Origin of the sequence: Lactobacillus intestinalis (genome assembly GCF_024397795.1) — a bacterium.
In the GTDB taxonomy this organism is placed as follows: Bacteria; Bacillota; Bacilli; order Lactobacillales; family Lactobacillaceae; genus Lactobacillus; species Lactobacillus intestinalis.
This window is the reverse complement of the sequence record NZ_CP072983.1, coordinates 1-57,671: the sequence shown is the minus strand read 5'-3', so window position 1 is coordinate 57,671 and position 57,671 is coordinate 1. Positions and strand designations below refer to the sequence as shown.

The 57,671-nt window shown below is 35.6% G+C and carries 53 protein-coding genes, 1 tRNA gene and 2 rRNA genes (1 of these 56 running past the window's edge); 18 read left to right on the top strand and 38 right to left on the bottom strand.

Annotation, left to right across the window (positions count from 1 at the left end; all coding sequences use genetic code 11):
- The 3 genes from KBW87_RS00285 to KBW87_RS00275 all read right to left on the bottom strand — a co-directional run.
- Positions 1 to 1,787 (bottom strand): 23S ribosomal RNA (locus KBW87_RS00285) (it extends 1,115 nt beyond the left edge of the window).
- Between the two features lie 208 nt (positions 1,788 to 1,995).
- Positions 1,996 to 3,563 (bottom strand): 16S ribosomal RNA (locus tag KBW87_RS00280).
- The 16S and 23S rRNA genes sit together here, the layout of an rRNA operon.
- Positions 3,564 to 3,974: 411 nt before the next feature.
- Positions 3,975 to 4,388, bottom strand: coding sequence for a peptide deformylase (locus KBW87_RS00275; RefSeq protein ID WP_057809607.1), 414 nt, complete (start codon positions 4,386 to 4,388; stop codon positions 3,975 to 3,977).
- Positions 4,389 to 4,613: 225 nt separating this feature from the next.
- Here KBW87_RS00275 and KBW87_RS00270 point away from each other — a divergent pair, with 225 nt between their 5' ends.
- Complete coding sequence (locus tag KBW87_RS00270; protein ID WP_201779827.1) at positions 4,614 to 5,627, top strand: serine hydrolase domain-containing protein; 1,014 nt, start codon at positions 4,614 to 4,616, stop codon at positions 5,625 to 5,627.
- Positions 5,628 to 5,650: 23 nt separating this feature from the next.
- Here the strand turns inward: KBW87_RS00270 and KBW87_RS00265 are convergent, their stop codons facing one another.
- The 4 genes from KBW87_RS00265 to KBW87_RS00250 form a co-directional block, all read right to left on the bottom strand.
- Positions 5,651 to 8,467 carry a DUF3427 domain-containing protein gene (locus tag KBW87_RS00265; protein ID WP_057809611.1) on the bottom strand — a complete coding sequence of 939 codons (2,817 nt, stop codon included), beginning with the start codon at positions 8,465 to 8,467 and terminating at the stop codon, positions 5,651 to 5,653.
- Positions 8,468 to 8,520: 53 nt separating this feature from the next.
- The gene (locus KBW87_RS00260; RefSeq protein WP_478334617.1) at positions 8,521 to 9,963 is read right to left on the bottom strand and encodes an amino acid permease; all 1,443 of its coding nucleotides are present in this window, start codon (positions 9,961 to 9,963) and stop codon (positions 8,521 to 8,523) included.
- A 91-nt stretch (positions 9,964 to 10,054) separates the two neighbouring features.
- Positions 10,055 to 10,882: an exodeoxyribonuclease III gene (locus KBW87_RS00255; RefSeq protein ID WP_057809616.1), complete on the bottom strand. Its 828-nt coding sequence runs from the start codon at positions 10,880 to 10,882 to the stop codon at positions 10,055 to 10,057.
- Between the two features lie 119 nt (positions 10,883 to 11,001).
- Positions 11,002 to 11,268 (bottom strand): GlsB/YeaQ/YmgE family stress response membrane protein, encoded by a 267-nt coding sequence (locus tag KBW87_RS00250; protein WP_057809618.1) that lies wholly within the window; start codon positions 11,266 to 11,268, stop codon positions 11,002 to 11,004.
- A 359-nt stretch (positions 11,269 to 11,627) separates the two neighbouring features.
- Between KBW87_RS00250 and KBW87_RS00245 the strand changes: the two genes are divergently transcribed.
- Entirely contained in the window at positions 11,628 to 12,641 is a 1,014-nt protein-coding gene (locus tag KBW87_RS00245) for a D-2-hydroxyacid dehydrogenase (RefSeq protein ID WP_057809620.1), read from the top strand.
- Positions 12,642 to 12,717: 76 nt separating this feature from the next.
- On the opposite strand, the gene KBW87_RS00240 is transcribed toward KBW87_RS00245, so the two are convergent.
- The 3 genes from KBW87_RS00240 to KBW87_RS00230 form a co-directional block, all read right to left on the bottom strand.
- Positions 12,718 to 12,981, bottom strand: a complete 264-nt coding sequence (locus KBW87_RS00240) for a hypothetical protein (protein ID WP_255807101.1) — start codon at positions 12,979 to 12,981, stop codon at positions 12,718 to 12,720.
- Between the two features lie 68 nt (positions 12,982 to 13,049).
- Positions 13,050 to 14,966 (bottom strand): elongation factor G, encoded by a 1,917-nt coding sequence (locus KBW87_RS00235; protein ID WP_057809621.1) that lies wholly within the window; start codon positions 14,964 to 14,966, stop codon positions 13,050 to 13,052.
- Between the two features lie 91 nt (positions 14,967 to 15,057).
- The gene (locus KBW87_RS00230; protein ID WP_057809623.1) at positions 15,058 to 15,915 is read right to left on the bottom strand and encodes an aldo/keto reductase; all 858 of its coding nucleotides are present in this window, start codon (positions 15,913 to 15,915) and stop codon (positions 15,058 to 15,060) included.
- 189 nt (positions 15,916 to 16,104) lie between these two features.
- On the opposite strand from KBW87_RS00230, the gene KBW87_RS00225 reads away from it, so the two are divergent.
- Positions 16,105 to 16,986, top strand: a complete 882-nt coding sequence (locus tag KBW87_RS00225; protein WP_057809625.1) for a magnesium transporter CorA family protein — start codon at positions 16,105 to 16,107, stop codon at positions 16,984 to 16,986.
- Here the strand turns inward: KBW87_RS00225 and KBW87_RS00220 are convergent.
- The gene (locus KBW87_RS00220; protein WP_057809627.1) at positions 16,983 to 17,690 is read right to left on the bottom strand and encodes a YjjG family noncanonical pyrimidine nucleotidase; all 708 of its coding nucleotides are present in this window, start codon (positions 17,688 to 17,690) and stop codon (positions 16,983 to 16,985) included. The two genes, KBW87_RS00225 and KBW87_RS00220, sit on opposite strands and share 4 nt — an antisense overlap.
- A 368-nt stretch (positions 17,691 to 18,058) precedes the next feature.
- Between KBW87_RS00220 and trpX the strand changes: the two genes are divergently transcribed.
- From trpX to KBW87_RS00190, 6 genes are all read left to right on the top strand, one after another.
- The gene (gene trpX / locus KBW87_RS00215; protein ID WP_057809629.1) at positions 18,059 to 19,051 is read left to right on the top strand and encodes a tryptophan ABC transporter substrate-binding protein; all 993 of its coding nucleotides are present in this window, start codon (positions 18,059 to 18,061) and stop codon (positions 19,049 to 19,051) included.
- Complete coding sequence (locus KBW87_RS00210; RefSeq protein ID WP_004039820.1) at positions 19,048 to 19,947, top strand: ABC transporter permease; 900 nt, start codon at positions 19,048 to 19,050, stop codon at positions 19,945 to 19,947. Before trpX ends, KBW87_RS00210 begins: the two co-directional genes overlap by 4 nt.
- A complete protein-coding gene (locus KBW87_RS00205) occupies positions 19,944 to 20,705 on the top strand; it encodes an ABC transporter ATP-binding protein (RefSeq protein WP_057809631.1) in 762 nt (253 codons plus the stop codon). Before KBW87_RS00210 ends, KBW87_RS00205 begins: the two co-directional genes overlap by 4 nt.
- Positions 20,706 to 20,821: 116 nt before the next feature.
- The gene (locus KBW87_RS00200; RefSeq protein WP_057809634.1) at positions 20,822 to 21,172 is read left to right on the top strand and encodes an SLAP domain-containing protein; all 351 of its coding nucleotides are present in this window, start codon (positions 20,822 to 20,824) and stop codon (positions 21,170 to 21,172) included.
- A gap of 285 nt (positions 21,173 to 21,457) precedes the next feature.
- Positions 21,458 to 21,802, top strand: a complete 345-nt coding sequence (locus tag KBW87_RS00195) for a hypothetical protein (protein WP_242368064.1) — start codon at positions 21,458 to 21,460, stop codon at positions 21,800 to 21,802.
- A 122-nt stretch (positions 21,803 to 21,924) separates the two neighbouring features.
- On the top strand, positions 21,925 to 22,107 hold the full coding sequence (locus tag KBW87_RS00190; protein ID WP_057809156.1) for a hypothetical protein: 183 nt from the start codon (positions 21,925 to 21,927) through the stop codon (positions 22,105 to 22,107).
- A 12-nt stretch (positions 22,108 to 22,119) separates the two neighbouring features.
- On the opposite strand, the gene KBW87_RS00185 is transcribed toward KBW87_RS00190, so the two are convergent.
- Positions 22,120 to 22,710, bottom strand: coding sequence for an SGNH/GDSL hydrolase family protein (locus KBW87_RS00185; protein WP_057809154.1), 591 nt, complete (start codon positions 22,708 to 22,710; stop codon positions 22,120 to 22,122).
- Positions 22,685 to 23,731, bottom strand: a complete 1,047-nt coding sequence (locus KBW87_RS00180; protein WP_057809152.1) for an AI-2E family transporter — start codon at positions 23,729 to 23,731, stop codon at positions 22,685 to 22,687. Before KBW87_RS00180 ends, KBW87_RS00185 begins: the two co-directional genes overlap by 26 nt.
- A 314-nt stretch (positions 23,732 to 24,045) precedes the next feature.
- Between KBW87_RS00180 and KBW87_RS00175 the strand changes: the two genes are divergently transcribed.
- The gene (locus KBW87_RS00175) at positions 24,046 to 25,371 is read left to right on the top strand and encodes an APC family permease (protein ID WP_057809150.1); all 1,326 of its coding nucleotides are present in this window, start codon (positions 24,046 to 24,048) and stop codon (positions 25,369 to 25,371) included.
- A gap of 26 nt (positions 25,372 to 25,397) precedes the next feature.
- On the opposite strand, the gene KBW87_RS00170 is transcribed toward KBW87_RS00175, so the two are convergent.
- From KBW87_RS00170 to KBW87_RS00140, 7 genes are all read right to left on the bottom strand, one after another.
- Entirely contained in the window at positions 25,398 to 25,877 is a 480-nt protein-coding gene (locus tag KBW87_RS00170) for a hypothetical protein (RefSeq protein WP_057809148.1), read from the bottom strand.
- A 166-nt stretch (positions 25,878 to 26,043) separates the two neighbouring features.
- Entirely contained in the window at positions 26,044 to 26,760 is a 717-nt protein-coding gene (locus tag KBW87_RS00165) for a hypothetical protein (RefSeq protein ID WP_057809146.1), read from the bottom strand.
- Complete coding sequence (locus KBW87_RS00160; protein WP_057809144.1) at positions 26,760 to 27,494, bottom strand: hypothetical protein; 735 nt, start codon at positions 27,492 to 27,494, stop codon at positions 26,760 to 26,762. The genes KBW87_RS00165 and KBW87_RS00160 overlap by 1 nt, the downstream gene beginning before the upstream one ends.
- Positions 27,495 to 27,497: 3 nt before the next feature.
- A complete protein-coding gene (locus KBW87_RS00155) occupies positions 27,498 to 28,259 on the bottom strand; it encodes an ABC transporter ATP-binding protein (RefSeq protein ID WP_057809142.1) in 762 nt (253 codons plus the stop codon).
- Positions 28,260 to 28,342: 83 nt separating this feature from the next.
- A complete protein-coding gene (locus KBW87_RS00150) occupies positions 28,343 to 29,176 on the bottom strand; it encodes a helix-turn-helix domain-containing protein (RefSeq protein WP_057809140.1) in 834 nt (277 codons plus the stop codon).
- A 66-nt stretch (positions 29,177 to 29,242) separates the two neighbouring features.
- Positions 29,243 to 30,043 (bottom strand): helix-turn-helix domain-containing protein, encoded by an 801-nt coding sequence (locus tag KBW87_RS00145; protein ID WP_057809138.1) that lies wholly within the window; start codon positions 30,041 to 30,043, stop codon positions 29,243 to 29,245.
- Positions 30,044 to 30,107: 64 nt separating this feature from the next.
- Positions 30,108 to 30,953, bottom strand: coding sequence for a helix-turn-helix domain-containing protein (locus tag KBW87_RS00140; RefSeq protein WP_057809136.1), 846 nt, complete (start codon positions 30,951 to 30,953; stop codon positions 30,108 to 30,110).
- A gap of 177 nt (positions 30,954 to 31,130) precedes the next feature.
- Here KBW87_RS00140 and KBW87_RS00135 point away from each other — a divergent pair, with 177 nt between their 5' ends.
- The 4 genes from KBW87_RS00135 (at position 31,131) to KBW87_RS00115 (ending at position 35,090) form a co-directional block, all read left to right on the top strand.
- A complete protein-coding gene (locus KBW87_RS00135) occupies positions 31,131 to 31,955 on the top strand; it encodes an AAC(3) family N-acetyltransferase (RefSeq protein ID WP_057809134.1) in 825 nt (274 codons plus the stop codon).
- Between the two features lie 375 nt (positions 31,956 to 32,330).
- Positions 32,331 to 33,020, top strand: coding sequence for a hypothetical protein (locus tag KBW87_RS00130; protein ID WP_255807095.1), 690 nt, complete (start codon positions 32,331 to 32,333; stop codon positions 33,018 to 33,020).
- A 115-nt stretch (positions 33,021 to 33,135) separates the two neighbouring features.
- On the top strand, positions 33,136 to 33,939 hold the full coding sequence (locus tag KBW87_RS00125) for a helix-turn-helix domain-containing protein (protein ID WP_057809132.1): 804 nt from the start codon (positions 33,136 to 33,138) through the stop codon (positions 33,937 to 33,939).
- Between the two features lie 500 nt (positions 33,940 to 34,439).
- Entirely contained in the window at positions 34,440 to 35,090 is a 651-nt protein-coding gene (locus tag KBW87_RS00115) for a DUF4097 family beta strand repeat-containing protein (protein ID WP_057809130.1), read from the top strand.
- A 143-nt stretch (positions 35,091 to 35,233) separates the two neighbouring features.
- Here KBW87_RS00115 and KBW87_RS00110 read toward each other — a convergent pair whose 3' ends face one another.
- On the bottom strand, positions 35,234 to 35,554 hold the full coding sequence (locus KBW87_RS00110; RefSeq protein WP_057809128.1) for a DMT family transporter: 321 nt from the start codon (positions 35,552 to 35,554) through the stop codon (positions 35,234 to 35,236).
- 407 nt (positions 35,555 to 35,961) lie between these two features.
- Positions 35,962 to 36,801, bottom strand: coding sequence for a hypothetical protein (locus KBW87_RS00105; protein ID WP_057809126.1), 840 nt, complete (start codon positions 36,799 to 36,801; stop codon positions 35,962 to 35,964).
- A 221-nt stretch (positions 36,802 to 37,022) separates the two neighbouring features.
- Between KBW87_RS00105 and KBW87_RS00100 the strand changes: the two genes are divergently transcribed.
- Together KBW87_RS00100 and KBW87_RS00095 are read left to right on the top strand one after the other, a co-directional pair.
- Entirely contained in the window at positions 37,023 to 38,171 is a 1,149-nt protein-coding gene (locus tag KBW87_RS00100) for a hypothetical protein (protein ID WP_057809125.1), read from the top strand.
- 379 nt (positions 38,172 to 38,550) lie between these two features.
- Positions 38,551 to 39,321 (top strand): CPBP family intramembrane glutamic endopeptidase, encoded by a 771-nt coding sequence (locus tag KBW87_RS00095; protein ID WP_057809123.1) that lies wholly within the window; start codon positions 38,551 to 38,553, stop codon positions 39,319 to 39,321.
- Positions 39,322 to 39,582: 261 nt separating this feature from the next.
- On the opposite strand, the gene KBW87_RS00090 is transcribed toward KBW87_RS00095, so the two are convergent.
- A tRNA-Thr gene (locus KBW87_RS00090) sits at positions 39,583 to 39,655 on the bottom strand.
- Between the two features lie 173 nt (positions 39,656 to 39,828).
- Between KBW87_RS00090 and KBW87_RS00085 the strand changes: the two genes are divergently transcribed.
- Both KBW87_RS00085 and KBW87_RS00080 read left to right on the top strand, forming a co-directional pair.
- Positions 39,829 to 40,539: an MgtC/SapB family protein gene (locus tag KBW87_RS00085; RefSeq protein WP_057809121.1), complete on the top strand. Its 711-nt coding sequence runs from the start codon at positions 39,829 to 39,831 to the stop codon at positions 40,537 to 40,539.
- Positions 40,540 to 40,649: 110 nt separating this feature from the next.
- The gene (locus KBW87_RS00080) at positions 40,650 to 41,876 is read left to right on the top strand and encodes a DUF2974 domain-containing protein (protein WP_057809119.1); all 1,227 of its coding nucleotides are present in this window, start codon (positions 40,650 to 40,652) and stop codon (positions 41,874 to 41,876) included.
- A gap of 98 nt (positions 41,877 to 41,974) precedes the next feature.
- Here KBW87_RS00080 and KBW87_RS00075 read toward each other — a convergent pair whose 3' ends face one another.
- The 15 genes from KBW87_RS00075 to dnaA all read right to left on the bottom strand — a co-directional run bounded on the left by KBW87_RS00075 (position 41,975) and on the right by dnaA (position 57,671).
- On the bottom strand, positions 41,975 to 42,235 hold the full coding sequence (locus KBW87_RS00075) for a GlsB/YeaQ/YmgE family stress response membrane protein (RefSeq protein ID WP_004039869.1): 261 nt from the start codon (positions 42,233 to 42,235) through the stop codon (positions 41,975 to 41,977).
- 1 nt (position 42,236) lies between these two features.
- Positions 42,237 to 42,416: a CsbD family protein gene (locus KBW87_RS00070; protein WP_057809117.1), complete on the bottom strand. Its 180-nt coding sequence runs from the start codon at positions 42,414 to 42,416 to the stop codon at positions 42,237 to 42,239.
- A gap of 208 nt (positions 42,417 to 42,624) precedes the next feature.
- Positions 42,625 to 43,503, bottom strand: a complete 879-nt coding sequence (locus KBW87_RS00065) for an ROK family protein (protein WP_004039873.1) — start codon at positions 43,501 to 43,503, stop codon at positions 42,625 to 42,627.
- A 126-nt stretch (positions 43,504 to 43,629) separates the two neighbouring features.
- Positions 43,630 to 45,012 carry a replicative DNA helicase gene (gene dnaB, locus KBW87_RS00060; RefSeq protein ID WP_057809115.1) on the bottom strand — a complete coding sequence of 461 codons (1,383 nt, stop codon included), beginning with the start codon at positions 45,010 to 45,012 and terminating at the stop codon, positions 43,630 to 43,632.
- Positions 45,013 to 45,036: 24 nt separating this feature from the next.
- Complete coding sequence (gene rplI / locus KBW87_RS00055) at positions 45,037 to 45,492, bottom strand: 50S ribosomal protein L9 (RefSeq protein ID WP_057809114.1); 456 nt, start codon at positions 45,490 to 45,492, stop codon at positions 45,037 to 45,039.
- Between the two features lie 12 nt (positions 45,493 to 45,504).
- A complete protein-coding gene (locus KBW87_RS00050) occupies positions 45,505 to 47,526 on the bottom strand; it encodes a DHH family phosphoesterase (protein WP_255807090.1) in 2,022 nt (673 codons plus the stop codon).
- A 147-nt stretch (positions 47,527 to 47,673) separates the two neighbouring features.
- Positions 47,674 to 47,910 (bottom strand): 30S ribosomal protein S18, encoded by a 237-nt coding sequence (gene rpsR, locus KBW87_RS00045; RefSeq protein ID WP_004039880.1) that lies wholly within the window; start codon positions 47,908 to 47,910, stop codon positions 47,674 to 47,676.
- Between the two features lie 30 nt (positions 47,911 to 47,940).
- Complete coding sequence (gene ssb / locus KBW87_RS00040) at positions 47,941 to 48,456, bottom strand: single-stranded DNA-binding protein (RefSeq protein WP_004039881.1); 516 nt, start codon at positions 48,454 to 48,456, stop codon at positions 47,941 to 47,943.
- 42 nt (positions 48,457 to 48,498) lie between these two features.
- Positions 48,499 to 48,795, bottom strand: coding sequence for a 30S ribosomal protein S6 (rpsF, locus tag KBW87_RS00035; RefSeq protein WP_004039882.1), 297 nt, complete (start codon positions 48,793 to 48,795; stop codon positions 48,499 to 48,501).
- 194 nt (positions 48,796 to 48,989) lie between these two features.
- Positions 48,990 to 51,461, bottom strand: coding sequence for a DNA gyrase subunit A (gene gyrA, locus KBW87_RS00030; protein WP_057809110.1), 2,472 nt, complete (start codon positions 51,459 to 51,461; stop codon positions 48,990 to 48,992).
- A gap of 10 nt (positions 51,462 to 51,471) precedes the next feature.
- Positions 51,472 to 53,436: a DNA topoisomerase (ATP-hydrolyzing) subunit B gene (gyrB, locus tag KBW87_RS00025; protein ID WP_057809108.1), complete on the bottom strand. Its 1,965-nt coding sequence runs from the start codon at positions 53,434 to 53,436 to the stop codon at positions 51,472 to 51,474.
- A 13-nt stretch (positions 53,437 to 53,449) separates the two neighbouring features.
- A complete protein-coding gene (gene recF / locus KBW87_RS00020) occupies positions 53,450 to 54,562 on the bottom strand; it encodes a DNA replication/repair protein RecF (protein WP_057809106.1) in 1,113 nt (370 codons plus the stop codon).
- A 5-nt stretch (positions 54,563 to 54,567) separates the two neighbouring features.
- The gene (gene yaaA, locus KBW87_RS00015) at positions 54,568 to 54,789 is read right to left on the bottom strand and encodes a S4 domain-containing protein YaaA (RefSeq protein ID WP_057809171.1); all 222 of its coding nucleotides are present in this window, start codon (positions 54,787 to 54,789) and stop codon (positions 54,568 to 54,570) included.
- 217 nt (positions 54,790 to 55,006) lie between these two features.
- Complete coding sequence (dnaN, locus tag KBW87_RS00010; protein WP_057809104.1) at positions 55,007 to 56,137, bottom strand: DNA polymerase III subunit beta; 1,131 nt, start codon at positions 56,135 to 56,137, stop codon at positions 55,007 to 55,009.
- Between the two features lie 172 nt (positions 56,138 to 56,309).
- Complete coding sequence (dnaA, locus tag KBW87_RS00005; RefSeq protein WP_057809102.1) at positions 56,310 to 57,671, bottom strand: chromosomal replication initiator protein DnaA; 1,362 nt, start codon at positions 57,669 to 57,671, stop codon at positions 56,310 to 56,312.

The following is a 57,671-nucleotide window of genomic DNA, read 5'->3' as shown; positions in this document are numbered from 1 at the left end:
GATAAACAGTTGTTTGGGCCTATTCACTGCGGCTGATCTTGCGATCAGCACCCCTTCTCCCGAAGTTACGGGGTCATTTTGCCGAGTTCCTTAACGAGAGTTCTCTCGCTCACCTTAGTGTTCTCCACTCGACTACCTGTGTCGGTTTGCGGTACGGGTACGTTCTCTCTGGCTAGAAGCTTTTCTTGGCAGTGTGACATCAGCACCTTCGCTACTTTAGTTCGCTCCTCGTCGCGCCTTGCCTTCATCAAGAGCAAGCATTTGACTCACTCTCTGGCTTGACGCTTAAACATGGCTTCCGGCGCCATGCGTGCTTAGCCTCCTGCGTCCCTCCTTCGCTCATAACGATTAAACGCAGTACAGGAATATCTACCTGTTGTCCATCGACTACGCCTCTCGGCCTCGTCTTAGGTCCCGACTTACCCTGGGCGGACGAGCCTGCCCCAGGAAACCTTAGTCTTTCGGCGGATAGGATTCTCACCTATCTTTCGCTACTCATACCGGCATTCTCACTTCTAAGCGCTCCATCAGTCCTCTCGATCTGACTTCGCCGCACTTAGAACGCTCTCCTACCACGTGCTCTTTAAAACACATCCACAGTTTCGGTACTATGCTTAGCCCCGGTAAATTTTCGGCGCAGCGCCACTCGACTAGTGAGCTATTACGCACTCTTTGAATGATGGCTGCTTCTGAGCCAACGTCCTAGTTGTCTACGCAACTCCACATCCTTTTCCACTTAGCATAGATTTGGGGACCTTAACTGGTGATCTGGGCTGTTTCCCTTTCGACTACGGATCTTATCACTCGCAGTCTGACTCCCGTGTATAGATATCTGGAATTCGTAGTTTATCTGGATTCAGTAACCCCTGACGGGCCCCTAGTCCAAACAGAGCTCTACCTCCATTATCCTCTACCACGAGGCTAGCCCTAAAGCTATTTCGGAGAGAACCAGCTATCTCCAAGTTCGTTTGGAATTTCACCGCTACCCACAGCTCATCCCCGCAATTTTTAACTTACGTGGGTTCGGTCCTCCAGCGCGTTTTACCACGCCTTCAACCTGGCCATGGGTAGGTCACTTGGTTTCGGGTCTACGTCATACAACTTTTCGCCCTATTCAGACTCGCTTTCGCTCCGGCTCCGTCTTTTCTGACTTAACCTCGCTATATAACGTAACTCGCCGGTTCATTCTACAAAAGGCACGCCATTACACTTGAATGTGCTCTGACTATTTGTAGGCACACGGTTTCAGGTTCTCTTTCACTCCCCTTCCGGGGTTCTTTTCACCTTTCCCTCACGGTACTGGTTCACTATCGGTCACTAGTTAGTATTTAGCCTTGCGAGATGGTCCTCGCAGATTCAACCGGGATTCCTCGTGTCCCGGCCTACTCAGGATTCTGCTAGCTGCTCTTGCAATTTCGCTTACGGGGCTCTCACCCTCTCTGGCTTACCTTCCCAGATAATTCTGCTATCGCTTAAGCTCACATGTCGCAGTCCTACAACCCCAGATGATAAATCATCTGGTTTGGGCTCTTTCCTCTTCGCTCGCCGCTACTAAGGAAATCGATCTTTCTTTCTCTTCCTGCAGCTACTTAGATGTTTCAGTTCACTGCGTCTTCCTTCATATATCTTAACAATACATGATAGTGCATCGCTGCACTGGGTTCCCCCATTCGGATATCTCCGGATCATAGCTTACTTACAGCTCCCCGAAGCTTTTCGTAGTTTGTCACGTCCTTCATCGGCTTCTAGTGCCTAGGCATTCACCGTGCGCCCTTTTCTACTTGACCTTACTCAAGTTCTTTTCTCTCTTCTCGGTCGCTCTACAATCTGTTCAATGATTGTCTCGGTTTTTGCTTGGTTTGTATTCAGTTTTCAACGTACTATCTCTTTTGAGGTATTACCCTCAAAACTAAACAAAGTTTCTTTAGTGTGCTTCCGTTTGCCGTTTGCGACTTCTTTTAGTATTTCTACTCTCCGTCACTTTGGCTTCCTTAGAAAGGAGGTGATCCAGCCGCAGGTTCTCCTACGGCTACCTTGTTACGACTTCACCCCAGTCATCTGCCCTGCCTTAGACGGCTCCTTCCACATAAGTGGTTAGGCCACCGGCTTCGGGCATTGCAGACTTCCATGGTGTGACGGGCGGTGTGTACAAGGCCCGGGAACGTATTCACCGCGGCGTGCTGATCCGCGATTACTAGCGATTCCAGCTTCGTGCAGTCGAGTTGCAGACTGCAGTCCGAACTGAGAACAGCTTTAAGAGATCCGCTTGCCTTCGCAGGCTCGCTTCTCGTTGTACTGCCCATTGTAGCACGTGTGTAGCCCAGGTCATAAGGGGCATGATGACTTGACGTCATCCCCACCTTCCTCCGGTTTGTCACCGGCAGTCTCATTAGAGTGCCCAACTTAATGCTGGCAACTAATAACAAGGGTTGCGCTCGTTGCGGGACTTAACCCAACATCTCACGACACGAGCTGACGACAGCCATGCACCACCTGTCTTAGCGTCCCCGAAGGGAACTCCTAATCTCTTAGGATGGCACTAGATGTCAAGACCTGGTAAGGTTCTTCGCGTTGCTTCGAATTAAACCACATGCTCCACCGCTTGTGCGGGCCCCCGTCAATTCCTTTGAGTTTCAACCTTGCGGTCGTACTCCCCAGGCGGAGTGCTTAATGCGTTAGCTGCAGCACTGAGAGGCGGAAACCTCCCAACACTTAGCACTCATCGTTTACGGCATGGACTACCAGGGTATCTAATCCTGTTCGCTACCCATGCTTTCGAGCCTCAGCGTCAGTTACAGACCAGAGAGCCGCCTTCGCCACTGGTGTTCTTCCATATATCTACGCATTCCACCGCTACACATGGAGTTCCACTCTCCTCTTCTGCACTCAAGAAACACAGTTTCCGATGCAATTCCTCGGTTAAGCCGGGGGCTTTCACATCAGACTTATCTTTCCGCCTGCGCTCGCTTTACGCCCAATAAATCCGGACAACGCTTGCCACCTACGTATTACCGCGGCTGCTGGCACGTAGTTAGCCGTGACTTTCTGGTTGATTACCGTCAAATAGGGGCCAGTTACTACCTCTATCCTTCTTCACCAACAACAGAGCTTTACGATCCGAAAACCTTCTTCACTCACGCGGCGTTGCTCCATCAGGCTTTCGCCCATTGTGGAAGATTCCCTACTGCTGCCTCCCGTAGGAGTTTGGGCCGTGTCTCAGTCCCAATGTGGCCGATCAGTCTCTCAACTCGGCTATGCATCGTCGCCTTGGTAAGCCGTTACCTTACCAACTAGCTAATGCACCGCGGGTCCATCCTTTAGCGACAGCTTACGCCGCCTTTTAAGCAATAGCCATGCAGCTATTGTTGTTATCCGGTATTAGCACCTGTTTCCAAGTGGTATCCCAGACTTTAGGGCAGGTTACCCACGTGTTACTCACCCATCCGCCGCTCGCGTTCCCAGCGTCATCACCGAAGTGAATCTGCTGGTTCAGCTCGCTCGACTTGCATGTATTAGGCACGCCGCCAGCGTTCGTCCTGAGCCAGGATCAAACTCTCATTTTTAAAAGTTTGAATGATTGCTCATTCCTTTTTTTAAGATCTTTGTCTCAAAATTTATTGCTTGCGAATTGACTTCGCTCTTTGTTTGGGTTTTTACACCCGCACACTTTAGCGAAACTTTGTTCAGTTTTCAAGGTACTACCTCTGCCTGATCTTTTGCATCAGACAGCTTTTATATTATATCAAATTCGTTTGTCCTTTGTCAAGGACTTTTTTGAATTTATTTTTTTGCCTTCAAGTTCTTAACTTGACGACAGTTAAATATATTACCAGAAGTTTTTCTCTCTTGCAAGCTTTTTTGAAATATTTTTTTATTTCTTTTTGCTTGCCTGCTTCTGTTTCGCTTTCTCTCAAAAGCGACTTTATTAATATACCTGATTTATTCTTTTTTGGCAAGTCTTTTTTTGAACTTTTTTAAATCAAAATTCCATCACAATGATCAATCTCATGTTGAATCACTTCTGCCGTAAAATCTGTGAACTCTTGGATCTTTTTATTAAAGCTTGTATCCTCGTATTCAACGCTGATTATTTTATAACGTTTAACTGGGCGAACTCCTGTCAATGATAGACATCCTTCTTCAGTGATATAACTTTCTTTTTTAGCTATAATTTTAGGATTCAACATTAACATAGGAAAAGGACCTACAAAGAAAGCAATAATTCTTTTGTTTTCACCAATCATATTTGCTGCTAATCCTGCAGCAATATTTTTATTTTCTATAAGAGTATCTTTTAGATCTTCCGCAATTTTTAAGTCTGCTTGCGATGCTTTTTGTGATTTAGTTCTTAAAATCATTACATCATGAATAATTGCTTGAGTAGTCATAAATATTCCTTTCTTACCATTGTTAACAAAAATTAATAAATTTGAATGCTTTAATTAACGAAAAAGTTTTATAATACAATTTAAAATACTTTTTTGAGGGGAGTACTCTAATTGAAAAGAAAATTACTTGCAGCCACTGCTGCGATAACACTCGGGCTTTCATCTTTCACACTGACTGCCCCTGTTAAGCCAGCGTATGCTGCAACTGCAGAACAAAAGACCCAAATGCGCAATTTCGTAAGAAGTACGCTTGGAAAACATAATGTACGTGGATCTGTAGTAGTAATAAAAGATGGGGAACCACAACAAATTAGTTATGGTTGGGGCTGGTACGGAAAGAAACTTGGAAATGGTAATTCTAAAGTTGTATATCCAACTTGTTCTCTCCAAAAAGTTATTACTGCTGCAATGATTATTCAATTAATTAACGAAACTAATCATACTAATCAGCAATTTTCTCAATATACAAAAATTTCTCGTTGGTATCCTAATTTAAAAAATGCTGATCAAATTTCAGTTGGAAATCTATTAACCCATACCTCTGGGATTACGGCTACTGATACTGAAATCGATCGTGGATATAACTATTCTGAAGAGAATTCCATTAACTGGATCGTAGATCATGTTAACTCTCGCGGAGAAGGTCAACCTGGAACTTATTTCTACAATAATACCAATTATATCCTATTGGCTGGAATTATTGCTAAGGTAACTAACCAATCTTACGAATCCAACTTCCAAACCCGAATTGTTAATAAGTTAGGTTTGCAACATACTTATCTTTATCAAAACATCCCAAAAGATAAGACCGACGCTATTTCTTATACTTATAGCAATGGTAAAAATTACCAAGACGCAGAATATGTAAAACGCTCTTTAGCTTCCCAGCTTCCGGGAGCAGCTAATATGTTCTCTACTCCCATGGATTACTACAAAATTTTAGTTGGCTTAAGCAATGGTCAGATTTTAGATCGTTCTGATTTTAACTATTTAACTCATTTAAAGAGTAAAGTAACTGAATATTCTGGCGGCGTTTACTTAAAGAATAACGACACATTGATGTCATCTTATGGAAACTTAGCTGGCACTCACTTTGGTAATTGGTTCCAAGTTACAACTGATATGAAAAATGGTTTAATTATGTTCTTAAACCAAACAGATAATAATGAAAACAATCAAAAAGATGTTGGGTATGAAATTTTGAATTATATTAAACCAAATACTTTCACGCAAAGATAAAAAAGCGCCATCCAGGCGCTTTTTTATTTAAATAATAAATCATACATCTCAACAGTTAATGGGGTTTTTAGAATTAAGTTCATCCCTACTGCTAATTTTTTCTTTGGCCCAATCTGCTCCTCTTTAACACTCTTGCGATCTATTATGGCTTCCCCTAAATAAAAGAAATCTTTTCCTTCGGCATCGCTTCTTTTGACAAAAATATGTAATTTCATATCTTTTTGCAAAAGTCGCTTTACCTCTGCAGAATCTAAATGGCGTGGCGTGCGAGTATACCATTTAAGGGTAGTACCGTTTTGCAACTCGTTATCGTACACATCACTACGTTTGTCTTCTTGACTCTTTTTATATGTAATAAAAATTGGAGTTTCCTCTTCTCCAACTCGATAACCATACATTGGAGCACTTACATCTAATGGCCAATTTAATAAACGACACACATCTTCTCGATCGTATTTTTGATAAAGAGTAAATTGCATATTCCAATTATATTTTTTGGCTAAAAGTAAACCTGTTTTAATCACATCTAAGAATAGCTTTTTGAACTGATTATTCTGAGCCAAACTTTCCTGCAAAGGTTCTGATAAATGATAGCCAAACAAATCCTTTTCTACTAATGGAAAACTACCATATTGTTCTTTTTTCGTCGTTTTGCCAGCTTTTACTTCAAAAAAGGCTAAATTCAAAAATCCTTCTACTGAGGAAAGCACCTGCGAATCAACATAGACATTATTTTTGCGTAAAGCTTGGACGTATTCTTCCTCTCCTACAACAGAATCCACCAACAAAGAAAGCAAAATCAGTTCATGAGGCCGTTTACCATTTAAAAGTTCTTTAGTCATAAAAGTCAAGACTTGATTTTCATACATAGATAAATGGATATCTTCATGATTTTTTTGTAAAAAGATACCATAGTTACCTAGCAATTTATTTTTAACAAATACTTCTGGTGAAACGGTATGATACTTATAAAAATCTTCCAAATAAGGGATGCGACCAATTTTCTGTTTCAAATCTTTATAAGATTGCTTGAGATGCATTAAACTATCTAATTTTACTTTATCTAAAGATTGTAAGATCTTATCAGACGCAATTTGAGTAAAGTTAATCGTTGAAAGATCAATTAATTGAGGAAGGAGCGTTTCTTGTTTAAGCTGATCTTTATCAAGGCTATCATCTGAATTAAGAGCAATGGGAATTAGGTAATTATTTTTGTAATTTCCAATAAAATCAATCACCGTTACATAATCTTTACCAGGATATTTACGCAAACCTCGGCCAAGTTGTTGAATAAAGACAATGCTAGATTGAGTATTTCTGAGCATCACAATTTGATTTAGGGATGGAATATCTACCCCTTCATTAAAAAGGTCTACCGTTATTATGTATTCAATCTTGCCATTTTCTAAATCTGAAATAGCCTGAGTTCGAATTTCTTCCTTATCTTCATTGGTTAAACTAACAGCAGAATGACCTTTTCGATTAAATTCTGCCGCAATTTCTCTAGCTTCTTCTTGGCGACTACAAAAAACTAACCCACGAAGCTTACTACCACAGTAGCCGTAATAGTCTAATTCTTTTAAGATATGGTCCACTCTTTTTTCAGCGGTAAGATAGCGCAAACTGCTTGTTTCATCAATCAATCCCTCTTCAGTTTCATAATCTTCTACACCTACATAATGAAATGGCGTCAGCATTTTTTCTTCCAGTGCATCCCGCAAGCGAATTTCATAGGCTAAATTATAATCAAAAATTTGATATACATCTTGTGCGTCCATCCGTTCAGGAGTTGCTGTCATCCCTAATAAAAATTGGGGTTCAAAATAGTTCATGATTTTTCGATAACTTTTTGCTGCAACTCGGTGAGCTTCATCAATCAAAATATAGTTGAATTCTTCTTTATTTAATTCCTTAAGAATATGGTCTTGACTTAAAGTTTGGATAGTCGCAAAAAGATACTTTTTATTTAAATCATGATGATTTCCCGATAAAATTCCATAATCCGATGGAGAGCCCCCAATTACTTTTTTAAAACTGGCTAATGCTTTTTTAGCAATTTGTTGTCGATGAACTACATATAAAAATCGTCGCGGTTTAAAATTCTTAACCGCAAAAGCTCCTAGATAGGTTTTCCCAGTCCCCGTGGCAGAAACTACAAGCGCTCTTTTTTCTTTTTCCGCAACTAAATTATTCAATTCTTTCAAGGCAGCCTTTTGCATTTTATTGGGAGTAATATTTTTACGACGAGATATAGACCTATTCTCAGGTTTTACCCAGTTTTGTCGATATTCTTTTAGCCAATTATTAGTAAAAAGAAAACTTTCCTCTTCTAATTTGGCTATTTTTGTCCTTACTTGATCAAACAAGGCACCATTTTTACTCGGCGTAACTTTAAGCATCAATTCATCATTTTGCAAAAGAGCCGACCGAGTAAAATTGGCACTTCCGACTAAGATGCTTTCATAATTAGAATATTTAAAGTAATAGCCCTTCGCATGAAAAGGACCATCTTTAATTTTCAACTTTAAATTAGGAATTTTATTCAGCTCTTCAAAAACTTTGGGTGAATTAAAACCTAAATAAGTCCCCGTAATAATTTCCCCAGAGATATTTTTCTTAGCCAAATCTGCCATGACTGCTTTAAATGGAATCAGCATGTTTTCACTGATAAAGGCAACTGTCCACACAAAAGATTCACAAGCTAACAATTCCCTTCTTAAATTAAGCCACAGCTTATTATTTTGATCATTTTCCAATAATTGAGGATTTAAAAATTCATGTCCTTGATATTTTTGATCATAAAGACCATTTAAAATTGCATTTTTTAGAGTTTCACTCATTATTATCACCTCACAAAAAATAGAAGCCCAAATTTTGAGCTTCTATTTTACCATTACCAACGCCATTTTCCTTTGTAGCGGTATAAAATTAATGGAATAATTGAAACAATTGCACACATTCCAATCAGTAAAAAGACATAAGCATGCTTTAGATTCCCTGGTGTTTCCACAGCCGGAATAAATGTCACAAAGAATGCCACTACTGTAATTACCATTGCCACTAGAGCAATAATAATACTTAAAACCTTGCTCTTAGTCATGTAGTACGTACGATGAAGATTTTCATGCTTAGCTTTTAATACAATATAAGCTGTCAACATAATCATGTAAACCATCAAATATTGAGCTGTAGTGGCCGCCAGTGACACATTAAAGGCGAAATCAGCATTTGCGCCACTCGTAAAAGTAATCAAGACTGCAGAAACAGTCACAATTAATGATTGTGCTACCATTAATCGCAGTGGAACACCGCGATCTGTTGCCTTAGCAAAATACTTTGGCATATAGCCTTGTTTAGCAGCTTCATACATTCCTTGGTTAGGTCCCGCAAGCCAATTGCCAAGTTCTCCGATGATTCCGCAGGCAAGCAGTACTCCTACTACTTTTTGCAATGCACCACCAGGAAGACCAATTGAATTCAAGAGTTTACCGTAAGTATAAACAAAGCCGGTACTATTTTGGATTTCATTCTTTGGGACAGTCATTCCGATTGCCATACTACCTAATAAATCAAAGCAAATAGCTGTCGCAGCCAAGCCCAACATTACACGTGAGTAGGATTTCACATTTTCTAAATTCTTAACATGTGGCGCTGAAGCTTCGCCCCCGCAAAATGCTAACATAAATGGAACAAAAGCTACCAAAGTATTTTCATTTAAATAATGTGGAATAACAGTGTTCCAATTAATGGTCATATGAAGTGGATTACCTTGAAACACGTAAATAAAGAATGAAATAATCAAAGAAATTACTGGAAGAGCAATTCCTAAAATAAATAGCCATTCCGCAATTCGACCAATTTTTCTAATCCCAATTACTTGAATTGCCGTAGTTCCCCATAGAATTACCATCATTAAAGTAAATCTCAACATTGGATTAGTATTAAACTCGGGGGTATTTAAAGTGATCGATAAAGCCCCAATGATTACATACATCATCGTATCCATACCAACAGTAATGTGAATCCATTGATAGCACATCGCCGTCCAGCCAGTTTTTTCACCTAAAGATCCTTTAACCCAAGTAAAAATACCACCTTTTTCCCAACCATCAACTGAGGCCATTTCCCCAGCCATCTGTGTAATGGGAATAAACCAGGCAATTCCTGCAATTAACAAATAAAATAAGGCTGTTGGGCCAGTTTTTCCAAAGGGCGCAAGTTCATTGACGGAAATAACCATTGAACTGGTCATCGCAAACAACTTAAAAGCTGTCAAACGATTATATTTCAAGTCTTGCTCAAGCGCCCAATCCTGTTCCTCTGCTACTTCTTCCAAGAGCATATCCTCCCCTAAAAAATCTTCAATTATTATACACTTTAGACCAATTTAAAAAAAGCATTCATTAAGAATGCTTTTTATTATCAAATTATAAGTCAATCTCTAATAAGATCGGGCAATGATCAGCGCGTTCTCCAGTGTCAATCATTTCAGACCGCTTTATTTTATCGGCAATTCGATTGCTCGTTAACCAATAATCAATTCTCCAACCAGAATTATTAGATTTTGCGGTTCTCACACGTTGGGCCCACCAAGAATAAACGCCAGTGACATTACCATTCACTTTTCTAAAGGAATCAGTGAAACCTGCATTTAATAATTTAGTAAAGCCTGCTCGTTCTTCATCAGTAAAACCTGCAGAATGATGATTATTTTCGGGATGCTTCAAGTCAATTTCAGTATGAGCACAATTGTAATCTCCACTAGCAATCACAGGTTTCTTACTATCTAATCCTTTCAAGTATTCAACGTACTTTTCATCCCAAACTTGTCGCTCACTTAGACGCTTTAAGCCATTGCCAGAATTTGGTGTATAAACCTGCGTAATATAATAATTTGGAAATTCTAAAGTAATGATTCTGCCTTCTTCATCCATAGGTTCTGGCGCACCAATTTTAGGAAAAGCAGCCCTTGGATGATAATCTTTTTTATAAAGATACATCACACCCGCATAACTTTTCCGAGCTGGTTCTTCTGAAGAACGCCAAACATATTCATATTCAGGAAACATTTGCGCTAAAATTTCTTGATGTTTTTTAGTAGGACCACTTGCTCGTAATTTAGTTTCTTGAAGAGCAATTACATCTGGATTTTGTTCTACAATCGTATTTAAAACTTTTCGTGTTTCTTGAGCTCGATTAGAATCACTCGTTAAAGCTGCATTTAAAGAATCAATGTTCCATGATATTAAAAGCATAATTTTTCCTCCCTTTTTCTAAATTATACTAAAAAAGCTAGACTAGATGGATTTATCTAGCCTAGCTTCTATTTAAAAGGGAGTTGTGTTGAATGAGAATAACGAGAATTTATTTTACATTAGTGTTCTCTTCTAATGTTGCAGGTCTTTTTTATTAAAGATACGATTAAAACTAGGATGATTGAGCCAACCGTACCTGATACAACCAGTTGACCTGCAAAGTTTGGATCTAAAAATTTAAGTAATGCTTCACCAAGTAGTGCACCAATTATACCGATTAATGTGGAGATAACTATATATAAGTTACTTTTACTAGCAATCACACCGGCGAATAATCCAATGCAAATTCCAATTATTAAAATCCAAGTCCATTGAAGCATTAACATAATTTTTTAGTCCTTCCAAAAAAATTAAGTAATAAGGAATTAAGAAGATTTTGCAATCTTATTTAAATGTAATAGGCAGTACCTCCTTTAGCTCTTATGCTTAACATTTCTGCTATGGTTATAATATTACCAGCAAGGTGACACTATGTCATTATTTATAATCTTTCTTAAGAAAATGTTTACATTTTCACTAATCTGCACATTTTTAAATAAAATTAATTGGAATCCGCTTTAAATACGAATAAATTTTCAAAAAAGTTGTACTTTTTTCACAAAATCCTATTTTTTATGTTTTGTCTTTTCAACTCAAGTGTATAATAAGACTCGGTCATATTATTATTTTTACGGAGGTTGGATTTATGACAAAGATTTTTGCTTACGCTATTCGTAAGGATGAAGAACCTTTCTTAAACGAATGGAAAGATGCTCATAAAGATATTGAAGTTGAATATACTGATAAGCTTTTGACTCCTGAAACTGCAAAACTTGCTAAGGGTGCTGATGGTGTTGTTGTTTACCAACAATTAGACTACACTCCAGAAACTCTTCAAGCTTTAGCAGACGCTGGCGTAACTAAGATGTCATTACGTAACGTTGGTGTTGACAACATTGATATGGACAAGGCTAAGGAACTTGGCTTTGAAATTACTAATGTTCCTGTATACTCACCAGATGCCATTGCTGAACATGCAGCAATCCAAGCAGCTCGTGTATTACGTCAAGACAAGCGCATGGATGAAAAGATGGCTAAGCGCGACTTACGTTGGGCTCCAACTATTGGTCGTGAAGTTCGTGACCAAGTTGTTGGTGTTGTAGGTACTGGTCACATTGGTCAAGTATTTATGCGTATTATGGAAGGTTTCGGCGCAAAAGTTATTGCTTACGATATCTTCAAGAACCCAGAACTTGAAAAGAAGGGTTACTACGTTGACTCACTTGATGACTTATACAAGCAAGCTGATGTAATTTCACTTCACGTTCCTGATGTTCCAGCTAATGTTCACATGATCAACGACGATTCAATCGCCAAGATGAAAGACGGTGTAGTTATCGTAAACTGCTCACGTGGTCCACTTGTTGACACTGATGCTGTAATCCGTGGTTTGGACTCAGGTAAGATCTTTGGCTTCGTAATGGATACTTACGAAGGTGAAGTTGGTGTATTTAACGAAGACTGGAAAGGTAAAGAATTCCCAGATGATCGTTTAGCTGACTTAATTGATCGTCCAAACGTATTGGTAACTCCACACACTGCTTTCTACACTACTCATGCCGTACGTAACATGGTAACTAAAGCATTTGACAACAACTTGAAGATGATTAACGGTGAAAAGCCAGATTCTCCAGTTGCTTTGGACAAGAACAAGTTTTAATTAAAAAACTGAATAATTAAAAACCATATTTCGATGAAATTACCGAAATATGGTTTTTTCTTTGCAAAAATCTGCATTAATTGAACCAAGTCATTGAAGATAAAGCTAGATCAACATCAAAGTTTGGCTTACTTAATTCTTCAAAAAAGCTCAACCCTTCCTTTGATATCTTACCTTGTAAAACTAATTTATTGAGGGCATCTCTCAATTGTTTTTGAACTTTAGGTTCATATTCACCCTTATCAAGTTCTACAATTGCTTGATTAACTAAATCTTGCTCTGCTTCATTTTTTAAAGTTACTTTTTCCAGAATTTCTTTCAGAGACTGCTTTAGTTTCATCTTTTTGTCCTCCTGTTTTCTTTTGAATTTTTTGCCCCCCCATTTTAGCATATTTTTAGCCAAATTATTTACCATTTATAAGTATATGGATATTGAGCATGACTTGGCACTTCATACCACACAACCGTGTGACCGGCGCCATGAGAACAAAAAACAGAATTAGGTGTATTTTCTAAGTCCGACATTGGATCATAATTAAACTTTTCAATGATTTCATCTTTATTATGGCACGGATAATAACCAACAAAAACCGTCTGCAAACGTCCTTGGCCATGAGTATAATTTCTGACATTTTCACTATAGGATATCATTTCAGAAACAGGTGCTCTACCTTTAATAATGGTAGAAGTTGCCAAATTTTCTGGTGCATCAAACTTGCCACTCATTTTTTGAATATCGTTAAGTGCGCGCCCTACTTGATCTTGAGGAATTTCTAGTTCAAATTCATACCAAGGTTCCAGAAGCTGGACTGCATTCTTGGATTTTAATTCCATTAATCCTTGGCGCACTCCACGAGAAGTAGCCTCTCTAAAATCTCCCCCAACCGTATGAACATTACTTCCGCGTCCTCCAATGAGCGTAACCTTCATATCCGTGATCGGCGACCCTGTCAAAACCCCAAGATGAGTTTTAGATTCCAAGGCTGTCATAATTTGTTCTTGCCAATTTTTGCTCAGAACTTCTAAATCACATTTATTTTCAAAGACCAATCCACTATTAGGAGCACCAGGTTCAAGTAAAAAGTGAACTTCTGAGTAGTGACGCAAAGGTTCAAAGTGGCCGACAGCTTCGATTTTATTAGTGATAGTTTCTTTATAGAGAATATTACCTTCTACAAAATCAACATCTAAATTGAATCTTTCTTTCATGATCTGCTTCAAAATCTCACGTTGAACTTCACCCATAATTTCCACATGAATTTCCTGGAGTTCTTCAACCCAATCCACATGCAAAAGTGGATCTTCATCCTCTAATTGTCGCAAAGCATTTAAGCATTCAAAAATATCAACATCAGTTTCGACTTTATAAACCAAAACCGGCTTTAAACTATCATCAATTAAATCTTGAAGACCAATTCCTTGACCAGGGTAAGTTTTAGTCAAACCAACTAGAGCACAAATTTGACCAGGATTCATTTCATTAACGAGGTCATATTTTTCGCCATTATAAGATCTAATCTGATTGATTTTTTCACCGTTAATTTCTTCTTTTGGTTTTAAATTTCCTCCCAAAAGCTTCATCCAGGTTAAACGCTCGCCTTTTTGATCGTGAGTAATTTTATGAACTCGCCCCTGAAGTTGATTCTCATACTGCGGCTCAATACTCCATTTTTCCAAGCCTTGTAAAAGATCGTCAATTCCATCTAGCTTAAGAGCAGAACCAAAATAAACTGGAAAAATCTTTCTTTGAGCTACTAACTTTGGAATATCTTCTTCAATACTTTCGCCGTTTAAATACTTATCCAGCAAATTTTCATCGGTTGTTGCAACATTTTCATAAAACTTATCGCCCTTTTCCATAAAATCGATGCAATTTGCGTCTAAGTTCTCTTGTAAATCCTTCAAAATTGACGTTTTAGCTACCTCGTGAATATCCATCTTATTCACAAAAATGAAAGCTGGAATCTGATATTTTTTAAGTAAATTCCAAAGTTGCTTGGTATATCCAGTCACGCCGTCGAGTGCAGAAACGACTAAAATCGCATAGTCTAACACACTCAAAGCTTCGATTGTTTGACTTGCAAAATCAATATGGCCCGGTGTATCAAGCAAAGTTATCTCAAAATTGGGGCTTGAAATCTTTGCATTATGAGAAAAAATCGTAATTCCGCGCTTCTTTTCGAGTTCATCTGGATCTAAAAAGGCATCCCCATTATCTACTCGACCTAATTTGCACAAATTACCGGTTTTATACATCAAACTCTCCGACAAAGTCGTCTTGCCCGCATCAACATGCGCCACAATTCCTAATGTTATGTGCTTCAATTTCTGCACTTCCTTTCAAATTTCAATTGTACGCTAATTTTTTCCAATAAAAAATCCGTCCTATCTTGGACGGAATTCTTAACAAATTATATTAGAAATCAACTTCATCTGGATCATTAGCGATTTTAGCAGCACCATGTAAACCATCTAGCTTCTTCATATCTTCTGGTTCAATATCAAAATCAAACACATCTGCATTTGCCTTGATGTAATCTGGGTGAACTGATTTTGGAAGTGGTAAAAAATTGTGATTCAATGACCATCTAATCAAAACTTGAGCAGGAGATTTGCCATACTTTTCTGCAATTTCATTAACTACTTCATTTGAAAGAAGGCCACCAGTTCCAAGAGGACTGTAAGCCTCATTCAAGATCCCTAAACTATCATTATATTTTACCAAGTCTTCTTGCATATCACTTGGATTAAGATAGTTTTGGTTCACTGCAGGCTTAATTTCTGCAGTTTTAAGCAGTTCATCAAGGTGATGCTTTCTAAAATTAGAAACCCCAATTGCACGAATCTTGCCAGCTTGAACAGCTTCTTCCATTGCTTGCCAGCTCTCTGCGTTAAGCTCAGCCCAGTTATCTCTCATAGCCGCTGGATTTGGCCAGTGAATCAAATAAAGATCAAGATAATCCAAACCTAACTTTTCCAAACTAGTATCAATGGCCTTTTTAGTGTTTTGATAACCATGATCACTGTTCCAAAGCTTAGTAGTTACAAAAAGCTCATGACGGTTAATTCCACTCTTTTTAATTGCAGCCCCGACACTTTCTTCATTACCATATGCAGCAGCTGTATCGATATGACGATAGCCGCTATTAAGAGCAGCAAGTACAGACTCTTCTGCTACTTGACCGTCAGGAGTTTGCCAAGTGCCAAAGCCAATGATTGGAATTTCGACACCATTATTTAATTTGTATGTCTCTGTTAGTGAGTTAAAGTCCATATTCTTTCCTTCTTTTAAAATACTGCTTGTTTAATCATAACAATCAAGTAAGTAATTTGTGAAATTATATGCCTCAAGTTTCACGTGTAACTTTCTTTATTTTTTACTAAAAATCTTCAATCTAAAGTCTTTCTAGGTCTTACTTTTAAGCTCTCATGCTATCCTAAAATACGAAAGAAGGTGTTTTAGATGATAGAAAATTTCGGTCAAGTTACCTTAATTGAAAATGCGACTGAAAGTGAACTAGCCAAAATTGCTGCAGAACGAAATTTAGATCCAACAATTTTTGAAAAGATTAACTCAGCTACTAATGTTGCCCGTTTTTTAAAAATTGAATCAAATACATTTGCTTCGCCACATCTATTAGTTACTTTTGACTTACACGATACTCACGATCAAATTGAAACAGAACTCACACCAACAATCGCTATTTTCGATCATAATCAGCTACTGCTTTGTTCCTACGGTAATTTTATTGATCTAAAAAAAGAGCAGCTTATTCAAGCTTCTCCTCTCTCAATTATCATCAAGAATCTATTAATTAGTGCTAAACATATCGATAGAAAATTACGCCACATCAAAAATCAGATTGATTATCTAGATCAAGCCGCCAGAAAAACCACTAAAACTAAAGAACTTAAAAGTGTAACCGACTTAACAAGAAAACTAGTTTACTTAGAGCACACTTTGGATGATCAATTTAATACAATTGAAGAATTTTGTAATTATTTAACGGAAAACAAACTCACAACTAAAACTCAAATTAATGACTTAATGGTAAAAGAACGTCGATTGACTAAAACCATTCATATTCATCGTGACCTACTCGATTCCATCAATAGCCTTTTTACAGCAATGATGAATAGTCACTTAAACCATTTAATGAAATTTTTAGACTCAGCTGCTCTAATTATTTCTATCCCTGCTCTAATTAGTGGGATTTGGGGTATGAATGTCGGCGGACTCCCGGGTAAAGAAGATGATAATGGGTTTTGGCTGGTGATTTTAGCTGGTACTGTTTTATCTGTTATCTGTGGTATTTTACTTAAACAGAAAAAGTACAATGATTAATAAGCCTTTTCAAAGTTATTCTGCATAATTTTTACAAATTGAGCATAATTATCGACCTCAAATAAGGGATGCAAGTTCAAGATATTCCTACGATGACGATGATTGTACCAAATACTGTCAAAGCCATATTTTTCTGCACCTAAAATATCGGATTGCAATCCATCCCCGAAAAAAATCGTTTCATTAGGCCCAATTTCAGTTTGACTGAAAAAATAATCAAAAGTATGCTCATCAGGTTTAGAATAATGCGCTTCTTCAGAAGTAACAATTAGATCAAAATAATCCTTAATCCCTGCAAGCTCTAAACGATGATTTTGCATAAATTTTTCGCCATTACTTAAAACAGTTAGTTTATAGCCCGCTTTTTTAGCAAACTTTAAAGTATCCTCAACCCCAGGAAGCAACTTATGAGCCTGGCCAAAATATGACCGATACTCATCCATCGTTTTCTTACCATCTATCTCGAGTCCAAAATGTTCCTTAATAAAATCATGGAAAGTCATCTCACTTAAATCTTCATAAGTTAACTTTCCTTGTTCTAACTGTCGCCACAAGCCTTGATTGTAGGAATGATACTGCTTTTGTAAATCTGCATTTAATTCCCAATGATGACGATTAAACAAGCTCTTCAAGGCAAAATCTTCTGTAGCCGCAAAATCAATCAAAGTATCATCCACATCAAAAATAATCTGTTTATACTGCATAAAACTCCCCTTTCTAATAGTGACATTGACAAATCATTATAACAAGCATCTCAAGTTATTAAAACGAAGACGACTTTCTTTTAACTTTTTATTGACTTTCTCTAATTTTGAAACTACAATTCTAATTAACAAAAAACGAAAGGAAGATTTATCATGGCAGTTAAGTTTGAAGCAATTAATCGTTGGCAATTCCAGCACTAGGATTGTTTTCTGCCGTTTTGGTACAGATGCAATCCAAACGTTTTGCATCTGTGCTGGTAAATCTTTAAATAAAATTACCCGCACGATAAAAAATCTACGTGCGGGTTTTGTTTTGAGCATTTCCTGCAATTTCGGGAAATGCTCTTTTTGTTTATTTAGGAGGAAAAATGAAGCGATTAATTACTACCATTGTTGCGATATTCACCTTTTTAATCGTAGCTTTTATTGTAGAACTGCATCCCACAAGTCGATTAAATCCCACACCTACTGTCGGAATTTTGCAGACAATGAGTCATCCAGCTTTAGACCAAATTCATAAAGGAATTATTCAGGGTCTAAAAGAAGAAGGTTATATCAATCATAAAAATATCAAGATTGATTTTCAAAATGCCCAGGGTGATCAAAGTAATCTCAAATCAATGAGTGACCATTTTCAAAATCAAAATGCGGCTGTGACCATCGGCATTGCCACCCCAGCGGTGCAATCTTTAGCAAATGAAAGTGGCAATACCCCTGTAATTATGGGAGCCGTTAGCGACCCAATTGGAACTAGTTTAGTTAAAAGTATGAGTCATCCTGGTGGAAAAGTTACCGGAGTTCAAGATAAACAACCCGTTGGGGTTCAATTAGATCTCATCCGAACTATTATGCCCAAAATCAAAACAATTGGGGTAATTTACACGTCCAGTGATGATTCTTCAGCTGCTGAATACCGCGAATTTAAGAATTTGGCTGAAAAACATCATATTACTATCCGCCCTTACACAGTTACTTCTACCAACGACATTGAACAGGTTGCTCAAACCATGGTTAATAAAGTAGAAGCTGTATATGTTCCAACTGATAATACGGTTGCTTCAGGAATTGCCACTCTTTTAAAAGCAACAAATGCGGAAAAAATCCCTGTGTTCCCAGCTGCAGATACCATGATTAAGGCTGGAGGACTAGCTACCAGATCCGTCAGCCAATTCGACATGGGAATCCTTACGGGAAAGATGGCAGCCCAAGTTTTAAAAGGTAAAAAAACAGAAGATATGCCAGTAAGAAGAGTTACAAATTATGAAACAGTAATTAATGAGAAAACTGCTCAAAACTTGGGAATTACCATTCCAGATTCCGTAATTAAAGCTGCTCAAAAGAAAGGAAGGATTATTAAATGAGTTTAGTTACTTCTACTATCGGCCAAGGATTATTATGGGGAATTTTAGCCCTAGGGCTTTATTTATCCTTTAGAATTTTAAACTTTCCTGATATGACTGTTGAAGGAACTTTCCCCTTTGGAGCAGCGGTTTGTGTTGCAGCTCTTGTAAGAGGAGTGGATCCAGCAATTGCTACATTGCTTTCATTCATCGCTGGACTTGGCACTGGCCTTGTAACTGGCCTTTTATATACTAAAGGAAAAATTCCTATTTTATTAGCCGGAATTTTGACAATGACCGGAGTTTACTCGGTTAATCTCCGAATTTTAGGAAAAGCTAACGTTGGCCTTCTCAATCATGCCACTTTATTAAATGCAAAATTTTTGACCAAATTACCAGCAAACTTCCCTACGATCGTAGTGGGACTAATCTTTGCAATTTGTATTGTAATCTTACTTGCCCTATTTCTTAATACAGATTTAGGTCAGGCCTTCATTGCCACAGGAGATAATGAAAAGATGGCTCGCTCTTTGGGGATCAATACCGATAATATGAAAATCTTAGGTTTAATGGTTTCTAACGGGTTAATTGGTCTTAGCGGCGGCCTTTTAGCTCAAAACGGTGGTTACGCTGACGTTAACATGGGAATCGGAACAATGGTTATTGGTCTAGCTGCAATTATCATTGGAGAAGTTGTCTATGGTAAAAATCTTAGCCTTTCTGCCCGTTTAGTGGCAGTCGTAGTCGGCAGTATTTTATATCGCTTAGTTTTACTTTTAGTTCTTCAATTAGGCTTTAGTACCAACGACTTCAAATTAATTTCCGCAATTATTTTGGCACTTTGCTTAATGCTGCCATTATTCCAAAAGAAGTTTCATATTCATAAAATTTGGAAGAGAGGAATTGAAAAGCCATGAGTACACTTTTAGATTTAAAAAATATTACAACAACCGTTAATGCTGGAACTAAAGAAGAAAAAAAGATTCTTAAAAATATCAATCTCCAACTTGCGGACGGTGACTTTGTTACTTTGCTAGGCACGAATGGGGCCGGTAAATCAACATTGCTCAATATTATTAACGGGTCTCTTTTCCCTAGTGAAGGTCACGTCATTTTAGATAAGGAGGATTTAACTGCTTGGTCTGAAGTTAAACGTGCAAAATACATCTCCCAAGTGTTTCAGGATCCTAAAATGGGAACAGCTCCTAGAATGACCGTAGCAGAAAACTTGCTCCTAGCTACCAAGCGTGGTGAACATCGTGGCTTACGGATGCGCGGGCTTGATAAACACTTAGCTGAATTCAAAAAAATTACAGCCAAGCTTCCAAATGGGTTAAGTGAGCGACTAGATACTTTTGTAGGAAATCTCTCGGGGGGGCAAAGACAAACTTTAAGTTTTTTAATGGCAACTATTAAAAAGCCAAAGTTACTCTTACTTGATGAACATACTGCAGCCTTAGATCCTAATACTAGTCATCAATTATTAGAATTAACCAACCAAGTTGTCCAAAAGGATCATTTAACTTGTGTAATGATAACGCACCAATTAAAAGACGCCTTAAGATATGGAAATAGAATTGTTATTTTAAATAACGGAAAAATCGTTCTGGATGTGTGTGGCGAAGAAAAAAACAAATTAACGGAAAAGGCTATACTTCAATACTTCACCGATTAAAAAACACTCTATCTAAAAATAAATTCCGAAAAAGCATGTTTTTGCCTTGCATTTAATAACACACGTTATATAATATAGTTGTCAGGTGAATGAGATAGAAATACGAGGTCTTTAATATGTTGAACATGAAGAAAGTTATCACTATTGTTTCTGGATTAGCTATGGCAATGAGTTTAACAAGTACAACTGCTGTGCAAGCTGCAAGTTTTCAAGCACCAAAGTTAGGTGTTGCCGAAACTGCTCCAACTAACCCAGCAATCAAAAAAGGTGAAAAAATCTTCGTTGTTGTTCAAGATACTAAGAAGCAGACAGTCAACGTTTACACTAAAGATGCTAAGAAGACATCTCAAACTGTAAAAATGGGAACTACTTGGACTGTTAAGGCCACTAAGAAGGTTGATGGAAAGAAGATCGTTCGCATTAATAAGTCTCAATGGCTTAATGCTCAAGACATCGTAAAGGACTAATTCTATCTGTGGGAAACATTCATCATAAGGACTTAGGAAGAAAAAAGAAGTATTCGATAGGAATACTTCTTTTTTTGCCAATCAAATTTCAATTTTGTTATTTATAATGATAAAATTTTATTTATTTGTTATCTTTTTTAACCTCAAAAGTGTCTTAGAACCCCATGATATCGGGCTTTAGGACACTTTTTATTTCTTTATAAAAATGCTTGCATTTAATAACGAATGTTATATAATATAGTTGTCAAGAGGAAATGAAGAGTTTTAGAATCGAAGGTATTTAAAATGAAGAAGTTAGTTAAAGTTGTTTCAAGTTTAGTTCTTGCTGTTAGTTTTTTAGGTGTTGGTTCAACTGTTAGTGCTGCTACTTTCAATGCTCCAAAGTTGGGTGTTGCCGAAGTTGCTCCAACTGATCCAGCCATTAAGAAGGGCGAAAAGATTTTCGTAACTGTCAAAGATACTAAGAAGCAAACTGTTGCAGTTTACAACAAGGATGCTAAGAAGACCAGTAAAACTGTCAAGATGGGTTCAACTTTTACTGCAAAAGATGTTAAGAAAGTTAACGGCAAGAAGATCGTTAAGATTTCATCAAACAAGTGGTTGAATACTAAAGATGTTGTAAAGGACTAATTGTTTTAAATACTTTTGATTCAATAAAAAATAGACATTCCAAACTTGGGATGTCTATTTTTATACCTTTTCTTAATTAATTTGGTGTATAATTTTCTCCATAGAAATCGGAGGTATGTATTATGCTTTCAATGTTATTAACACTGCTTTTGATTTGGCTATTTATCAAATTAGGAATTGGCCTTCTCAAAATTATGGCATTTTTAGTAGTGGCTGGAATTGTATTTGTATTTTTCACCCACCTACTATTACCATTGTTAGCACTTTTCCTCGTTGGAGGATTAGCATTTAGCGCAATAAAGTAATCCACAAAAGATTCACAGCTGTGAATCTTTTTCTATTTGTTTCAATTCTTCTAAAACTAGCTCTGAAAGTAATTCATATCCAGTTGCTCCAAAATGCAAGCCATCATCTTTTTGCCCATGGCAAAGCTCTGCAAGATTTCCTCGCTTTATCATTTCATGGAACAAATTAATGTAATGAAATCCATATTCCTCACTGACTTCTTCAACTTTTTTTGCATAAGACGCAACTAATTTGTTACTACGCACATGTTGCTTGTCTTCATCAACAGCAGGTGGTGAAATTAGTACAACCTTTTTCGGCCAATATAAACAAACAATCGCAGAAGCAATTAATTGCATATTCCTCTTAAACTGTTCAATGGGAACTTGCTTATGTGTTGCTAAATCATTTGTTCCTAGTAAAATCACAATTGCATCACATTGATCCTGCGTTAAAACCAATTCCGATAATCGGGCAAAAAATGCTCCTGAATTAATACCTGAAACAGCTGTATTGATTATTTTCAGAGTGGGCCAATTTCTTTTTAAATCTGCATTTAAATGAGGTTCTGAAAATCCTTCACATCGAGCAATGATACTATCGCCCGTCAATAATACTTTCATTTTTATCCTTCTTTTTTACGGATTTTACATCAATTACATCTAACAAGAACGTAAAAATTGGAACCCCGACAATTAATCCCCACGTTCCTAAAAAATGCTCTGCAACAAGCAATACTAAAAACGTGTAGAAAATTGGCAATTCAGTTTTACTGGACATAAACTTCGGATTTAAGACATAGGCTTCAATCGCATGAATAATCATAATAATGATGAAAATATAAATCACATAACGAATTCCGCCTACAGAATAACCAATAATACTCAATGGAATTAATGAAATAATTACTCCAGCAACTGGAACTAAACTTAATATAAAGACCATTAATCCTAACGCAAAAATTTGAGGCATTTTCATCACTGCTAAGCAAATCATCGTCAAAGCCGTATTACAAATCGCGATAAAGAATTGGGCTTCTAACACTACACCAAATGTATTAATGAACTTTTTACCAAAGTAGCGAATGTCTTCAAATAACCATTTAAAATAGCCACTCTGAACAAACAAATTGGAAAATTCGTTCATTTTCTTTAGCTCAATTGTGTAGAAGAAACTTAAAATTAACGACATAAAGGTTGCAACAGTTAATGTACCTACACTGGCAGCGGCATGAACCATGATACTCATTCCATTTTTAGCTTGAGCAACGAGCTCAGATTTATTCACATAATGGGTCACATACTTTGTGACTCCTGACATTTGATCACTTTTATAAAACTCATAAACAGATTTCACCATCTTGCTAATTTGTGTTGCCAGCATTGGAAGATAGACGGTTATTACAAAATATAAGCCCAAAAGGATCAATAAATACGTGACGACGACAATTACTGTCGAAGGCACTTTAGGTAACTTTTTTTGTACCAAGCGAATTAGATGAACCACAATGTACGTAAATATAAACGTCAACAGGACTGTATTCATCATCGCGCGCATTTCATAAAGCACCAAAATAATTAATAATAGAACGACAAAACGACGAAACGGCACGTTTTTCTTAAATTTTTGCCATGCTGTTTGCATAAAATACCTCATTCCCAGGAAATAATTCTTGTCATTAATTTTAAAGCTAAACAAGAAAAATTAAAACTTTCACCTTACTTTCCTTAGTATATTTCTTGCGTCTTTAATTCGTTCATGATATTCTAATAAAAATACTTTTTTTAGCGAGGAATCTTGTTATGTTACTTATGTACACTACTTTAACTTCATCTTATTCCTCCTCAAGTTCTTCTGAACTTGAGTGATTTTGGTGTGCATAGAATTAGTAAAACCGAATTCACTCTTTGCCTTAAGATAAGCAATCTGTGAGTTCGGTTTTTTGTTTGGAGGGAAATATGGAACAAAATCAAAATGAACTTAAGCGATCACTGGGCTTTTGGTCAGCAATTTCTATCGTAGTTGGAACAATTATTGGATCAGGGATCTTTTTTAAACAAGCTTCAATTTTAGACAGTGCAGGCTCCTCTACCATGGCAATCTTAGCCTGGATATTTGGAGGAATTATTACCTTGGCAGCCGGATTAACTATCGCTGAAATCGGGGCCCAAATGCCATACACTGGTGGGCTCTACGTTTATATTGAAAATTTGTATGGTAGAATCTGCGGATTTTTAGCGGGATGGATGCAAATTATCGCTTATGGACCAGCTATTATTGCTTCTGTAGCCGGATTTATGAGTATTATGATGGCTAATTTGTTTGGTTTAGGAACTGAATGGCGCATTCCTCTAGCTTTAATTACTGTGATCGCTATTGGGGCGATGAATTTCTTCGAAAATAAAGTTGGCGCAGCCTTTTCCGTAATTACCACAATCGCAAAAATGATCCCGATCGCCGCAATCATTATTTTTGGTATTTTTTGGGGTCATGAAGATGCCCTTAATCAAACAGTAGGTGAAATTAGCCGCAGCGGTGGCGGCTTTGGAGTTGCCGTTTTAGCAACGCTTTTTGGATATGATGGTTGGATCTTGATTGCCAATCTAGGTGGGGAAATGAAGAATCCTCAAAAGCTTCTTCCAAAAGCAATTATCTTAGGAATCAGCTCTGTTTTACTTATCTACACTTTAATCACAATTGGGATTTTTAGATTTTTACCAGCTGCGGAAATCCATCGTCTTGGTGAAAACGCAACTTCTTATCTAGCCGTGAAAGCCTTTGGTAATCTCGGAGGAAAGCTTCTTTCAATTGGAATCATCATTTCAATGATGGGAACTTTAAATGGAAAAATGATTACTTTCCCTCGGATTACTTATGCAATGGCTAAGCGTGGAGATTTACCATTTTCTAAATTCTTATCCTATGTAACGCCTAAGGGAAAATCACCTATTATTGCAACGCTGTTCTTGATTATTTTGTCAGCAATTATGATGGTTTTCTTTGATCCAGATAAATTATCAGATCTCTGTGTATTTACAGTTTATTGCTTCTACTTAATGGCATTTTTCGGAATCTTTATTTTAAGAAAGAAGCACTCCACTCGACCATTCAGCACACCACTTTATCCACTTGTTCCATTTATCGCTATTGCCGGGGGAATATTCGTTTTAATCAGCGAATTATTCAACGATCCAGCTGGGGTATTATTCTTCATCGGACTTGTAATTGTGGGGTTGCCAATTTTTTACGCAGTCAAACGAATGGACCAAAAACGAATGAAATAAGAAAGTCGTCTTTATTGGCGGCTTTTTTAAATATGCTTTTTGAGCCATTTTTCATATTGGGTCACGTACCAACTGTCGTAAGGTCTATTATTGGCTAAATAAAACTCTTTATTTGTCTTCATAATGTATCCCACTAATGGATTCTTATCCGTAATTGCATCGGGAATGGGTTCCGTCTCACGATCTTCAAGCAAGTGAATTTTAGTGGGACGTTCAAGTCCATATTCTTTTTGCTGGGCTTGAGTATAGTAACCTTTCGTGTAACTAGTCACGCGCCCATCAAAGATAATGACGTCCCCATCCCTCAACTTACCTATTTTACTAAAGCCTCGAGTATAGTTCACCCAAAGATGGTCTGCCACAACAGTTTCTTGAAATTTCACATCTTTTAGCAGTAACGTTGGTAAAAAGTGATCACCGTAGTTTCTTTTAAACCCCACTCCTCCGTATAAAGCTTGATAAGTATGCCGTTCTTTGCGGCCAATTTTCTTTAATTCTGTTCGCATCGTTTTTCTCCCAATTTAGAATCCATTCCATTAAAGCATCCCTCCTCAAAAATAAACACTAGCCATTTCAATTTATTGATGAAAAATTTTTAGTTAATTGAAAATTCAAAAGAATGATTTGTCTTTCATTAATTTTTTCCAAAACAAAAAACGATCCTTTGATCGCTTAATATTGATGTATTTTATTGTTCAAAACGGGTTTAATCTGTACTATATATGATACAATCCCAATCAAAAGCCACACTAGCGCATTCAAGCAGCTCATCCACAAGCTAGTATGATTAAGCTTAATGAAATTGACCACTTCATAAAATGGAAAGCCATAACTGATAATCATCAGCCACTTAGGATATTGAGAAACAAGCACTAAAACTCCAGAAACAATTGTGATAATTGAGATGAACAAATTCGCAAAAAAGTAGGGATTGCTCATCTGCCAAGATAAGCTCCAACTCGTAAAGCCTAAAATTGTCCCAAAAATACAAGCCAGCGGCAAAATAACTAAGCTCTTCAATAAGATAGTCAATGATAATCCTAGAGGCCAGAGCAAAACTAAGTTAATCACACCTAAAACAATTCCTGCAATCAAAGAAGTCAGAGCCTTGGTTTTCCAATAATAAAAACTGTACGGACGCTTGGAAATTACCTCGATATCAATTTTCAAATTCGCATCGGTAATTAAAAGCTGTGACATGGCTTGCAGCGACAAAGCCGCACTGTCAATCACCACTGAAGCTGCTGCCACATACCAATTGAAGCTGTTGCTATATTGAAGATCAATCAACACTAGCAGCAAAATATTGATAATTGGAAGAAGCAAGAAATAAACGAATCTTGTCCGCCAATTCGACAAAAATGAAAGTGAAGAAAATTGCGTTGCCATTATATTATTCTCAACGTTCCTTTCTTTCTAGCTAAATCATTGATTCTTCTAACCATGACTAGAATCAACACGATCCAAATTGCTAAACTACAAATATAAGCGCCAATATTGATGGCTGCACTTGAATAAAGCAAAACCTTTACGGGCATCGTCATTGGTAAAAAGTACTGTGATACATTCATTAAAGGTAAGGTCAGGGCTTTGTTTCCAAAAAGACCTGTTAAAAGTAAAATTGGTACATCAATCAAAGCTTCATAGACCAAGGCGTTCGGTGTCAAAGTAAAGAAAGCCGCAATCAAGATGTCAATCGTTGTAGCGCCAATCCACAACAAGATCACCATTAAGATAAACTTTAAATCAATTTTCCCAGTAGAAACGGAGAAGATTTTGGCCAAAAGCCAAGCTAACGGGAAAGAGATCAAGCCATAACTTGACGCCGGTAAAAGAAGTGCAATTAGCGATCCGCGTTCGTCATAACGCGTGTTAACGATATAAGGAAGCGTTCCTTGAAATCTTTGATATCCAATACTTCCAGCAGCCGTTGTGCATGATGACCATAAACCAAACACAGCACTTCTAATCCAAACCATGGGATCGTTTAAGCCGTGATTAGCGTAAGCAATCGTATATTGCAGAATGAAAATACTGACCGTGCTAGTGATTGTCAGCCAAAAGAAGTACTGATTTGAAATGTAAAGTTTGAATTGAAACCAAAATAATCGTAAAAATCTCATCCATTATCTCCGTAATTGTGGTGCCAAAGCCAAGTAAGATTCTTCTAAGGTAGCAGGTCGATCAATGCGCTTCACTTTAGACATTTCCACAATATCTTCAACAGTTCCCTTAGCATGAATTTTACCAGCACCAAGTAAAACAATTTGATCAGACAGAGCTTCAACTTCCGACATCATATGACTCGTTAGCAGAATACTGATGCCTGATTGCGCCAAGTTCTTTACTACATTTCTAATATTGGTAGCAATCTCGACATCCAAGCCATCAGTAGGCTCATCAAGAAGCAATAATTGCGGATTGCCCAGAAGTGCCCGCGCAATGTGCATCCGCTGTTTCATCCCTTTTGAGAAAAATTGCACCTTCTTATTCATATCGTCTTTCAAATTAACAATATCAAGCACACGCTCAATCTCAGCTTTTTGTTTACGATGCGGAATCTTAGCTAAATCTGCGAAAAAAGACATATTCTGCTTGGCCGTTGCTCTCCCATAAAATCCGAGATCTCCACCAAAAGAAACGCCAATATTATCACGAGATCGAGTTTTTATAACGTCTTCGCCATTAATGATGACTTGACCTGACGTCGGCAATAAATAGCCACCAATTATAGAAACGATAGTCGTTTTGCCTGCTCCATTTGGTCCAAGGAGAGCCACAATTTCACCTTCTTTAATGTCAAAGGAAACATCATCTAAAGCAATGAATTCCTTGCCATTATCGTTATACACTTTTCTCAAATTTTTGATTGTTAAGTAGTCTATCATGTTAGTTTTTACTTTCTATCTAAGTTATTCTTTAATTATTTCAAATTTTTATACAGTTATTCAAAAAGTTGTGTCACACTAAACTAAATTTTCCAACCTGCCACCCTATCTTTAAATCCACAGAAGACTAAAAAGTTCTTAATTTCTTTCGCTTGTTCCTTCCTCCCTTTAAACAACGCATCATAAAACTTGTAACAAATCTTATACATAAGAAAGTGATTTCGATTGTCCAATTTATTTAGGTACTCCAAAGCCGAATTGATATTATTCCCGGCAACGTGAAAGAAATAGCAATAATATAAATAGTTATTACAAATAATTCCTACTCGTTCTACCATCTTCTCCGACTCAATCTTTGACTTACTATAGTGCTTGAGCAACTGCCGCATAAATACATCCAATTGCTCTGTAGTAAATACTTGTAAGCAATTAGCAAAAAGTTTTAGGGAGTCAACATTTTCAACCCAATTACTATGATCAGTAAATTCTGCCAAAACTTTTTCTTTAAATTCTATAGTTAGCTCATCTAACTTATTCTCAAACATTGCAACCGAAATAATAGAGCGATATTTTAAGATTGTATGTCCATCTAACTTCAAAATTTGGGCTAAACACTCTTTAGCCTTTTCTGTATCAGAATTATTAAAAGCCTGTCTCATTGAATTTTCTAGCTCTTCGACATTAACATCCTCTGAAGAACGATAATTTTTCCTAACTTTTTCAAAAAACTGATCCACATCAACATTATGAATAAACAAAATTCTAAAAAGGCTATCGGCAGAAATTCCCTCTAGTCCTCTTTCAATTTTAGAGTAATGACTTTTATGAATCACACCACCTATCATTTCTTCTTGCGTCAATCCCAATTGCTTTCTGATTTTCTTCAATTGCTGGCCAATTATTTTATCTTTTTCCATACTTTTATACCATCAAGCTTTTTCTAAATCTTTAATTTGGGGTCAATAGACTACACTTTTTTATATTTACAATGTATCTGCTAACTTTTGATAGCCCCAATCAACTAAGTTGTGCCTGATTTTCTTTGCTTCATTTCTATTTCCTTTGATTAATTCAAAATAAAATTTTCCAACTTCCTTATAAACTAATAAATGTACATCTTTCATCTGCATTAAATATTCCATTGAATCATCTACAAGGTCTATATTTATTTTTCTTTCATAGCAACTCACTAAATAATTATTTAGTAATACTGCAATTCTTCTTCCTTCAATCTCTGATTTCGGTTTAGATTTTTTAGCTTTCCTCAAAAATTCTGATACTAAAATATTCAATTGTTCATTTGATAAAATTGGCATTGTATTTGCAAAAAGCCGAATTATAGATACATTCTGCGTAATATTATTACTCTTATAAATTTCTTCCACTATTTCTTTTCTTATATTTTCATCGAGATCATCTAATTTTTTATCCAAGTACGCAATTGCTACAATTGCCCGTAACTTCAGTATTCTTTGGCCCTTTAATTTCATAATACTTTGGCAAACCTGTTTACACTCATTAACGTCTTTCTTTTCAAAGGCTACTCTCATAGCTTTGTCTAGTCTTTCAGCCTCTAGATTTTCATTTGATTTCACTTTTTCGAAAAATTGAGCAAAGTCTATATTATTCTTTTGAAGAAGTTGAATTAACTTTTCTGAACTTAATACGCCATTGTTTTCTTCAACTTTTCCATAAAATTTTCGATCCACTACCCCTTTAGAAAACTTATATCTTGATAATCCTAAATTTTCACGTTCTTCTTTTAATGCTTCACCTATTGTCATGTTTACCTCTCAAAATCATATCTAAATTCTAGCTTCATTCAATTCAATTTGCGATAACGCAAATTTAAGAGAGCAATTTATGTAGAAAGTTTTGGCAATTACTATCTCTTAATAGATTTTCTATTTTTGAGACTTCCATTTCTTCTCCCTTAAATAAACTCTCAAAATAGTAACCTAAAATTTTGTTGAACATTAATGAGGGCGTGTCAGACAGATGCCTCAATAATTCGATGGTTTCAGGTACATTTTTAGTCGTTTGATTTTTGAAACTGGTATATAAAAAATTAAGGCAAATAGATGAAATTCTCTCTTGAATTTGTACATCCCTCGAAGAAATATCATCATAAGTCTTCAAAATCTGCGCCATTAGTACCGGTGCTACATCTTTATCAATAATTTGCATTGCGTTACTAAATAATCGCAAAGAATCCCGTTTTTTAGTCCAATCAGAAGTTGAGAAAGCATTTTGTGAAATATCCTTTTTGACATCTTCGTCTATTTCCAGAATAGTATTATTTAAAACTGCCACAGTGATAATTGCGCGCAACTTCAACTCCCTATTCTTTTTAAGCTTATTAATCGATTTTTGAACTGCTTTAGCACCATTTAAATCGTTATTATAAAAGTGCATCGTCAGTTTTTGAGATAATTCTTCTGCATTAATTTTTCTGTCACTCTGCAGTCTATATTGATGTTTAACTTCTTGTAAAAATCGCATGGTATCTATTTCATCATTCTTCTCTAAAATCTCGAAGAGCACATTCGCATCAATTTGATGTATACCATTTTCGATTTTGGAATATTGTCCTACGGAGATGATTGAGCCATCTTTAGTAATATCGGCTTGCGTCAATCCCAACTGCTTTCTGACTTTCTTTAATTGCTGGCCAATTATTTTGTCTTTTTTCATCTTGATTTTCCCTCACTCTGTTCAAATTACACTTATCAATTATAATGGACTTAATATTTCAATTATTGAAGGAGAAAAAATGAGCCATAAGCAAACTATAATTAATAAACGTGAAGTCAAAGCAAGAGTAAGATTTTTCAGACCAAGCCAATAGATTTTTAGAAAAGGAAGCACATTATGTCTGAAAAATTAATCGATACTGTTGTTACAAAAGACGACTTAAAGATCGCTTTTAAGAAACTCGACCTTCAATCTACCGACGTCTGCATGGTTCACAGTGCCATGAGCAAATTTCAATATTTAGTCGGTGGGCCCGAAGCAATCGTAAAGTCACTTGAGGAAACATTGTCCAGAGGCACCCTTATGATGCCATCTCAAATTTCAATGAATTGTGATCCTGCAACTTGGGAATATCCTCCAGTTCAAAAAGATCTCATTCAAGTTATTCGCGATACTATGCCACCCTATGATCCGCAAACTTCTCCGACTTCTGGCTTAGGCATAACGCCAGAATACTTTAGAAATCTTCCAGATGTGGTTCGTAGTTCTCATCCCTATTTGCCAATTACTATCTGGGGTAAAAACGCAGCCAAGATTGCTAGTAAGCAGCCATTAGATATGCCTTACGGAATTGATAGCCCACTAGACTATCTCTATGAACACCATGGAAAGATCATTTTCTTAGGAACGGATTATGAAACGTGCACAATGCTCCATTACGCCGAATCGATGATTCATCGTAAGCGTGAAACTTATTCTGCTGCAACGAGTATCGATCAAAATGGAAAAACAATTTGGACGAATTACCAAAATGTTGATTTAGATTCCTATGATGATTTCAACGAGTTAGGCGAAGCTTTTGAAAAGAAATTTCCCGGGAAATTCTCGACCTTAAAGTTAGGCCATGGCATTATCAAAGTTATTAACAGTACCGCTTTAATTGATTTTGCCCGAGAATGGTTCGACAAGAAAGACCAGCAATTTGGTAATGCAATAGACTAAAAAAGGAGTAGCCACATGGCTACTCTTTTATTTTTTATTGAATAAATAGATGGTAAGTCATTATTAATTTGATCAAATAATAATTTATGAAATATATACATTTAGCTGACAAAGCGTTACCTTTTGACTTAAGAAAAGAAATTAATTTTTTGGTAAAGCAAAATCCCTTCAGAGGAGATTTGCTTTTTTTATTATTTTTTGGATGTAGAATGTAACTAGAATTTGTAATGAGGAAAGGATGACAAATAGGATTATCGTAAATTATCTTGTTTTACCTGAATAATACTTTTTATTGTTCTAAATATATTTTTTAGGACAATGTATAAATGGTACAAAGTGAATAATTTTAGAGGAAATTGAAAAGAGATAAATAAAATGATGAAATCTAAAAAAACTCTTATAGCTACACTTGCTACAACTTCAATAGCAGCTTTACTTGCCTTAAATCCAGTTACTATTAATGCTGCAACTAAATCGGTAAATACTACCCAGATTCAAAAGAATGATAAACAATATGTAATTAAAAATTCTCCTGAACTTAGTAAATGGGGCTATATCGTAAATGTTAATTCGCCTGAACAGCCTGTCTTTGTGGGTAAAGACAGCTATAAAAAAATGCTAAATAATCAATTTTTCAAGGGTTCAAAAGTTGCCAATCCTAAAAAAATTAAAAATGTCAGATTTAAAATTGTTAAAACTATGACATTTAAGAACGCAAATGGCGGTACACCACAATATTTAATTACATCTAAGAATCATAAATACAATGCTTGGACTACAGATGGCGAATTGCGATATTACGCCATCAATAGAAAGGCTCTTAAAGCAGTCGTTACACCATTAAAAAGAATACATAAAAGAAATTATGAAGGATTGCATAATCGAGAGGTTAAAAACAAGCATGATTTTAACTTAGCAGTAAAGGCAGCTAAAAAGTTAAAAGGAAATCAGCGTAAGTTCATTTTGGCATCATTGAATCAAATGAAAAAAGATAGCAGCACTGAAAATGACATAGGCAATATATTGGCATGGAGTGTTGGTGGATCCTGGAAGCTGAACGGATAAAACATACTAATTCACATATATAGATAGAAAGCGATAAATTGTTTTAATAGAACGGTTCATCACTTTTTTTTTATAATTGATTATAAAAAATCTACATAGCAATTGAGGTAATTCAATGAAAATTAATGAAGCATTAAAGGCGTTAAGAAAAGACCTAGATTTAACGCAAAAACAAATGATTAAGGGAACAGATATTACCGTAACACATTATTCTAAAATGGAAAAAGAACAAAATAGAATCTTTATTGATGATATATTTAAAATCTTAAAATGTAGAAATGTTTCAATTAGTTATTTCTTTACAAGATATTTTAATGAAAATAATCGACTTAATTATTCTGAAAAGCTAAATTTAGCCTTTTATAATAAAAATTTAGATGAGGCCCAAAAAATAAAGAAAGAAATTTTTCATGATAAAAGTACAACACATGAATTAAAAGATAGAGCAATATTAATTTTAGATGCTTTAAAGCAAAATTATAATTATGCAATTACCGAAGAAGTTATGAATTATTTTTTTAGATATAAAGATTGGACACAGAATGATGAGGCAATAATTATACTGGGTAATTCAATAAGAATTGATAATTTAATGAGTATGAAACCTCTATTATTAAAATTGGTAAAGAAGTATCCCAATTTAAACACTCATACAATAGAAAAACAACGTAGATTGGCTACAGTTGGAATTAATTATCTTTATACCCTGAGAAAAGCTCAAAAACAGTTAGATAATCCAACTATAAAAATATTAGACTGGTTAAAAACTATGTCTAATTTTCCAGAATTAGGTATATTAAAAGAATTATATGCATATTTCATGGCAGTATATACTGATCGAACTAATATTTCTCAAAATATAAAACAGGTTTTAAGAATATCTGGATATGAAAATATAAGTGAAAATTTACCAAATTAAAACTAGTTACAAAAAAGATGATCCTTAGATCATCTTTTCTGCATATTTATGATAATTCTAACAATGCATTAAACACTTCTTTCAATCTGTGAATGAGTAGCTTGACGTTTATTCAGACTTTGACGGCGAAATAAGGCTTGTTTTAATGTTGATTTAAATTCCTATGATGATTTCAACGAGTTAGGTTAGGCTTTTGAAAAGAAATTTCCCGGGAAATTCTCGACCTTAAAGCTAGATCATGGCATTATAAAAGTAATCAACAGTACAGCTTTGATTGATTTTGCCCGAGAATGGTTCGATAAGAAAGACCACCAATTTGGTAATGCAATAGACTAACAAAGGAGTAGCCACATGGCTACTCTTTTGTTCTTTTGTTCTCTTATTCTGTTGCTTGGTAGTTTTTGTTTGCTTTTTATAGGGGTTTTTATATATTGAATTTTACGTTCGTTATCTTATGCTAAAATATCAATTAGCGAAAAAGTGGAGAGGAAAAAATAAAAATGAAATCATTAAAGTTAATAATCATCTTAGCTAGTTTGTTAGGATTAACGGGATGCCATATATCCTACAATGGTTCAGCACCAAACACAACCACTGTAGGTAAGCCTGTTTCTAAAACATATGAAGAAAAGAAATTTACTCGTTTAAACATAAATAGTATTGATAACGATATTACATTCAAAGAAGGCAAAAGTTATCGTGTAATTTATAACGGATACCAAAAATTAATGCCCAACGTGAAGCAAGATAAGAACACCCTCACCATTAAAACTAAAAATACAGTAAAATTTTCGCATAAAAACCCAGTGCTGACTATTGAAATGCCAAAAACTTACCTTCAATCTGCTAAGATTTACACTACTAATGGGGATATTAATAGCTCAACTTTAATGATACACAGTGGTAGTCTTAAAACTGATAATGGAGATATTAGTTTAGATAATCTTTATTTAAAGAAGAAATTAAGTGTAAATACTGGAGATGGAGATGTAAATATTAATAATAGTAATGCAAAGGGATATAATCTTACTGCTGATAATGGAGATGTAAGCTTTAATGGTAATGACTATAATGATAGCTTTAAGAAAAATGTCTCTAGTAAATCAATATTACATGTATATTCGGATAACGGGGATATAAGTGTAAATTAATCCTATTCCTTTCTAAATTAATTTAGAGGAATTCTTACTTAATCAGTCTCAGAAAGATGAGTAATGAAAAGATACGTACAAACGCGTATCTTTTTTATTGTGTTAAATTACCAAGTTATCTTTTTATTTTTCCCTTTTTTAAACTAATGGGATGCAGTTAATTTTATGCCAATGATACTAATAACCAATAGTACAATAAAGATCCAAGTGACAGGTGAAAAATGATCGTGAAATAGGACTACTCCAACAATAATTGAACCCACCGCCCCAATTCCTGTCCAGACTGGATATGCAATACTCAACTGTAAGTCTTTAGTTGCTAGAATTAAACCGCCAAAGGAAAGAATCATTCCAATTATGGTAGCTATTGAATAGCCTAAAATCGAAAATCCTTCACTCATTTTCATCATAGTTGCCCATACAACTTCGAAAATGCCAGCAACTATTAAATAAATCCATGACATCGCTTTTCCTCCTAAAATAAAAAAGCCAAGTAACAATTACTTTCTTCAAAGGCCTAATGAAAGTAATTATTACTTGGCATCCCCGGCGGGATCTTATGATTTTGATCTATAGAAGCTTGATATTAGTCCTTCTTAGCCTTCTTAGCTAAGTCAATTCTGCATCCAATGCTTTCAACCTTTTCAAGACGCATTGTTGGGAATATAAAGCCATCATTCTTTACCCTCATTACACATAACTGAAGGTAGGTTTTAATTAGGCTAAAGCATGCTGTAGAATAATGTAAATATGAAATAATATTTATCGAATATAAAAAACTCTAGCTTTTTTCAAATGCTAAAACACAATTATGGCAAGACATAATGCTTAAAATCTTATTCTCCAAACAAGATTTAAACACAAACCTTAATTATTCAATATAAATATCTTGATAAAATTTATCATTAAATGATTTGAATTTTTTCAAATTTTGATCATAGTATCCTCTAAAAAATACAGTTGTCATATTACCTGAATTAATATATTCTTTAATTCTTGAAGTTGCAGCACGTTTTATCAATTGATCATAATTAGAATATAATTTTGCATCAGTAAAAGCAGGGAAATAAAAACCAACTGGCTTCTTACGACTATAACTCACTGTCGCTTCACCATAAAAAATATGTGGTAACTGATCTGCTATTTGATTTAAATTACCTACATTAACAAATAAATCATTCAATGTAATCCGTTGACCATCTATTCTAAGGAAACCAACATTATTAGGTATAGCATTATCTCTCCACAATTGAATTAAGGAATACATGGAACTTCGGTGCGAATTTTGTGTCTTTGTTCCTTTTGTATTATTACCATTATTCTGGTGATTTGTATTATTCTTACTTTTTACTGGCTGTCTATTTGTTGCAACTTGTGTTTTAGGTCGATTTGAATATCTATCAATTATTATCAATCCACCATTATTCACTATATTTTTAGAAGTTGTAAAGTCATTTTTATTTTGTGATTTCAATTCAGTAGAAGAAATCTGATTACACCCATCAATATGTAACACTGAATTACTTGAGGGGGCAAAATAATATCTTTTTCCTACTTTACCCCAATTTGTGCAAGTTAATGGTATAGCACAATCTGGATCTAAACAGTGAAAAGTATACTTAGATTTTAAACTACCTTTTCTCGATAATTTATTTGCTTCTTTAGCTTCAATTTCTTTGTTTAATTCTTCGCTAAAAGCTATTTCTACCATAATTTTATCTCCTTTGTATCTTTAGATTATAAACTACTTCTTCCGAGTAGCCCAATTTTTTTCTTGCTTTCATTTTGGAAAGTCCTTTCTTTGAAAGCTAGCAATTTTTTGAATACAATGAATTAAAAACTGCTTCAAACTTAATTCTCTTATAGCTTATCAAATTAAACAGATCTCTTGTTTAAATGGTCTTTGTTAGAAAAATTTTTGAGGTAATTATAATGGCAATCACTCAAGAAGAAAGAAAAAAGATAGAAGATATAATTAAAGCAAATAATTGGTTTACCTATGAAGAGGCAGAGTCACAAATAAGAAAACATTGGAAACCTGATAATAATAAAAAAGGTAACTATCTTTCTACGCAAAGAAGACAGTTACAAAAAATTATAAGGTCAGATATTATAGGTACTTATTTCCAAATAAATGATAGGAATCATAATCATATTACTGATGATGAGTGGGCTAAACAAAATATTTATGGTTTTGAAAAAGAAAAAACTTATTTTTTAGATCTCCCTAATGGAGAGGAAAAGGAATACAAAGAAAAGTTACATGTGTTTCCAAAATACGATGATTTATTTCCGAAGTTCGAAAAAAGTATAGTTTTGTCAGCCTTCGATGAACAACTTGATGATGAAAGAAAGCTTCAATTCAGAGATATCTATGAAGATGTTTATGGATTACCAGGCAACGGCAATACAAAGTACATCATGACAGAGCCGTATTTATTCGCCTTAAAACATGAAATTGAAAGACGTGAATATCCAACTAAAGTGTTATATTGCCAACCAGATTCACCAAAATATATTCTTCAAAATTTTGAACAAATCAATTTTAGAGATGAGCTTTTGAAGAATACTGACCATTTAATTGACAATTTTAGCCTGAAAATCGAACAAGAACTTAAAGGTCAAAATAATGTTAAAAAATTAGAAATCAATAGATATAAAAATATACTTGCTTTCATAAATAATTGGGCCTGTATTAATCCAAAGGTACTAAACATTTCTCATTTAAAAAATGAAAATATTTATACTGAATTTATTAATAAATCTAATGAGTTAAAAAAAGAATTTACATTTAATTTCGATTCTGAAAAAGAAAAAGAAAAATTACATAAAAATTTCTCAAAGGATAAAATTATACATCTATCTGATTCAGAACTTAAAGATAAAATAAAAAATTCCATTTATTCTTTTGAAAAATATACTTTAACGAAATTAGAATTAAAATTAACAGATGAAAATGTTTTGTTATTACAAGCTGCAAATACTAGACATGTCTTTTCGGAATTTCTACTTAAATATTTAAAAAATAATAATGCAGATGAATTAATTATCGATGCAGCTCTTAATGCTGGATTACATTAGCTTAAGCAAGCTTAAACTATTACACCAAATCATAAAAACTAACTTCTATCTAATCGCAATAAAATATTTATAGTATATAAATACTTTATTTTTGTTTTAACGTTTATTGAATTCATTCATATTCTTTCAATTATTTTGTCCTTACATATATCCTAAAATCTTATAGAGTCAGTAACTCTTCAAAATACATTAACAGATGTAGTATCTTTTTTATTCTAGTATTGTCGTACTACTCATTGAATCACTAAATATTAATAACCATACTAAACTTATTGGATTATTGATGATGGAGAAAAGTAATGTTTCCAAAAGTTTCTTTATTGTAAAAAGAATAAGACGTATAATGACAATAGATTAGTAGTTATATAGGAGGTAACCAATGAGAAATATTAAGGATAATTTAGCAATTGAAAAAACTAATGCTACTATTATTGGAATGGTATGTGGTTCAATTATTATTGCCTTTTTGTATCTTACTTATACTCAAGTTCTTTTTAAAAAGTTTAATTTAAATACTGTCATTCCTTATTTTCTTTTTTGTTTTTTATTAGGGCTATGTGCGGTTTTCTTTAGTAAGACAACTCATATATTCAACCAGCGTCCTAAACAAGGAAAAGACATAATTATGACAATAATATTTTTCATTGGTTTGATTATATTTTATGCTGTTGTTGGAATATCCAATTGGGGAGCAGTGTTTACTCTTGATTTATCAAATAAATTGTTAGTTATTTTAATTGCCCTTAGTGCAGGAATTGTTGAAGAACTTTTATGTCGTAATTTACTTTTTAATTTATTTATTAAATGCTTTGATAATACAAAGTGGGTTTTGATATGGGCAAGCTTGAGTTCATCAGTTATTTTTGGACTAATACATTTGGCAAATTTGACACATCAAACTTTTATGCCAACTTTACAACAGATATTTTATGCTTTTGCATTTGGTAATATGCTATGTTTTGTTCATATTTTTTCCAACAGAATGTGGCCATGTATATTACTTCACTTTTTAATGGATTTACAAGCAGATGTAAATCAGTCTGTTAGTGTGCAACCATGGGGACCTCTTCTATTAGACTATATTCCAGTTATAATTATTTCTGTATTGGCAATTTGTTTTTATAATCGTGATTTAATAAAAGAATATTAATGGATTACGAAATAATATATTTAACATGAAATATTAACTATTAAAAAAGACGCTTACCTACTTTTATTGTAGATAAGCGTCTTTTTTTAGTTTTGATCATTATTCCTCTCTCAAAAAACTGCGTGCAAAAATTGCACTTTAACAAATGAACAGAGTGCACTTATTGTGCATCATTTACTTTTACACAAAAAAATCAACCTTAATTTATCTTCATAAAACGTTAACAAATTAAGGTTAATCAATGTAAATGATTCTTTTTAATGCTGACTAGAGGATTCGAACCTCCGACCTCATCATTACTAGTGACGTGCTCTGCCAACTGAGCTAAGTCAGCAACTTCTTGTTGTCTCACCCGACAACGATATTAATTAAACCATATAAATGGGACTTGCGCAAGTCTTTTTCGAAACTTTTTTCAACTTTTTTCGTCATTCCAGCATTTTAGCCCTTTCTATACTACAATTGAAGTGATTAATCAGTTTTGGATTTACAAAAAGAGGGATCTTAATGATTAAATTTGCATATTTTGCTCCACTTGCAACTCAATTAGATTGGCTCTTAAGAATTTTTGTAGCTGCCATTTGTGGCGCTTTAATTGGATATGAGCGCGCAATTCAAAGAAAAAGCGCAGGAGTTAGGACTCACATTGTTGTTGCCGTTGCTTCAGCTTTATTCATGATTGTTTCTAAATATGGCTTTGAAGATATTCTCGGAATTCGTGGAATATCTCTTGACCCATCAAGAATTGCCGCTCAAATTGTCACTGGTATTTCCTTCATCGGCGCCGGAACAATTTTAGTTAGAAAGGAACAAATTTCTGGATTAACGACTGCCGCTGGTGTTTGGGCTACTGCCGCAATCGGAATGGCCGTTGGTGGTGGCATGTACCTCATCGGAATTTTAGCCACGGGCTTCCTATTTGTTGTTCAGATGATCTTCCACGACGATTCACTTATTGATAAGATCATTGTTCATATTCGCTTTAATCTTCAAATTGAAGCCGCTAACAAACATCATATTCTCCAAAAAATTAAAGAGGAGCTCGCTGCCAATCAAGTAGAAAACATTTCAGTTAAAATTTTAGATGTTAGCGATGAGAAAATTACCTTTTATGTAGATGGAATAATTAACAATAAGCAAGATGAAAACGATATTATTATGGCACTAAGGAAATATCCTGACATTAAAAGGATTAGTTACACTCGGGGTGGTAAATAGTCAGTTAGGAATCTCTTAAGAAGAACCTGATAAAGAAGGTTCTTTTTTGTTAGAAGTAAATTTTGCGCTAAAATATTAATATTACTTATTATCTTAGAAAGGATGGAAAAATGGCTGGATCACTTGATTATTTACGCTGGCGTGGGGATCTAAGTTTTAAAGAAATGCCCTTCAACAGTGTAGATGCATCACTATTTTCTTCTATTATTTATCTACCTGTCGACAAATCTGCCGCAGGCCATACTTTAAGTGAAGTTGCTGAAAAGTTGCAACATATGGAGTCATTTCAACATCAAATGCATGATGAAGCTGGTGCCCAAGTTTTACTTTTACCTAAAAGTCCACGCTTAGGTCGTATCAAAATTTTAAATTGGACTAACAAAATCGGCAAAAAGCCGGCTCCCTTGCAATTTACCGCCGCCACATTTCGATTAAATAAGAACACAATTCTAATTTCTTATCGGGGAACTGATAGCTCGATGATTGGTTGGAATGAAGACATGAATATGAATTACATGCCTGAAGTCTACGGTCAAAACGTCGCAGCCCGCTATTTAAACGCAATTGCGGAACGTTTCCCTAAGGATAAAATTTACTTAGTAGGACACTCTAAGGGTGGAAATTTTGCTCAATTTGCCTTGAGTGCAGCTAGACCCCACCTCCAAGATCGAATTGTAAAAGCGCTCAGTTTTGACGGACCTGGATTTTACCGTCAAGTTTATTCTAGTCCTGGCTTTAAGCGTACAATTTATAAAATGAAGACTTATCTGCCTGAAAGTTCTATTATTGGTACCATGCTCGATCATCCTGAGCGAGTTTTAATTGTTAAAAGCGATGCCCCCATGAAAGACCAACACGATCCACGTAGATGGCGTGTAGCTAGAAACAGTTTTGTATTAGCAGATGGGTTAACGATTGGGGCCCGAATTTTGCGACATTCATTAATTCACTTTAATCATTCTATTCCTGATGAAAAACGTGGTGAAATGTTCTCTGCCTTATTTGATGCTTTTGAGAACTCCGATATTAATGACATGAATCAACTTACTACTCATAAACTACTGGGAACGTATCGTTTAGGTCATGTTATTATGTCTCTTGAACCACGTTTGCGTCAAATCATCACTAGCATGTTTAATGATATTTGGACCACCTACCGGCGTAATTTGAATTTACCTTTTATTGATGGACGCTTTCGTTATTATCCAAAAAGCAATGATTCCAATAAGGCGCCTATCTTCTTTGAATTTTATGATCCACAAAAACCAAGTCTTAAATTGCCTTTTGTTTTAATAAAACAAAATAAAAAACTCAAGCATCTTCATGATGATGAGTAATGTTTCATGTGTAACACAAACACTCTATTAGAGAAATGTCTAATAGAGTGCTTTTTGATCTAAGGATTCATTTTTATTTATAAGTTATAAATCAAATTCTAATTTGTTTTACGATTCATCATACTGAGAACAAATGAAACAATCAATACTAGAATTACTGCTCCTAGTATCGATGGCACAATTGCCATTCCTGCTACTTGGGGTCCCCACGCACCAAGTAACGCTTCACCAAGTGATGAACCGATAAGACCAGCTAAAATATTAGCAATCCAGCCCATTGATTGACCTCTGCCTGTAAGTGCCCCAGCTATTAAACCGATCACACCTCCGACAATTAACACCCAAATCCAGTGTAACATATTAGGTCACCTCGTTTTCATTATCGAGTTTCTTTTTCATATCGTCAGCTTTTTTCTTAGCTTTGCCTTTAGCTTGTTGGGCTTTACCTTCAGCTTCACGTAGCTTATCGCCCGTAACTTTGCCTTCAACTTCTTTTACTTTACCGACAACTTTGTCTTTAAGACCCTTATCTTTAACCATATTGCTCTTCCATCCTTTCTTTTATTATTCTGATTTTAACTATTAAAAGCCTGGTGGACTCACCTCATCTTTCTTAACTATATTTTTACTTGTTGTCTTAATGATACTCTATCGATGACATGGTGTCACTAAAAAACAGAAAAAAAGGCTTAACTTAAGGAATAGTTTAGAAGTTAAGCCTTTAAGTTGCTTTTTAGACCGTTATCTGTTACTTCAAGAGAGTTTTTGCCAATTCAAAATCTCCCAAAGTAGCCGAACCGTTATTTGCGACAGCCGGGCGCACAATTAACTCATCTAAATCTGGAGTAGCAACATAATTATTATTGAATTTATCAAAGTATTTGCGAACCTTTACCAAATCATCTTCGTTTAATACAGATCCACCAACAACCATTACATCTGGACGCGCACTCATATAAACATTAAAGAGCATTTGTGCCACGTAATATGCAACATAAGTAAACACTTCATTGTCACGAGATAACTTTTCACCAGGGATTCCCGTACGGCCTTCAAGAGAAGGACCTGCAGCCATTCCTTCCACACAATCTGCACCATGGAAAGGACATTTTCCTTCATAATTATCCCCAGGATAGCGTTTAATAAGCATATGGCCCATTTCAGGGTGATTATTAAGACCGAGGAACTTTCCACCTTGAACAATTCCTGCACCAACCCCGGTACCAATAGTCACATAGAAATAGCTCTTAGTGTCATCTTTACCACGAGCAATATATTCACCGTAACAAGAAGCATTCACATCCGTGGTCATAATTACTGGAATACCTAATTCTTTTTCAAAAAAGCCTTTTACATTGGTACCTGACCAGCCACGTTTTGGAGTATCCAAAATATAGCCAAAAGTGTGGGAATTAGGATTAATATCGATTGGCCCAAATGTTCCAATTCCTAAAGCATCTACTGGATGCTTTTTAAAGAATTCCGCACTCTTTTTTAAAGTTTCATCTGCAGCAGTAGTAGGAATACGATCGGTTGCAACAGTTTCGCCAGTTTCTACATCTTGAACAGCAAGAATAAATTTAGTGCCTCCTGCTTCAATACTACCTACATATTTTTTATCTGCCATTAGTTTCATCCTTTTCTCTTCATGTTTTTCTCAATTATATTGATATTATCATTTTATGTAAATGCTTTCAATATATGTTAATAAAAAGTTAGACATACAAAAAGGCATCCCTTAAAGGATGTCTTTTTATTTATCAGGTGCATCATGCACATAATCCAAGTTAGAAAAACGATTATATGGCTTTGAAAACATCAATTTTACCGTCCCACGGCTACCAGAACGGTTCTTCTCAATAATTACCTCTACTTCACCATTATCCTGCTCAGGAGCCACTTCAGAGCTATCTGCGTCATCCTCTCCTTTATCCCGATAATAATCATCACGATATAAGAAAGATACAATATCGGCATCCTGTTCAATAGAACCAGATTCACGAATATCAGATAGGACAGGGCGTTTATCTTGACGCTGCTCAACAGAACGAGATAACTGCGAAAGGGCAATTACTGGTACATGAAGTTCCTTCGCAAGCTTTTTTAATTGTCTAGAAATAGCTGAAACTTCTTGTTGGCGAGATTCACTACGTGGTCCTTCAATTAACTGAAGATAATCTATCACGATTAAACCCAAATCTCCGGTTTCTTTTGCAAGTCTTCTTGACTTAGCTCTGATTTCACTCATTTTTATACCAGGAGTATCATCAATAAAAATTTTGGCATTAGCTAGTGAACCAGAGGCAACAATTAATTTTCGCCATTCATCTTCATCAAGCTGTCCAGTTCGCAAGTGCTGAGAATTGATCAAGCCTTCTGAAGCAAGCATTCTTTGAACCAGCTGTTCACTACTCATTTCCAGTGAAAACATCGCCACTGATTTTTTATCATGAATTCCTACAAATTGAGCTACATTTAAAGCAAAAGAGGTCTTACCAACACCAGGACGCGCCGCAATAATGATTAATTCATCATTATGAAATCCTGTGGTCATCCTATCAAGCTCTTGAAATCCTGTTGCAAGCCCCGTAATAGTTTCATCTTGCTCAGTTAAACGACTAATTTCATCAACAGTATCATTCACAACTTCTTTAATATTCCTGAAGCCGCCAGTATTATTTTCAGATGAAACATTCAAGATTTCACTTTCTGCATCATCTAAAATATCAGTAACATCATCAGAATCATTTATGGCGTTGGAAATAATTTTTTGACTAGCCGAAATCAGTCTTCTTAAAAGAGCTTTTCTGTGGACAATCTGTGCATAATACGTAACATGCGCAGCCGTAGGAGTTGACATGGCTAATTCAGAAATATATGCCACTCCTCCACTATCTTCCAACTGATTCTTTTTAGTCAGTTGATCTCGAATAGTTAACGGGTCAATGGCAGTCTCCTCATCTGACAAGTCCAACATTGCTTGAAAGACATATTGATTAGCTCTTTCATAAAAATCGCCAGCTTGTAAAATACCACTTGCATCTGCTATAGCTTCAGGATCAATAAAAATTGCTCCTAAAACCGCCTTTTCGGCTACAGAATCATGTGGTACTTGCTGCGAGACAATATTATCCATTTACTTCACAACCAATTTATTTAACTAATCTTGCTCAGTGATGTGAACACGAATTTTGCCTTCTACACCTTTGAAAAGCTTAACAGGTACATTAGTGTAGCCTAATGATTTAATAGGCTCTGGAAGATTCAATTTACGCTTATCAATCTTAACACCATATTGCTTTTCTAAGCCTTCGACAATTTTCTTGCTAGAAATTGAACCAAAGAGACGAGCGTCTGTTCCAGCTTTTGATTTAAAGTTAACAACAGTATCATCTTTTTCAAGAATTGCCTTAATCTTTTCAGCTTCTGCCTTTTCGGCTTCATAAGCTGCTTTTTCATTAGCAGCAACTCGTTCTAAAGTGTGCATGTTAGCCTTGTTAGCAGGCTTAGCCATCCCACGCTTAAACAAAAAGTTTTGTGCGTAACCATCTGGAACATTTTTAACTTCTCCGCGCTTACCACGGCCTCTAACATCTTGAGTAAAAATAACTTTCATAGTTTTTCTCCTTTATTCATTTTCCTTTTCATACTCATCAATCGCCTTAAGCAATCGATTTTCTGCTTCTTCTACAGTCACATTCTTAATCTGCGTTGCCGCATTAGATAAGTGACCACCACCACCTAATTTTTCCATGATGATTTGAACATTAATCTTACCCATTGAACGAGCTGAGATTCCAATGGTATCTTGGCTACGCCTGGTTATTGCAAAACTAGCCTCAACATTTTTTAAATCTAGGGCAGTGTCAGCAGCCTGCGCAGTCACAATTGGATCAATAATTTTATCATTAGGTCCCACCAAGACAGCCATATCGGGACGAACCATTTTAAGAGTAGCAATTAGGTGAGTTTTCTCAAGAAAACTATCAATATCTTCCTTCAAAAGCTCACTTACAACAGCCGAACTAGCCCCAATCGAACGTAGATAGCTAGCTGCATCAAATGTTCTAGTGCCAGTTCTTAATGAGAATTCCTTTGAATCTACTACAATACCAGCGAGCATTGCAGTTGCTTCTAAATCCGTTAAAACTCTCTTACCATTAGCTGGTTGTTGATATTCAATCATTTCTGTTACTAACTCACAAGCTGAAGAAGCATATGGTTCAACGTATGTCAGCATTGGATTTTCTGGGAATTCTTCTCCACGTCTATGGTGATCAATCACAATGATTCTATTCTTTAAACGATCATATAAATCTTGAGAATAAGTAATTGAATATTTAGAATGATCTACCATTACCAACAATGACTTGTCGGTAGCTTCCTCTAATGCTTCATTTGGATCAATAAAAATATCATTATCCTCTTTAGCATGTTGCATTCTAGTAACTAAGCGACCAACATCATAATTAGTTTTATTTGTATCAAGCACAAAATTAGCTTTTACCCCGTGAAGACGAGCAATTTTTACTACACCAATTCCACTCCCCACAGAGTCCATATCTGGCCGTTGATGCCCAACAACAAAAACTCGATCGGCATCCTTAAACAACTCACTAATTGCTTGTGACACCATTCTAGCTCTAACTCGGGTTCTCTTTTCCATTGGATTAGATTTTCCACCATAAAAGTGGGCATCTTTTCCCGGTTGCCGTAAAACAACCTGATCTCCCCCACGTCCAAGGGCTAAATCAAGATTAGATTGAGCTTGGTTAGCAATTTCCGTCAAGGAATCACTACCAAAAGCAATCCCAATAGATAAAGTAAGTGGCGTATTGTTTCGACTAGTTTCCTGACGCACTTTATCAAGCACAGAAAACTTGTCTTCTTCCATTTTATCAAGATCTTGCATATGTGCTAACAATAAAAAGTGATCTTCATCAATTCTCTTCAAATAAGCGTTAAATTTTTTCGCATAATCACTCAAAGTATTCTGCACATAAGAACTCATACTGGTTAATTCTTGATCATGCATCGTTTCGCTTAATTCATCATAATTATCAATAAAGACCTGACCAATTGCTAAACGTTCAGCTTTATATTTCCTCTCGATTTGCGCATAACGCGTTATATCCAATAAATAAATTACACCTAAATTATCCTGAACCACCATTTCGAAATCATGACCATCCCATCTCACAGTCTGATTTTCAGATGTTTTGGCTTTAATAGCTTCATTTAAAAGCTTATTTAAATTAGGATCCACTGACTCAATAGTGTGTCCAATTAGGTCGTCATTTTTTAAATATAATTGTAAATAAGGATTCACCCACTGAATTTGATGATCGGAATCATACAGCAATATTCCTAAAGGCATTTTAATCATAGCCTCTTGTTCGCTTCGCTTGATCCGATACGACAAATTAACAGCAAAACTATTAGCATTATTTGCTAAAATATATGTCCCATAAATTGCAAAAGCAACAGTCAAAATAAATATTAAAATCAATGCTAATCCAAATATAGGGTTGATAATCATCCCAATAATACTTCCAATTAAAGAAAGTGCCAAGATGATTATTACGGAAGCTGTCAGTCGCGAATCCTTAATAAACGCTGGTACTTCAAGCTTACGTAAAAAATCTTTCATTAAAGATCCTTCCTAAATCATAGTAAACTACTTCAGTATCATTATACCTTATCATACAACCCTTATGAAAACCAAAGAAAATTTATGTACAAAAAAAGCCTAGCCTTTCAGCTAAACTTTTTTATTTTACGTATTATTACTGACTAATTAGTCTTCAGCAACAAATGGCAACAAGCCCATAATACGAGCTCTCTTAATTGCATTTGCAACCTTACGTTGGTTCTTTGCGCTAGTGCCAGTGACACGACGTGGTAAAATCTTACCTCTTTCTGAGATAAAACGTTTCAACAGATCAACGTCCTTGTAGTCAACATATTCAATATGGTTAGCTGCAATGTAGTCAACCTTACGACGACGACGGCCGCCTCTTCTTTGTTGAGCCATATCCCTAGGTCCTTTCTTTAAATTCTTATTTTAGAATGGTAAATCATCATCCGAAATATCAATTGCATCCCCTGAGCCAGAAAATGGATCCTGTGGCTTAGGAGCTGAACTATTGGTATTTGGTTGAGAAGGTCTATCATTATTTTGGAAATTGTTAGTATTTTGAGTGCCAGCATTTCCGCTAGTTGGTGTGTAACCGCCGTTTTGACCGCGATTTTCACGATCTCTACGGGATTCGAGTAATGCGAAGCTATCTACTACAACTTCAGTTACATATACTCGTTTCCCATCTTTATCATCATAACTTCTGGATTGAAGTCGGCCATCAATTCCTACTAGCGATCCCTTTGAAGTGAAGTTAACAAAGTTTTCTGCTGACTTTCTCCAAATTACACAGCTAATAAAATCCGCTTCTCTCTCGCCTCGAGCATTTGTATATTGACGATCAACAGCAAGAGTAAACGTAGCAACCGAGATTCCACTCCCAGTAGTACGCAATTCAGGATCACGCGTTAAACGTCCGGTAAGTACAACTCTATTAATCATACTTGATTACCTTTCCTTTCCTAAATTACGGTTCGATGATAATTACTTGTCTAACTTAACAGTCATTGAACGTAAAATGGCGTTATCAATCTTTGACAAACGACCAAATTCGTTAACTGCGTCAGCGTTGTCAGCAGTGAAAGTCATGATGTGGTAAGTACCCTCACGATACTTATCGATTTCGTATGCAAAACGACGCTTGCCCCAGTCTTTGGATTCAACCATAGTACCGTTGTTGTCTGCGATAACCTTATCGTAGTTTTCAACAAGAGCCTTCTTTGATTCTTCATCGATGTCAGGCTTAATGATGTAAGTGATTTCGTACTTAGTAGTTGCCATAAACTATTGCACCTCCTTCTGGACTAAATGGTTCTTTCGAATTAAGAACAAGGAGTAATGGAAAATATTACTCGCAATGTCTAATTCTAGCATATAAATAAAAAATTACCAAACAATTTCGCGTGATCCAGAAAATTTTTTATTCCGTAATTAAATACGCAAAAAAGTTCGATAATTTTTTATAAATTAAATTTCTATTCGTCTACTTCTTTAATATTATCTTGATCTTCTTCATTTGGAACAATTGCAAGACTAGCTACTTTATTGTCTCCACTTACCTTAATCAATCTCACACCCATTGTGCTTCGACCAGTTTGAGAAACATCATCAGTCTTGAAGCGAATCATAATTCCATCAGTAGTAATCACCATAATATCATTAGTTCCATCAATTACGGTAACTCCAGCAAGAGGACCATTCTTCTCGGTTACATTTGAAGTCTTAATTCCTTTTCCGCCACGTCCTTTAATTGGATATTCACTAGCAGAAGTACGCTTACCATAACCTTTTTCAGAAATTACCAAAACATCATCATTTGGCTTAATAACTTCTGATCCAACAACATAATCATGATCACGTAAATTAATTCCACGTACACCAGCAGCAGTTCGACCCATTGGACGAACATCCCCTTCATTGAAGGTTACCGCATAGCCTAAATGAGTACCGATTAAAATATTTTGCTTACCATCAGTAGTTAACACATTGCTCAATTCATCTCCATCACGAAGAGTAAGAGCAATCAAACCACTATTTCTGATGTTAGAAAATTCACCGACATGGGTACGTTTAACAGTTCCCATCTTAGTAATGAAGAACAAGTAGTTATCATCTGCGCCTTCTGGGATGTTAATCACTGTTTGAATCTTTTCGCCTTTTTCAAGTTGAAGCAAGTTGATAATTGGCAATCCCTTGGCAGTTCTACCATATTCAGGAATTTCATAAGCTTTTTTCGAGTAAACCTTACCCTTGTTAGTAAAGAATAAAAGCATATCGTGAGTGCTTGAGTAAATCAGATGCTCAGTAAAGTCACCATCTTGCACTCCCATACCTTTAATTCCCTTACCTCCACGATTTTGGGTCTTAAATTCATTGATTGGCATTCTCTTAATATAGCCACTATGAGTAAGAGTTAAAAGTACATTTTGGCGTTCAATTAAGTCTTCATCTTCAATTGAAACAACTTCACTAGCTCCAATTTCAGTGCGACGATCATCGCCATAACGCTTTTGAATATCTAACAATTCATCATAAATAATTTTATCGATTCGTTCAGGTTTAGCCAAAATATCCTTAAAGTCCGCAATCTTTACTTGTAAATCTTGGTATTCAGATTCAACTTTATCCCGTTCAAGTCCAGTTAAACGAACCAAACGCATATCTAAAATAGCTTGAGATTGTTTATCATCTAGACCAAAACGACTAATTAAAGCAGCCTTAGCCACATCGCTAGATTGGCTAGAACGAATAATTTTTACGATTTCATCAATATGATCAAGTGCAATTCGCAAGCCTTCAAGAATGTGAGCGCGAGCCTCAGCTTTAGCAAGTTCAAACTTGGTCCGGCGTGTTACCACATCTTCTTGGTGATTCAAATAATACTCAAGCATCTGCTTTAAAGTTAAGAAGTGAGGGGCACCATCTACAATTGCCACCATGTTCATTCCGAAATTAGCTTGCATTTGTGTTTCTTTGAATAAATTATTCAACACTACACTTGCACTTGCATCACGACGAATATCAATTGTGATTCGCATACCAGTTTGATCGGATTCATCACGAACACCGGTAATTCCATCAATGATTTTTTCACGAGCTAAATCAGCAATTTTCTTAACTAATTCAGCTTTATTTACCATGTATGGAATTTCACTTACAATGATTCTTTCACGCCCACTTTTTTCGGTTTCAATGCTGGTTTTAGCCCGAACTACGATATTCCCTTTACCAGTGTCGTAAGCACGATAAATACCACCACGCCCCATAATAGTTCCACCAGTAGGAAAATCTGGGCCTGGGATAGCCTTCATCAAATCCTTAGTTGTTACATCCGGATTCTTCATCAACATATGCAAGCCACTAATTACTTCACGTAAATTATGTGGTGGAATGTTGGTTGTCATCCCAACAGCGATTCCGTTTGCACCATTTACAAGTAAATTAGGAATACGAGCAGGTAAAACAACTGGCTCACTTTCAGTGTCATCATAATTTCGTTGCCAATCAACAGTATTTTTATTGATATCACGCAACATTTCCATGGCAATTTTACTCATACGAGCTTCCGTATAACGCATGGCAGCTGGTTCATCTCCATCGACTGAACCAAAGTTACCATGACCATCAACGAGCATGTAACGGTATGAGAAATCTTGTGCCATATGAGCCATAGCTAAGTAAATTGAAGAGTCACCATGTGGGTGGAATTTACCCATAACTTCCCCAACAATTCTGGCTGATTTCTTATATGGCTTATCTGGAGTTACTCCTAATTCACTCATACCGTATAAAATACGACGCTGAACTGGTTTTAAACCATCACGAACATCAGGAAGTGCACGCGCAACAATAACTGACATGGCATAGTCCAAAAATGAGCTACGCATAGTACTAGTTAGGTCAACATTGCGGATTCTACGATCTTGAGTTTGATTATCGTTATCCATTTAATCCCCCTTAAGCATCTAAGTTTTCAACATACTTAGCATTCTTTTCAATAAAGTCACGTCTAGGTGCAACTTCGTTACCCATCAACAATTCAAAGACTTCATCAGCATCTTTAGCGTATTCAGGACTTACACGATCCAACCGACGATTTTCAGGATTCATGGTAGTTTCCCAAAGTTGTTCTGGATCCATTTCCCCAAGTCCCTTATAACGTTGAACAATTGGCTTAGGACTAGGTTGCAAGCTACCTAAATAATCATGAAGCTCTTCATCTGTATCAAGATATTTAATTACTTTACCTTGACGAACTTGATAAAGAGGTGGACGAGCAATGTACACATATCCTTTTTCAATCATTGGACGCATGTAGTTGTAGAAAAGCGTAAGTAATAAAGTTCTAATATGGGCCCCATCCACATCGGCATCAGTCATAATAATCAATTTATGGTAGCGAGCCTTATTCACATCAAAGTCTGCGCCAAACCCTGTGCCTAAAGCTGTGAATAATGATCTAATTTCCTGGTTAGCTAAAATTCGATCCATGGAAGCTTTTTCCACATTCAAAATTTTTCCTCGAATTGGCAAAATTGCTTGCGTCAACCGAGATCTACCTTGCTTAGCAGACCCACCGGCAGAGTTACCTTCGACGATAAACAATTCAGAAATACTTGGATCATTACTGGTATTATCAGCTAATTTACCTGGTAAGTTAGCAATTTCAAGACCAGATTTCTTACGAGTAACTTCACGGGCACGCTTAGCCGCATTTCTAGCTCTTTCGGCAAGTTGAGCTTTTTCCACAATCTTACGACCTACACTTGGGTTTTCCATTAAGAAACGGCTGAATGTTTCAGAGAAGGCTTTATCCACAGCTGTCCGAGCGTTAGAATTACCCAGTTTAGTCTTGGTTTGCCCTTCAAATTGAGGGTTTGGGTGCTTTACAGAAACGACCGCAGTCATACCTTCACGGATATCTTCACCTGAAAGATTATCGTCTTTATCTTTTAAGATTTTAGCCTTATGGGCATAATCATTTACTACACGAGTTAAAGCTGTCTTAAATCCAGCTTCGTGCATCCCACCTTCATAGGTATGGATATTATTAGCAAAAGTCATTAATGTTGTTTTATAGCCATTTGTATATTGCAAAGCCACTTCAACATTAATTCCATCATAATCGCCTTCAACATAAATTGGTTCATCAAATAACTTTTCTGCATCCTTGTTTAAAAATGCAACGTATTCTTTAATTCCCCCCTCAAAATGGTAAACGTCGGTTTCAGCTGTTTCCTTACGTTTATCTGTAAAGGTTAATTTAAGCCCTTTGTTTAAAAAGGCTAATTCACGAATACGATTCTTTAAAATTTTATCGTCAAAAACAGTAGTTTCAGTGAAGATGTCAGGATCTGGATAAAAATGAACAATTGTCCCATGTTCACCCATTGGTACTGTGCCTACTTGACGCATTTCGTCCTTAACACGTCCATGATCAAAATCAATAGCGTACTTTTTGCCATCTCTCATAACGGTAACATCAAGCTTTGTGGATAAAGCATTCACAACTGATGCTCCTACCCCATGAAGACCACCAGATACTTTATATCCACCACCGCCAAATTTACCACCGGCGTGTAATACTGTGAATACTGTTTCCAATGCTGGACGACCTGTTTTTTCTTGAATATCCACAGGAATTCCACGACCATCATCTTGAACTGTAACACTACCATCTTCATTTACAGTTACTTCAATTTTGGTTGCAAATCCAGCAAGACGCTCATCAATACTATTATCAATTACTTCCCATACCAAATGGTGAAGCCCTTGAGAACTAGTGGAGCCAATATACATACCAGGACGTTTTCTAACAGCTTCAAGTCCCCCTAAAACTTGAATTTGGCTGGCATTATATTTATCTGCTTCTTGTTCGTATTTTTTAACTTTATCAAGATCTTTATTGTCTTTATCAGCCATTTAATACTCCTTTTTATACTATTTCCCCATTTTTAACATGATATATTTTGGGTTCGTTTACTATTTCCCAGGAAATACCTTCCAAATCCGTGGTAGTAATAAAAGTTTGAGTTTTCCCGTGAATATAATTTAAAAGCGAACTTTGACGCTCATGGTCTAACTCACTCATTACGTCATCTAATAATAAAATTGGATATTCATCAGTTAAATGATGAATCAGACTTATTTCAGCCAACTTTATTGCCAGGGCAATAGATCGTTGCTGGCCTTGAGATGCATACAAATGTGCATTCTTCTGATTAAGTCTAAACTCGATATCATCACGATGCGGCCCAATTAAAGTAGTTCCTTTACGTAATTCAGAGTCTCTAATTTTTTTGAAATTAGCCCGAATTTTTTGATACATCTTTTCTTTAGAATCATCAGCTTCAATTTGAGAAACGGACGGATGATAAACTAATGTTAATTTTTCACTGTCTAAACTAATATTTTTATACGCATTACTTGCTGCCGTACTAAGATATTCCAAAAATCTAAATCTTCGGAAAACTATTTCCGCAGCAATTCCTGCCAGTTGATCTGATAACACATCTAGAAAAACTAAATCATGAGCTTGATTTTTCAGTAATTGCTTTAAATAGTTATTTCTCTGCATCAAAACTTGACGATATTGACGCGCAAAATATAAATATTCCGCATTTACTTGACCAAACTCTTGATCCATAAATCGTCTCCTCAAACTAGGTGCACCTTTAACTAAACTAAGGTCTTCCGGAGAAAATAAAATAGCATTTAGCTGTCCAATATACTTTGATAATTTAGATTGCTCAATGCGATTTATCCACACTTTTTTCCCCTTTTTAGCAATAGCAACGCGTAAGTTTATCTCCACTTGATTTTTGTGCACTTTCCCTAATAAAGTGGCATATTCACATCCAAATCGGATTAATTCACTATCACTATTAGTGCGGTGCGATCTAGTTAAAGCTAAAAAATAAATGGCCTCCAGGATATTAGTTTTTCCCTGAGCGTTATTCCCCACAAAAATATTGACATTAGGATCAAATTCCATATCTAATTTTTCAAGATTACGAAAATCCTTAATTGTAAAATGATCCAGATACATTATTTTTACCGAAATTCATATTTTTGTTCGGCAATCTCCAGTTCATCACCTGGATATAACTTTTTGCCTCGACGATCTTCTTTTTTACCATTTAAAACAACTGGATTATCTTTCAGATACCATTTTGCTTGGCCTCCCGATGAGATAATACTTTCTTCTTTCAAAAATTGACTTAATGTAATATAGTCACCACTAATTTTAAAAACCTTGATAATGCTCACCTTCAATGCTGTTTTTTCACCTATATAATTATATTCGTTCATAGAAGAAAAGACAAACTTAAAATCCATATAAGCCCATATGAGCGCTTTTTATTATAATTAGCCTGACTACATTTAAAGACTACTTGAAATACAGTATTCGCTTTTTACGCCATTTAATAAAAAATGAATCAAAAAAAAGCCATCAGTCGATGGACTTTTTTTATAAATTAATCAATTTTTTCTAAAATGTTCTAACTGGGGTGATCAATTGTACAAAATTGATATCTTCTTTATCAGGCACCACAGTAAATGGGCGAAGAGGTTGAGTAAATTTCATGACAATTGAATCGGTGATTGAAGCTCTCAAAGCATCACGCAAATAATCTGGATTGAATGACAATTCAAGATTTTCTCCACTCAAATTCTTAAAGCTAACTTCTTCTTCTACATTCCCAATTTCAGCTGATTCCCCAGATAAGACAACCTTTTGGTTTTCTGTATCTAAACTCAACTTAACCACATTGTTTCGACCGGCATGAGTAACCAAACTAGCACGATCAAGTGCGCTAGAAAGTTCAGAGAGTTCAAATTGTACACTTGTGGAACTTTCTGTGGGTAAAAGACGATCAGTATCAGGATAACTGCCCTCTAAAAGTCGTGAATAGAATAAGATATTTCCAATCTCAAATAGAACTTGGCTTTCTCCTGGGCAAACTTTAACTTCTGGATTACCTTCACCAATAATTCTTGATAATTCTTGTAAACTCTTCCCTGGAATAATCAAATCTGTTTCAGTTTGTGGACCATTTTCAAGAGAAATTGTTCGTTCTGACAAACGGTGAGAATCAGTACCTACAGCCTTAATTTGGTCTGGGCTAAAGTTAAAATGTACCCCAGTCAAAACTAAACGACTTTCTTGGGTTGCTACTGCGAATTGAGTTTCATTAATAATTTCACGGAAGGTTTTACCAGAAATAGTAAAGGTAGAATCATCTGGAATTTCTGGTAAACGTGGATAATTGTTTGCATCTAAACCGTTGATAGTGAAATCACTATTTTCTGACACAATCTGAGTTTGGAAACTCTCTTTAACTTCAAAAGAGAAGTCTTTACCCGGTAATTTCTTGATAATTTCGCTGAAGAAGCGAGCTGGTAAAACGATAGAACCTGTAGATTCTACAGTTAAGTCTTCACTTACTGGAATCTTAATTTCAATAGAAATATCAGTATCGCTACCAGTCAATATTAATTCATCTTCAGTTAGAACTAATTTAATACCACTTAAAATAGGAATAGTAGTTCTGGATGAAATTGCACGCATTACGTTATTCAAATTTTCAATGAATAAGTTTCGATTGATTGTAAACTTCATTAATTTTCCTCCTAGGCTGAGCTTTTCTTTTATTATTAATTATATATTTAATTAGTTAGTAGTAGTAGGGCCTGTGTAAATTGTTGAAAACTCATTGTATCTATTGATCTATAGGGATTGTTTCGGTTGAAAACTATGTGCAAAACCACCCTACTTGTCCACAGTATGGATTTTAGTGATCAAGCATTTGTTTTAAGTCAAATACGGCAGCTTTGATCTCAGTATCAGTTTGAATTTGTTTTCCAATTTTATCACAGGCGTGCATAACGGTAGTGTGATCTTTTCCACCAAATTCTTGACCAATCTTAGGCAGACTTGCATTTGTCAATTCTCGAGAAAGATACATTGCAATCTGGCGAGGGACAACAATTTGACGAACTCTCTTCTTTCCCTTCAGCTCTTCTGTCGAGGTTTGGAAATAATTAGCTACTACTTCTTGAATCTTTGGAATTTGTAATCCACGATCTTTTTGCACAAGTTTAAGATCTGTTAAGGCTTCGCGGGCTAAAGATGGATTAATATCTTCCTTTTCAATAGTTGCATGAGCTTGAACTTTCACTAATGCACCCTCCAGCTCTCGGATGTTGGTATCTACTTGGGAAGCAATATAATTCAGAGTATTATCGTCAATAGTTAATCCTTCAGATTCTGCTTTTCTCCGTAAAATTGCAATTCTAGTTTCAAGATCAGGTGGAGTAATTTCAACTTGGAGCCCCCAGGTAAATCTAGAAACTAAGCGTTCGGATAAATCAGGAATTTCTGTAGGTAAGCGATCACTAGTCATTACGATTTGCTTTTGATCATTATATAAGGTTTCAAACGTGTGGAAAAACTCTTCTTGAATACCTTCTTTTTTAGCAAAGAATTGAATGTCATCCACAAGTAATAAATCACAGGTGCGATACTTCTCTCTGAATTCATCTTGAGTTTTATTTTTGATGGAATTAATAAAGTCGTTAACAAAAGTTTCACTTTGAATATAAACGATTTTTGCATCTGGTTTTTCTGCTAACATCTGATGTCCAATGGCTTGCATTAAGTGGGTTTTACCTAATCCTACACCTCCAAAGATGAACAAAGGATTATAGAAACTCCCTGGGCTATCTGCAACTGCTAAAGCCGCTCCAGCAGCTAATTTGTTTCCTTCACCTTGAACGAAATTATCGAAGGTATATTTATCATTTAATTGAAGATTTTGCATAAAGCCAGGTTTAGCTGGTTTTTTATTTTCGATATTAATTCTTCTAGGTTCTGGTGTAACAATTCTTTCGGGACTATTTGTATCAGCTACTTGAAAGATGGGTAAAAGCTCAATTCCTGCATAACCATAGGCAGATTGAATTAATTGAGAGGATAAATTTTTTTCCCAATAACCTTTTGAGACAGGATTTTGAACAGAAATTTTTAATTCATGTTTCTCTTTATCATAAGAGATGGGTTTTGTATTTTTGAACCAGGCGTTGTATGCGACTTCGTTAAAACGCTCGCGCATTTCATTGTTGAAGTGCTGCCAAAATTTATCAATGTCAAACAA

Excerpts from the sequence above, each read along its gene's own strand:
- KBW87_RS00070 (WP_057809117.1), bottom strand. The coding sequence starts at position 42,416 with ATGGTTAAAGATAAGGGTCTTAAAGACAAAGTTGTCGGTAAAGTAAAA.
- KBW87_RS00190 (WP_057809156.1), top strand. The coding sequence starts at position 21,925 with ATGCTTTCAATGTTATTAACACTGCTTTTGATTTGGCTATTTATCAAA.
- KBW87_RS00110 (WP_057809128.1), bottom strand. The coding sequence starts at position 35,554 with ATGTCATGGATTTATTTAATAGTTGCTGGCATTTTCGAAGTTGTATGG.
- rpsR (WP_004039880.1), bottom strand. The coding sequence starts at position 47,910 with ATGGCTCAACAAAGAAGAGGCGGCCGTCGTCGTCGTAAGGTTGACTAC.
- KBW87_RS00175 (WP_057809150.1), top strand. The coding sequence starts at position 24,046 with ATGGAACAAAATCAAAATGAACTTAAGCGATCACTGGGCTTTTGGTCA.
- KBW87_RS00230 (WP_057809623.1), bottom strand. The coding sequence starts at position 15,915 with ATGGACTTTAACTCACTAACAGAGACATACAAATTAAATAATGGTGTC.
- KBW87_RS00245 (WP_057809620.1), top strand. The coding sequence starts at position 11,628 with ATGACAAAGATTTTTGCTTACGCTATTCGTAAGGATGAAGAACCTTTC.
- rplI (WP_057809114.1), bottom strand. The coding sequence starts at position 45,492 with ATGAAAGTTATTTTTACTCAAGATGTTAGAGGCCGTGGTAAGCGCGGA.
- KBW87_RS00130 (WP_255807095.1), top strand. The coding sequence starts at position 32,331 with ATGATGAAATCTAAAAAAACTCTTATAGCTACACTTGCTACAACTTCA.
- ssb (WP_004039881.1), bottom strand. The coding sequence starts at position 48,456 with ATGATTAATAGAGTTGTACTTACCGGACGTTTAACGCGTGATCCTGAA.
- KBW87_RS00195 (WP_242368064.1), top strand. The coding sequence starts at position 21,458 with ATGAAGAAGTTAGTTAAAGTTGTTTCAAGTTTAGTTCTTGCTGTTAGT.
- rpsF (WP_004039882.1), bottom strand. The coding sequence starts at position 48,795 with ATGGCAACTACTAAGTACGAAATCACTTACATCATTAAGCCTGACATC.
- KBW87_RS00135 (WP_057809134.1), top strand. The coding sequence starts at position 31,131 with ATGTCTGAAAAATTAATCGATACTGTTGTTACAAAAGACGACTTAAAG.
- KBW87_RS00100 (WP_057809125.1), top strand. The coding sequence starts at position 37,023 with ATGGCAATCACTCAAGAAGAAAGAAAAAAGATAGAAGATATAATTAAA.
- KBW87_RS00250 (WP_057809618.1), bottom strand. The coding sequence starts at position 11,268 with ATGTTAATGCTTCAATGGACTTGGATTTTAATAATTGGAATTTGCATT.
- gyrB (WP_057809108.1), bottom strand. The coding sequence starts at position 53,436 with ATGGCTGATAAAGACAATAAAGATCTTGATAAAGTTAAAAAATACGAA.
- KBW87_RS00200 (WP_057809634.1), top strand. The coding sequence starts at position 20,822 with ATGTTGAACATGAAGAAAGTTATCACTATTGTTTCTGGATTAGCTATG.
- dnaN (WP_057809104.1), bottom strand. The coding sequence starts at position 56,137 with ATGAAGTTTACAATCAATCGAAACTTATTCATTGAAAATTTGAATAAC.
- KBW87_RS00075 (WP_004039869.1), bottom strand. The coding sequence starts at position 42,235 with ATGTTACACTGGATTTGGGTGTTAATTGTCGGAGGTGTGATCGGTTTA.
- trpX (WP_057809629.1), top strand. The coding sequence starts at position 18,059 with ATGAAGCGATTAATTACTACCATTGTTGCGATATTCACCTTTTTAATC.
- KBW87_RS00255 (WP_057809616.1), bottom strand. The coding sequence starts at position 10,882 with ATGCTTTTAATATCATGGAACATTGATTCTTTAAATGCAGCTTTAACG.
- KBW87_RS00160 (WP_057809144.1), bottom strand. The coding sequence starts at position 27,494 with ATGAGATTTTTACGATTATTTTGGTTTCAATTCAAACTTTACATTTCA.
- KBW87_RS00105 (WP_057809126.1), bottom strand. The coding sequence starts at position 36,801 with ATGGTAGAAATAGCTTTTAGCGAAGAATTAAACAAAGAAATTGAAGCT.
- KBW87_RS00210 (WP_004039820.1), top strand. The coding sequence starts at position 19,048 with ATGAGTTTAGTTACTTCTACTATCGGCCAAGGATTATTATGGGGAATT.
- KBW87_RS00050 (WP_255807090.1), bottom strand. The coding sequence starts at position 47,526 with ATGAAAGATTTTTTACGTAAGCTTGAAGTACCAGCGTTTATTAAGGAT.
- KBW87_RS00170 (WP_057809148.1), bottom strand. The coding sequence starts at position 25,877 with ATGCGAACAGAATTAAAGAAAATTGGCCGCAAAGAACGGCATACTTAT.
- recF (WP_057809106.1), bottom strand. The coding sequence starts at position 54,562 with ATGTATCTGGATCATTTTACAATTAAGGATTTTCGTAATCTTGAAAAA.
- KBW87_RS00080 (WP_057809119.1), top strand. The coding sequence starts at position 40,650 with ATGGCTGGATCACTTGATTATTTACGCTGGCGTGGGGATCTAAGTTTT.
- KBW87_RS00150 (WP_057809140.1), bottom strand. The coding sequence starts at position 29,176 with ATGGAAAAAGATAAAATAATTGGCCAGCAATTGAAGAAAATCAGAAAG.
- KBW87_RS00065 (WP_004039873.1), bottom strand. The coding sequence starts at position 43,503 with ATGGCAGATAAAAAATATGTAGGTAGTATTGAAGCAGGAGGCACTAAA.
- KBW87_RS00205 (WP_057809631.1), top strand. The coding sequence starts at position 19,944 with ATGAGTACACTTTTAGATTTAAAAAATATTACAACAACCGTTAATGCT.
- KBW87_RS00180 (WP_057809152.1), bottom strand. The coding sequence starts at position 23,731 with ATGCAAACAGCATGGCAAAAATTTAAGAAAAACGTGCCGTTTCGTCGT.
- KBW87_RS00225 (WP_057809625.1), top strand. The coding sequence starts at position 16,105 with ATGATAGAAAATTTCGGTCAAGTTACCTTAATTGAAAATGCGACTGAA.
- KBW87_RS00185 (WP_057809154.1), bottom strand. The coding sequence starts at position 22,710 with ATGAAAGTATTATTGACGGGCGATAGTATCATTGCTCGATGTGAAGGA.
- KBW87_RS00220 (WP_057809627.1), bottom strand. The coding sequence starts at position 17,690 with ATGCAGTATAAACAGATTATTTTTGATGTGGATGATACTTTGATTGAT.
- KBW87_RS00155 (WP_057809142.1), bottom strand. The coding sequence starts at position 28,259 with ATGATAGACTACTTAACAATCAAAAATTTGAGAAAAGTGTATAACGAT.
- KBW87_RS00085 (WP_057809121.1), top strand. The coding sequence starts at position 39,829 with ATGATTAAATTTGCATATTTTGCTCCACTTGCAACTCAATTAGATTGG.
- dnaB (WP_057809115.1), bottom strand. The coding sequence starts at position 45,012 with ATGGATAATATTGTCTCGCAGCAAGTACCACATGATTCTGTAGCCGAA.
- KBW87_RS00265 (WP_057809611.1), bottom strand. The coding sequence starts at position 8,467 with ATGAGTGAAACTCTAAAAAATGCAATTTTAAATGGTCTTTATGATCAA.
- KBW87_RS00270 (WP_201779827.1), top strand. The coding sequence starts at position 4,614 with ATGCGCAATTTCGTAAGAAGTACGCTTGGAAAACATAATGTACGTGGA.
- KBW87_RS00165 (WP_057809146.1), bottom strand. The coding sequence starts at position 26,760 with ATGGCAACGCAATTTTCTTCACTTTCATTTTTGTCGAATTGGCGGACA.
- KBW87_RS00095 (WP_057809123.1), top strand. The coding sequence starts at position 38,551 with ATGAGAAATATTAAGGATAATTTAGCAATTGAAAAAACTAATGCTACT.
- KBW87_RS00125 (WP_057809132.1), top strand. The coding sequence starts at position 33,136 with ATGAAAATTAATGAAGCATTAAAGGCGTTAAGAAAAGACCTAGATTTA.
- KBW87_RS00115 (WP_057809130.1), top strand. The coding sequence starts at position 34,440 with ATGAAATCATTAAAGTTAATAATCATCTTAGCTAGTTTGTTAGGATTA.
- KBW87_RS00240 (WP_255807101.1), bottom strand. The coding sequence starts at position 12,981 with ATGAAACTAAAGCAGTCTCTGAAAGAAATTCTGGAAAAAGTAACTTTA.
- KBW87_RS00140 (WP_057809136.1), bottom strand. The coding sequence starts at position 30,953 with ATGAAAAAAGACAAAATAATTGGCCAGCAATTAAAGAAAGTCAGAAAG.
- KBW87_RS00275 (WP_057809607.1), bottom strand. The coding sequence starts at position 4,388 with ATGACTACTCAAGCAATTATTCATGATGTAATGATTTTAAGAACTAAA.
- KBW87_RS00145 (WP_057809138.1), bottom strand. The coding sequence starts at position 30,043 with ATGACAATAGGTGAAGCATTAAAAGAAGAACGTGAAAATTTAGGATTA.
- gyrA (WP_057809110.1), bottom strand. The coding sequence starts at position 51,461 with ATGGATAACGATAATCAAACTCAAGATCGTAGAATCCGCAATGTTGAC.